Here is a 55074-nt window from a genome sequence, read left to right on the forward strand (position 1 = left end):
AGTTTTTGCCTGGTGGCAATAGCGTTGTGGACCCACCTGAACCCATGCCGAACTCAGAAGTGAAACGCAACTGCGCCGATGATAGTGTGGGGTTTCCCCATGTGAAAGTAGGTCACTGCCAGGCTCTCAATTAAGATAAAAACCCAGCTATAGGCTGGGTTTTTATTTCGCTGATATAGCTCAGTTGGTAGAGCGCACCCTTGGTAAGGGTGAGGTCGGCAGTTCGAATCTGCCTATCAGCACCATATTCAGAGAAGCCCGGCAAATACGCTGGGTTTTTTTGTTTCTACCGACCAAATATTGCTCGGTAATCTAGGTTAGGTTGGAGATATCGTCTCCGGTTCTAATCACGTAACTGCGAAATTAACCCTTTTCAAACTGTTTTTTGAATGGTTTTATCTTGGTAACTATTTGTTTATATTGCGTTTATTAATTAAATTAAACAAAATTTAGACAGTTCTACCAATTCAAAATTTAGGGTGTTATAATTTCGCGCCCTTTAATTAGGCAGCCAGAGATCTCAGCGCTAATTGTTGGGATCAGTTGTAACATATAGCGGAGCACTGAAATGATCCAAATGCAATCTACTATGGACGTGGCGGACAATTCCGGCGCGCGCCGTGTACAGTGTATTAAGGTCCTAGGTGGTTCGCACCGCCGCTATGCACGAATTGGCGACATCATTAAAGTTACTGTAAAGGAAGCAATTCCACGCGGTAAAGTTAAGAAAGGTGACGTTATGAATGCAGTGGTAGTGCGTACTAGAAAAGGCGTACGTCGTCCTGATGGTTCTGTAATTCGTTTTGACCGCAATGCAGCGGTTATCTTGAATGCAAACAATCAGCCTATTGGTACTCGTATCTTTGGTCCTGTGACACGTGAACTGCGCAATGAACAGTTCATGAAAATTGTGTCTCTAGCGCCAGAAGTACTTTAAGGAGTCCAAAATGGCTAATAAAATCCAAAAAGGCGATGAAGTAATAGTTATTGCAGGTAAAGACAAAGGCAAACGCGGTAGCGTAACCAAAGCTTTATCAAACGGTAAACTATTCGTTGAAGGCGTTAACGTAATCAAGAAGCACCAAAAGCCAAACCCTCAATTGGGTGTTGCTGGCGGTATTGTTGAGAAAGAAGCGGCCCTTGATGCATCAAACGTAGCGATTTTTAACCCTGCCACTGGCAAGGCTGATCGCGTTGGTTTTCGATTTGAAGACGACAAAAAAGTTCGTGTATTCAAATCGTCTAATGAAATTGTAAAGTAACTGGAGTTAACGATGGCGAAACTGCATGACCTATATAAGGAAAGTGTAACGCCTGAACTCGTAAAGGAGTTCGGTTACAAATCCATCATGCAAGTCCCTCGGATTGAGAAAATCACCCTTAACATGGGTGTGGGTGAAGCGGTTAATGACAAGAAAGTACTAGAGCACGCAATTGCTGATCTAGCGGCTATCTCAGGTCAAAAACCTCTTACTACCAAAGCTCGTAAATCTGTAGCAGGCTTCAAAATCCGTGATGGATACCCGATTGGTTGTAAAGTGACTCTACGCGGTGAGCGTATGTGGGAGTTTTTAGAGCGTTTGATTTCAATCGCAATACCTCGTGTTCGAGATTTCCGTGGTTTGAATGCTAAGTCATTCGATGGCCGTGGTAATTACAGCATGGGTGTTCGTGAGCAAATCATCTTCCCTGAAATCGATTATGACAAAGTTGATAAGGTTCGTGGTATGGATATTACTATCACTACTACTGCCGAAAGCAACGAGGAAGGCCGCGCTTTGCTGGCTGCCTTTAACTTCCCATTCCGTAAGTAAGGTAGAGTTAGTTATGGCTAAACAATCAATGAAAGCTCGTGAAGTGAAACGTGAAAAAGCCGTTGCTCGCTTCGCGGAGAAGCGTACTGCGCTTAAAGCGATTATTAGCAGCGTGAACAGCTCTGATGAAGAGCGTTGGGACGCAGTGTTAAAATTGCAATCGTTACCTCGTGATTCAAGTCGGTCTCGTCAGCGTAACCGCTGTAACGTAACTGGCCGCCCACATGGCTACCTACGTAAATTCGGCCTTAGCCGTATTAAATTACGTGAAGCAATGATGCGCGGTGAGGTTCCTGGCCTTAAGAAAGCCAGTTGGTAATCCACTTAATTACGGAGTAAACGATTATGAGCATGCAAGATCCTATTGCAGATATGTTGACTCGCGTTCGCAACGGTCAATCAGCAAATAAAGTATCTGTTGTTATGCCTTCATCTAAAGTAAAAGTGGCAATTGCTAACTTGTTGCAAGAAGAAGGTTACATCACAGGATACGCTGTGACTGGTGACGTGAAAAAGTCATTAGAAGTTACCCTCAAGTATTTTGAAGGTAAAAAAGTTATTGAAAAGATTGAACGTGTAAGCCGTCCAGGCCTACGCATTTATAAAGGTGCTAAAGACCTACCTAAAGTTATGGGTGGCCTTGGCGTTGCAATCATTTCTACATCTAAAGGCGTTATGACTGACCGTGCAGCACGTAAAGCTGGCATGGGCGGTGAAATCGTCTGTTACGTAGCTTAACCGGAGGTAGGTAATATGTCTCGCGTAGCCAAGGCTCCCGTTACAATTCCTGCTGGCGTTGAAGTAAGTATCAACGGCCAAGAATTAACGGTTAAAGGTAGCAAAGGTACATTGACTCGCGTTTTTAATAACGCAGTTGTTGTAACGAAAGAAGAGAACGAACTTAAGTTTGCTGTAGTTGAAGGTGCTTCAACTGCTCAAGCTGGTACAGCTCGTGCTCTAAGCAACAACATGGTTGTTGGCGTTACAAATGGGTTTGAGAAAAAATTGACACTGTTAGGTGTTGGTTACCGTGCGGCTGTTAAAGGCTCGGTAGTTAACCTAACTCTAGGTTTTTCTCACCCAGTAGATTACACCTTACCAGAAGGTGTAACCGCAGAGTGTCCATCACAGACTGAAATCGTACTGAAAGGTGCTGATAAGCAAGTTGTTGGTCAGGTAGCAGCAGACATTCGTGCGTTCCGTCCACCAGAGCCTTACAAAGGTAAAGGTGTTCGTTATGCTGACGAAAATGTTCGCCGTAAAGAGGCTAAGAAGAAGTAGGTTAACACTATGGATAAGAAAATTGCTCGTCTGCGTCGTGCAACACGCACTCGCAAAGCTATGCAAGAGTTGGGTAAAACCCGCCTGGTGATTCACCGTACTCCGCGCCATATTTACGCGCAGGTGATTGCACCTGATGCTAAGGTTCTTGCAACAGCATCAACAGTAGATAAAGCCGTTTCTGAAGGGCTTGAAAGTTTAAGTAATGTAGCTGCCGCTACTGCCGTAGGTAAAGCAATCGCTGAACGTGCCGCAGAAAAAGGTATTACATCTGTAGCTTTTGACCGTTCTGGCTTTAAGTATCACGGCCGCGTTGCTGCGCTTGCAGAAGCTGCACGTGAAGCTGGTCTTCAGTTCTAAGGAGTGAGTCATGTCAAAATTTGAAGCACAAGCCGGTAGTGATCTGAATGAGAAGCTTATCGCTGTAAACCGTGTGTCAAAAGTAGTTAAAGGTGGTCGTATCTTCAGTTTCACTGCTCTTACAGTAGTGGGTGACGGTAACGGTCGCGTAGGGTTTGGTTATGGTAAAGCACGTGAAGTTCCTGCTGCTATTCAAAAAGCAATGGAAAAAGCGCGTCGTAACCTTACTAGTGTACAGCTGAGAGGCACTACACTGCAGCATCCTATTAAGGGTCGCCACTCTGGGTCGCGTGTTTACATGCAACCTGCATCAGAGGGTACTGGTATTATTGCCGGTGGTGCGATGCGTGCTGTTCTAGAAGTTGCGGGCGTGCAGAACGTATTGTCAAAAGCATACGGTTCTACTAACCCAATTAACATTGTTCGCGCTACTATCGACGCTCTTGAGAATATGCATTCTCCACAAGACGTTGCTGCGAAGCGTGGCCTAAGCGTCCAAGAAATTCTGGGGTAATAAAGCCATGTCGAACACAATTAAAGTAACACAGACTAAAAGTGGTATTGGGCGTTTGCCTAAGCACCGTGCGACCCTAACAGGTCTAGGTCTTCGTCGCATTAATCACACTGTTGAATTAGAGGACACTCCTTGTATTCGCGGTATGATTAATAAAGTTTCTTACATGGTTAAGGTTGAGGGAGAATAATCATGCGTTTGAATACTCTTTCTCCGGCGGCTGGCTCAAAGCCAAACGCCAAGCGTGTAGGACGTGGTATTGGTTCTGGTTTAGGTAAAACCGGTGGTCGTGGTCACAAAGGTCAGAAGTCTCGTTCTGGCGGTAGTGTTCGTCCAGGTTTCGAAGGCGGTCAAATGCCATTGAAACAACGTTTGCCTAAATTTGGTTTTACTTCACGTAAATCAATGGTAACTGCTGAAGTTCGTACTAGCGAACTAGCTAAAGTTACTGCTGACGTGGTAGATTTGGACGCTTTGAAGGCAGCTGGTCTTATTACTCGCAACATTAAGTTTGCAAAAGTAGTACTATCTGGCGAAGTTAAAGCACCAGTTACCTTACGTGGCCTGCGTGTAACTAAAGGCGCACTGGCAGCTATTGAAGCTGCTGGCGGTAAAATCGAGGAATAAGTACAAAACATGGCTAAGAATCCAGGAACAGCATCAGCAAGTGCACAAGGCGGCTTAAGCGAGCTTAAGAGTCGTTTACTATTTGTGCTTGGAGCCATTATTGTGTTCCGAGCAGGCTCCTTTGTGCCGTTACCTGGGATTGATGCCGCTGTACTGGCCGCGTTGTTTGACCAGCAAAAAGGTACCATTCTGGAAATGTTTAATATGTTTTCAGGTGGTGCACTTTCACGTGCTTCTATATTCGCGTTAGGTATCATGCCGTACATTTCGGCATCGATTATCATCCAGTTATTGACTGTTGTTCACCCAACCCTTGCTGAACTTAAAAAGGAAGGCGAGTCGGGTAGACGTAAGATTAGTCAATACACGCGTTATAGCACGCTGGTTTTAGCAACCTTCCAAGCTATTGGTATTGCTACTGGCTTACCAAATATGATGGCAGGTCTGGTAATTAACCCGGGTCTACCGTTCTATTTCACTGCGGTGGTTAGCTTGGTGACAGGAACAATGTTCCTGATGTGGTTAGGTGAGCAAATTACTGAACGCGGTATCGGCAACGGGATTTCGATTCTAATTTTTGCTGGTATTGTGGCAGGATTGCCTTCTGCAATCGGTCAGACGGCTGAGCAGGCGCGTCAAGGAGAGTTGCACTTATTGTTACTCTTGTTCATCGTTGCTCTTGTATTTGCGGTGACCTTCTTTGTGGTATTTGTAGAACGTGGACAACGTCGTATCGTTGTTAACTATGCAAAACGCCAACAAGGTCGCAAAGTGTTCGCTGCACAAAGCACACATTTACCACTTAAAGTGAACATGGCGGGTGTTATCCCAGCAATTTTCGCTTCAAGTATTATTCTGTTCCCTGGCACATTAGCGCAGTGGTTCGGTCAAAATGAAGGCTTGTCTTTCCTTTCTGACCTGTCATTAACGCTACAACCTGGGCAACCGTTATATGTGTTCTTGTATGCAGCAGCTATTATCTTCTTCTGCTTCTTCTATACTGCGTTGGTATTTAACCCTCGCGAAACAGCAGATAACTTGAAGAAGAGTGGCGCGTTCATTCCGGGTATACGCCCAGGTGAACAGACCTCGCGATACATAGACAAGGTGATGACTCGTTTAACCCTAGCTGGTGCTTTGTACATCACGTTTGTATGTTTAATTCCTGAGTTTATGATGATCGGAATGAACGTTCAGTTCTACTTCGGTGGTACTTCGCTACTTATTGTAGTGGTGGTTATCATGGACTTTATGGCTCAGGTCCAAACCCATTTGATGTCTCATCAATATGGTTCGGTTCTGAAAAAAGCTAATCTTAAAGGTTACGGCCGTTAGGCCGCCCTTGAGATTGGTCTTTAACTTTTACGGAGATAGCAATGAAAGTACGTGCATCCGTTAAGAAAATCTGCCGTAACTGTAAAGTTATCAAGCGCAACGGTGTTGTGCGTGTAATTTGCAGTGAGCCAAAGCACAAACAGCGCCAAGGCTAGTTAGTAGATTTCAAGACAATATTATTTGCAATGTGGTCATCTGTTGAGTATCCTTACGGGCTTTTCACAGATGGCCTTCGTTTAACACGAAAATTATAGGAGTGTGCCAATGGCCCGTATAGCCGGCATTAACATTCCTGATCAGAAGCACGCAGTTATTGCTTTAACTGCAATCTTCGGTATTGGCTTAACCCGCTCACAAAAAATTTGTGCGGCAGCCGGTATTGCTGAAGATGTTAAGATCAGAGAACTTGACGAAACACAAATCGATAAACTTCGTGACGAAGTAGCTAAATTCACTGTTGAAGGTGATCTACGTCGTGAAGTATCAATGAACATTAAGCGTCTGATGGACCTCGGTTGTTACCGTGGACTTCGTCACCGTCGCAGTTTGCCCCTTCGCGGTCAGCGTACTAAAACAAATGCGCGCACCCGTAAAGGTCCTCGCAAACCTATTAAGAAATAAGGGGTGAGTGAAAATGGCTAAAACTCCGACTCGCGCTCGTAAACGCGTAAAAAAACAAGTTGCTGATGGCATGGCTCATATCCATGCTTCTTTCAACAATACTATTGTGACTATCACTGATCGTCAGGGTAACGCGCTTTCTTGGGCCACTGCAGGTGGTTCAGGTTTCCGTGGTTCACGTAAGTCTACTCCGTTCGCTGCACAGGTTGCTGCTGAACGTGCTGCTGAAGCAGCTAAAGACTACGGCCTTAAGAACGTAGAAGTGTTTGTAAACGGCCCAGGTCCTGGTCGTGAGTCTTCAATCCGTGCATTACATGCTGCGGGTTTCCGTGTGACTAACATCACCGACGTGACTCCGATTCCACACAATGGTTGTCGTCCACCGAAGAAACGCCGCGTGTAGTTTCTGGATAGATTGGAGAAAGAAAAATGGCAAGATATTTAGGTCCAAAGCTTAAACTTAGCCGTCGTGAAGGTACCGATCTTTTCTTGAAAAGTGGTGTACGTGCGATCGACACAAAGTGTAAGTTGGATGCAGCACCTGGTCAACATGGTGCACGTAAAGCGCGTCTTTCAGACTACGGTTTACAGCTTCGTGAGAAGCAAAAAGTTCGTCGTTTATACGGCATACTTGAAAAACAATTCCGCAACTACTACAAAGCTGCTGCTCGCCTTAAAGGCAACACCGGTGAAAACTTGCTGCAATTGTTAGAAAGTCGTTTAGATAACGTTGTTTACCGTTTAGGTTTTGGTGCTACTCGCGCTGAAGCTCGTCAGCTAGTTAGCCACAAAGCTATCGTAGTTAACGGTCAAGTGGTTAATATTCCTTCTTACAAGGTATTACCAGAAGACGTTATCAGTGTTCGCGAAAAATCTAAGAAGCAAGCTCGTATCGTTGCATCTTTAGAAATCGCTGGACAACGTGAAGCGGCATCGTGGATAGAAGTAGACGCTACTAAAATGGAAGGCACTTTCAAACGCCTACCTGAGCGCGCTGATTTATCTGCGGAAATTAACGAACAGCTGATCGTCGAACTTTACTCTAAGTAAAGTTGAATTATAGAGAGGACACAATGCAGGGTTCTGTAACAGAGTTTCTAAAACCAAGGCTAGTTGAGATCGAACAAGTTAGCCCAACTCGTGCAAAGGTTACGCTTGAGCCATTAGAGCGTGGTTTTGGCCACACTTTAGGTAATGCTCTTCGTCGTATTCTTTTATCTTCTATGCCTGGTTGTGCGGTAACAGAAGTTGAAATCGATGGCGTGTTGCATGAGTACAGCAGTAAGGAAGGCGTACAAGAGGATATCTTGGAAATCTTGCTTAACCTTAAAGGTATTGCTGTGAAGTTAGAAGGTAAAGACGAAGTAACACTTAGTCTTGCCAAGTCTGGAGCAGGTCCTGTGGTTGCAGGCGACATTCAGCACGACGCTGATGTCGAAATCACTAACCCTGAGCACGTTATTTGTCACCTTAGCAGCAACGCTGAAATCAGCATGCGCATTAAGGTTGAACGTGGTCGCGGTTACGTACCAGCTTCAGTTCGGGTTCACTCTGAAGATGAAGAGCGTCCAATTGGTCGTTTGCTAACTGATGCAGCTTACAGCCCAGTAGAGCGTATTGCTTATACTGTTGAAGCTGCTCGTGTAGAGCAACGTACTGACTTGGACAAATTGGTTATCGATATGGAAACCAATGGTACTCTTGATCCAGAGGAAGCTATCCGCCGCTCTGCAACAATTCTTGCAGAACAATTGGATGCCTTCGTTGACTTACGTGATGTAAGTGAGCCTGAAGAAAAAGAAGAGAAGCCAGAGTTTGATCCAATCCTGCTTCGTCCTGTCGATGATCTAGAGTTGACAGTACGCTCTGCTAACTGTTTGAAGGCAGAAGCGATTCATTACATTGGTGACTTGGTACAACGTACCGAAGTTGAGCTACTTAAAACACCTAACTTAGGTAAAAAGTCGCTTACAGAAATCAAAGATGTATTAGCGTCACGTGGTTTGTCTCTAGGTATGCGCCTAGAAAACTGGCCGCCAGCTAGCATTGCTGATAAGTAGTCACTGGTTTTAACGTCTTAATATAGAAGGATAAGGTCATGCGCCATCGTCAGAGTGGTCGTCAATTGAACCGAAATAGTAGCCATCGTCAGGCTATGTTCCGGAATATGGCCAGTTCATTGGTTCGCCATGAAGTTATCAAGACAACATTGCCTAAAGCCAAAGAGCTTCGTCGTGTTGTTGAGCCATTAATTACATTGGCTAAAAATGACAGTGTAGCTAACCGTCGTCTAGCTTTTGCTCGTACTCGCGATGCAGAAGTTGTTGGTAAGCTATTTGCTGAAATCGGCCCTCGATTCAAAGAACGTGCAGGCGGTTACACTCGCATTTTAAAATGTGGTTTCCGTGCTGGCGATAATGCTCCTATGGCATTCATTGAATTATTGGACCGCCCTGAAGTTGAAGAAGTTGCTGAAGAAGCGGCTGAGTAAACTCAGACACTAAGTATAAAAAGCCGGACTTAGGTCCGGCTTTTTTTTGTCTTAAATTTGTAGAGTTAGCTGTTATCACTGCGAAATAATTACCCCGTTACAAACGTTTGTTGTGATCGAAGTAATAAGAGATGCGCGCCCGCGGATTCAAATACTCAAACACAGCATCGGGTAAGGCGCTGGGCTTAAGGGCTTTCTCAATGGTTAAGCCTGCCGCTTCTAAATCAATAATTGGTGCTTCAGTACGCGGGATATTGGGGTCATAAACTTGTACAGCAGGGAACAGCAAACGTTCCGAGTTTACCGACATCACCAAGCCAATCTGCCCTGAACTAAGCTGCACAACACTGCCTGGCGGATAGATACCCAACAAACGTATAAGTATGCCTAAGTCAGCAGCATTGAGCTGCGCTTTACGTTGTTTATAAAGGTAGGAAATAACCGTAAAAGGAATCCGGGTTAAGCGCGGGTCTCTTGGGTGGCATAAGCTGTCATACTCATTTACAACTGCAATGAGCTGGGCTAAGCGGTCGATGCTGTCGCCTTTTAACTTTTGTGGGTAACCACTGCCATCTAAATACTCGTGGTGTTGCGCCGCAATCACTTTTACCTTGGCGGGTATCGTTTCCGACAACTTGAGAAAATCAGCCCCATACTTAGTGTGCATCTTTAATAAGTTGGCTTCTTGAGCGGTTAACTTACCCGGTTTGCGTAGCACTTTATCGGGGATTTTCATTTTCCCTACATCGTGAAACAAGCCGGCCAAGCCTAAGATTTTTATATCTCGCTCGGAAAATCCTGCCGCTTTGGCTAGCATCATGGCAAGGATAGATACATTTAAACTGTGGTAGTAAAAGCTGTCGGCATCTTTGCTGTCGTTCATTAAGTGCAGCACTACACCCTCGCCAGAGAGTAAGTCATCGGCTAGGTTGTTAATTAGGGTTGTAGCGTCATCAACGGCGTTAAGTGGGCGGCTTTTCAGTTTGCTCATCACCGCGCGAACTTGCGCCATTGAGCGATCAAACTCTTTCTCAACTTTTTGTAGGTTACGGCGGTAGTTCTTTAACTCTTCAATACGCGCGCGTTTTTCTTCCCAGAGTGCTTTGGCGGCTTTTTCTAAAGCCTTAGCGTCATCCTTTTTTTCTTCGTCTTGTTCTTGGTTCGCCGGTAAAGGCGGCGTATCGCTTTTTTCAGGTACCACAATGACATGCTTCAATCCCAGATTCTTGATTACATCAATCTGGTCTTGGCTTTTTATTTTGAAGCTGGTGAACATAAACGGGTGCTCGCCCCATTTTACCGGAAGCTTAACAAACACACCTGTTTGTAATCGTTCTACATTAAGCTTTAACTCAGCCATGTGCCCTTACAACTTTTTTTCATCAGGGAGCATTATGAATAATTATTGGCACAAAATCAGCAGCTTTTAACAAGTTCTAGACATACACGAGGAACTATTTAAAATAGGTATCTAGATGTCTAGACATACATGTCTTGTTGTTAGCTTGGAGCCTCTTATGCCAATTTGTATTCCTGACCAGTTACCCGCTGCTGAAGTCCTGCGTAACGAAAATATTTTTGTTATGCCAGAGAGCCGTGCAGCCCATCAGGATATCCGTCCGCTAGAGGTAGTACTTCTTAATTTGATGCCTAAGAAAATTGAGACTGAAAACCAAATCCTCAGGCTGCTCTCTAACTCTCCCTTGCAGGTGAATGTAAAGCTATTACGTATCGATCATCGTGTGTCTAAGAATACACCCAAAGACCACATCGATAAGTTTTATCGTGATTTTGACAAACTGCGTGAGCGTAACTTCGACGGACTGATTATTACTGGTGCTCCTTTAGGGCAAGTACCCTTCGAAGAAGTGTATTACTGGGATCAAGTTAAAGAAATTATTGATTGGGCCACAACCCACATCACTTCAACCTTGTACTTATGTTGGGCGGCGCAGGCGGCGTTGTATCATTTATATGGTTTGAACAAACAAACTAGAGATACCAAGTTGTCTGGGGTGTATTGGCATCAAACCAAGCACAAGCATAATCCCTTGGTTCGTGGTTTTGATGACGCTTTTCTCGCGCCACTATCACGCTTTGCGCATTTTGATTCAAACCTAATTACCGAAGAAACCGACTTGAAGGTACTGGCCGATAACCCTGAAGCGGGTAGTTACTTATTTGCCAGCGAAGATTTTCGCCAAGTATTTATTACCGGTCATCCAGAGTACGCAGCAGATACTTTGCACAACGAGTATCAGCGTGATTCTCAAGAAGGCTTGAATCCGCAATTGCCCGAAAACTACTACACGCATGACGATTGCTCAGCCGCGCCATGTGCCACTTGGCGTAGTCATGGCCACCTTTTGTATAACAACTGGCTTAACTACTGTGTTTACCAAATCACGCCTTACGACTTAGCCGAGCTTAAACCCAAATCCGATAATATCTTGAAATAATTTCATATAACTTTATCGCAGATAAGCCCCATTAGGCAGTGTGCTACACTGCCGAGTCGAAATACCAGCGAAAGAAATAGGAAGTTCCCGTGTCAGCAAGGCTACAACTAGAAAAGCAACTCTCTCAACGCATCATGATCATCGATGGCGGCATGGGAACCATGATTCAGTCTTACAAATTTGAAGAGGCTGACTACCGCGGAGAGAGCTTTGCAGACTGGCATACCGATGTAAAAGGTAACAACGATATGTTGGTGCTAACACAGCCAAGAATCATTGCTGATATTCATCGTGAGTACTTGCTGGCTGGCGCTGATATTCTAGAAACCAATACCTTTAACGCTACAACTATCGCCATGGCCGATTACGACATGGAGAAGTACTCGGCTGATATCAACCGCGAAGCCGCGCGTATTGCTAGAGAAGTTGCTGATGAAGTGACGGCTTTAAACCCTGAACGTCCACGTTTTGTGGCGGGTGTGTTAGGCCCCACAAACCGTACCTGTTCTATCTCGCCAGATGTGAACGACCCAGGTTATCGTAATGTCACTTTTAACGAGCTAGTAGAGGCTTATGTTGAATCCACTAAGGCGCTTATAGAAGGCGGTAGTGACTTAATTTTAATCGAAACCATCTTCGATACTCTTAACGCAAAAGCGGCGGTGTTTGCAGTAGAAACCGTGTTTGATGAGCTGGGCTATAAATTGCCAGTGATGATTTCGGGTACCATTACCGACGCCTCAGGCCGTACCTTAAGTGGCCAAACAACCGAAGCCTTTTACAACTCTATGCGCCACGCTAGCCCAATTAGCATAGGTTTGAACTGTGCATTGGGGCCAGACGAGCTTCGCCAGTATGTTGACGAGCTTAGCCGCGTAAGCGAAACCTATGTCTCTGCTCACCCCAATGCAGGCTTGCCAAATGCCTTTGGTGAATATGACCTTGAAGCCAACGAGATGGCGGAACACATTGGTGAATGGGCACGCGCCGGTTTCTTAAATTTAGTTGGTGGTTGTTGTGGTACCACGCCTGAGCATATTAAAGCCATGGCCGAAGCGGTTGAAGGCGTAGCGCCACGCCAACTGCCAGAAATAGATGTAGCTTGTCGCCTTTCAGGGCTAGAGCCACTAACGATTACTGCAGACACTCTGTTTGTAAACGTAGGTGAGCGTAACAACGTTACGGGGTCAGCAATATTTAAGCGGCTGATCGTAGAGGAGAACTACGATAAAGCTATTGAGGTTGCCTTAAATCAAGTTGAGAACGGCGCGCAAATTATTGACATCAACATGGACGAAGGCATGTTGGATTCAAAAGCGGCCATGGTGCGCTTTTTGAACATGATTGCCTGTGAGCCCGATATCGCCAAAGTGCCGGTGATGATTGATTCATCTAAGTGGGATATTTTAGAAGCTGGCCTGCAGTGTGTGCAGGGTAAGCCTATTGTTAACTCCATTTCGATGAAAGAAGGGGTAGAGCCCTTTATTCGCCAAGCTAAAATTCTTCGCCGTTATGGCGCGGCGGTTATTGTTATGGCCTTTGATGAAGAAGGTCAGGCAGATACCCGTGAACGTAAGTTTGAAATATGTAGCAAGTCTTACGACATCTTAGTCAATCAAGTGGGCTTCCCGCCGGAAGATATTATCTTCGATCCAAACATCTTCGCGGTAGCGACCGGAATCGACGAGCATAACAACTATGCAGTTGATTTTATCGAGGCGGTAAAAGACATCAAAGATAACTTACCGCATGCGATGATTTCTGGCGGTGTCTCTAATGTAAGCTTTTCATTCCGTGGTAATAACCCCGTTCGAGAAGCGATACACGCGGTGTTCTTGTACTACGCGATTAAGAACGGCATGGACATGGGCATTGTAAATGCAGGTCAGTTGGCCATTTACGAAGACATTCCTAAAGAGTTAAAAGACAAAGTTGAAGCAGTAGTACTTAATACCCATAGCAATGCTACAGAAGAGCTGCTTGAAATTGCCGAGAAATACCGTGGTGACGGTTCTCAACAAGAAAGTGCTCAGGATTTAGAGTGGCGCACATGGGATGTTAAAAAGCGCCTAGAGCACGCCTTAGTTAAAGGCATCACCGAATTTATCGAAGATGACACCGAGCTAGCACGCCAATCGGTAGAGCGCCCATTACACGTGATTGAAGGGCCGTTAATGGACGGCATGAATGTAGTGGGCGATTTATTCGGCGACGGTAAAATGTTCTTACCGCAAGTAGTGAAATCTGCCCGTGTTATGAAACGCGCGGTAGCCTACTTACAGCCCTATATTGAAGCCGAGAAAGGCGAAGGCCAGCGCTCTAACGGTAAAATTGTAATGGCCACCGTGAAAGGTGACGTGCACGACATTGGTAAAAACATTGTTGGGGTAGTGCTGCAATGTAATAACTTTGAAGTCATCGACCTTGGCGTCATGGTGTCTTGCGACAAGATTCTTAAAGTCGCTAAAGAAGAAAACGTAGATATGATTGGCCTCTCTGGGCTTATCACTCCGTCGCTTGATGAAATGGTGCATGTCGCTAAAGAAATGCAACGTACCGGTTTAGATTTGCCATTGTTGATTGGTGGGGCAACCACTTCTAAAGCACACACAGCAGTTAAAATTGAACAGAATTATGAGCACCCTGTCGTGTACGTATCTAACGCTTCTCGCGCGGTGGGAGTATGCCAAAGTTTATTGTCCGACGAATTACGCCCTCCTTTTGTAGAAAAGCTGGATAAAGACTACGAGATTGTACGCGAACAGCATGCTCGTAAGCGCCCGCGTACTCCACCGGTTACTTTAGAAGTGGCTCGTGCTAATCGTGCGCCGATTGAGTGGGACAACTATACGCCGCCAGTACCTAAACAATTGGGCATTCAACAGTTCGAAGATGTGTCGATAGAAGACATTGAACCTTACATAGATTGGACCCCATTCTTTATGACTTGGTCATTGGCTGGCAAATACCCACGGATTCTAGAAGACGAGGTAGTGGGCGAAGAAGCTAAGCGTTTGTTTGCCGACGCCAAAGCAATGCTCGCTCGTTTTAAACAAAAGCGCGAAGTGAAAGTATCAGGTGTGTTTGGTTTGTTCCCGGCCAATAGCGTGGGTGACGATATTGAGATCTACACTGATGAATCACGCAGCGAACTGCTAGGAGTAAGCTCTCAGCTTCGCCAGCAAACCGATAAGAAAAAGGGCGCTAACAATTGCTTAGCCGATTTCATTGCACCCAAGGCGAGCGGCAAAGCCGATTACTTTGGTGCCTTTGCGGTAACTGGCGGAATTGGTGAAGATGAATTAGCCGATATGTATAAAGATGAAGGCGATGATTACAACGCGATTATGGTAAAAGCGATTGCCGATCGCCTCGCCGAAGGTTTTGCAGAGTACTTACATGCGCAAGTACGTAAAGACTTCTGGGGCTACGCAGCCGACGAAAACCTCAGCAGCGAAGAGCTAATTCGCGAAAACTACCAAGGCATACGTCCTGCACCGGGTTATCCCGCTTGTCCCGAACATACCGAGAAAGGTCTCATTTGGGACTTACTGGATGTTGAAAAACGGATTGGAATGATACTAACCGACAGCTACGCGATGTGGCCGGGTGCTGCGGTATCTGGCTGGTATTTCTCTCATCCAGAGAGCCGTTATTTTGCGGTGGCATCGATTCAAAAAGACCAAGTAGAAGATTACGCCAAGCGTAAAAATATGAGCTTGGAGGTTGCCGAACGCTGGTTAGCGCCTAACTTGGGTTACAACAGCTAAGCGCGGAATAAAACCTAGCTACATTTAAGTTTCGCGTTGCTGGCTGCAACGCCCGTCAACTCGCCCTTCAGCTTTAGCTTTAGGGCGATAAATCGCTTGAGTTTTAAGCTTATTCCCCCTACAATTTGCGCCGATTTTATCACTGAGAATCTTCTATGAACCCGGACCCCGACAGTCGAAACTTTTATCGTTTTATAGACCCGATACAACAAAATTTCTTCGCGTAGTCCGTCTGGTTAATGCTTGGCTCTATGCGATAGCTGGAGCAGTACATGGCACATCTTCAACAAAAATTAGAGCTCGCTTTAGTTAACTTAGACAAGTTAACCCTTCGCTCAACCCTCGATGAATACCACTTTGCCGACGTTGGTCAAGCTTTGGCTGAGTTTGAACCTAAAGAAGCCTTACCGCTTATCTCGATGTTTTCGCTAGGTGATCGCGCTAAAGTTTTCTCGTATTTGCCTCCCTATCTACAAGCCGACGTAGCGGGTTTAATGAAGCGTCATAAATTGGCCGCGTTGTTTTCTCGCATGGAGGCGGATGAGCGCGCCGATTTATATAACGACTTAGACGAAGAGCAACGCGCCATGGTTTTGCCTGGCTTAGCTCAAGCCGAGCGCGAAGATTTACGTAAGCTTTCCAGTTACGCCGAAGGAACCGCAGGGTCAATTATGACCTCTGATTACGCCACCCTAAAAGAACATTGGCTGGTTAGCCGCGCGTTAAAGCAGCTGCGACTTGAAGCGCCCGATAAAGAAACTATTTACCAAACTTATGTGATTGACCGCGAACGTCGACTGCTCGGTACCGTGTCTTTGCGTGAACTGATTCTGGCCTCTCCCGATATTCAAGTGCGCGAGTTAATGCGTACCGAAGTGGTATCGGTCACCGTAGAAGAAAGCCAAGAGCATGTGAGTAAACAAATTCGCCATTACGATCTATTGGCCCTGCCAGTGGTGGATGAACAGCAAAAGCTGGTTGGCATTGTTACTTACGATGACGCGATGGATGCGGCGGTTGAAGAAGCCACCGAAGATGCCCAAAAAAGTGCCTCAGTAGGTAAGCTTGACGAAACAGTAGACCGAGTGAGCATTTGGGAGCTCTACCGTAAACGGGTAATGTGGCTGGTACTGCTAGTGTTTGGCGCGATGTTCTCTGGCGCGGGTATTGCTCATTTTGAAGAAACGATTTCGGCCAACGTTGCCTTGGTGTTTTTCTTACCTTTATTGATTGGTAGTGGCGGTAACGCAGGTTCACAAGCAGCAGCCTTAATGGTACGAGCATTGGCCACTGGCGAAGTAGATAAAAATGACTGGTCTAAATTGTTTAGCCGTGAACTGTTGGTAGGGCTAGCACTTGGCTTAACTATGGCGGCTGCAGTATATAGTGTAGGGGTATTTCGTGGCGGCCCAGACGTAGCAATGATTGTATCCATGTCGATGGTGATCATTGTATTAGTGGGGTCACTGGTGGGCTTAAGTTTACCGTTTTTGCTGAATAAGATGAAACTCGACCCTGCAACAGCCTCTGGCCCACTGGTAGCGACAATTGCCGACGTATCTGGGGTGTTAGTTTATTTTGGCTTGGCTAGCGCCATACTCGGCTTATAACGCGACACGCAGCCACAAAAAAAGCGAGCCATAATAAGCTCGCTTTTTGCTTTCAGTCATTCAGGTTTAGTCTTTGCTTTTTTCGTTACTGTTTGCCGGGCGAATTAAGCTCACCCCTTCACGAATAATCATTAAACCCACACCTACCAGCTTAACGCATACGTATAAAAATACGATCAGCACTATTACCTTGATGAAGGTTTGAAAAATCTCAAAAAACTCTTCGCTAACTTGGGTATTTATGGCATCGGTATCGGCCATTAACCAGTTAAAAAAGTGCTGCATGAAGGGCGCATCATGCGGCAAGGTAATTAAACTCACTGTTTGTGGTAGCACATAGGCTATCACTGCGATTCCTACCACTATTAGCGCAATGCCAATAAGTAATCTTGAGCGGTTTAGCGCCGTGTTCATATACATCCTTGAATGGTTATTAATAGTTCTATTGTTAGTAGCATTACCTGAGTGACTAAAGAGATCAAGTAAACTTAGCTTTCCTGCTCTATACCAAAGGCTTGTTGCCGCTCTTCTAGTTGCTCTTGCAGGTCAAACCAGCTTAGTTCAGTTTCTTCTAGTTCGCTCTTAAGTTCTGCTTGTTGTTGTAAACACTTTTGCAGTTGTGCTTTGTTATCGGCTTCATACAGTTCTGGTTCAGCCATTTTTTGTTCTACTTCGTCTAAACGTTGCTGGGCTTTAGCGCTGCTTTTCTCAAGGCTTTCTAATTGCTTACGAATGCCCTTGGTTTGCTGACGAAATTCAGCTTCGCGACGTTTCTGTTCTTTACGTTGATTCACCGGGTTCGCGCCAGTAGCACTACTTTCTGTACCGTTGCTGTTTATCTGTCGGTTGGCTTGGCTTAGCCATTGTTGGTAATCGTCTAAGTCACCCTCAAAAGGCGAGACCCGCTGGCTGTCTACCAAGTAAAACTCATCGGTAGTGGCGCGCAGTAATGCTCGGTCGTGCGATACAATAATCATTGCACCGGTAAACTCTTGCAGCGCCAAAGTGAGTGCGTGGCGCATTTCTAAATCTAAGTGGTTGGTAGGTTCGTCAAGTAGTAATAAGTTAGGCTTTTGCCATACTACTAGCGCCAATACCAAACGGGCTTTTTCGCCACCACTAAACGGCGCTACCTTTTCTAGAGCTTGATCGCCTTGGAAACCAAAACTGCCTAAGTATTTGCGTAACTCAGCCTCAGTAGTATTAGGGGCCAAACGCTGTAAATGTTGCATCGGCGTATCGTCGGGGCGTAGGGTTTCTAATTGGTGCTGGGCAAAGTAACCCACTTTAGCCATTTTGTTTATTTCTACATTACCAGCCAGCGCTTTTAGCTCACCAGAAAGCAGTTTAATAAAGGTAGATTTACCCGCGCCGTTACGGCCTAACAAACCAATACGGCTGCCAGGCACCAAGTTAAACTTAACTTGTTCAAGAATGGTTTTATCTTCATAGCCCGCGCTCACTTTTTCCATGGTAAGCAAGGGTAGGGGCAGGTTGTCTGGCTTTCTAAACTGAAAGCTAAACTGCGAATCTACGTGTGCTTGGCTAATCACTTCCATTTTTTCAAGTGCTTTTAGGCGGCTTTGTGCTTGCTTGGCTTTACTGGCCTTGTAACGAAAACGGTCTACAAAGCCCTGCATATGCGCTCGCTCGCGCTGTTGCTTTTCATACATGGCTTGTTGCTGAGCCAAGTGCATGGCTCGCATCTGCTCAAAGTCTGAGTAGCCACCGGTGTATTCATTTAGTTTTTGATGCTCAATGTGCACAATGCGATTAATAATATTATCCAGAAAATCGCGGTCGTGAGAAATCAGAATTAGCGTGCCGGGGTAGCGCTTAAGCCACTGTTCTAACCACACCACGGTGTCTAAGTCTAAGTGGTTGGTTGGTTCATCCAATAGTAATAGATCGGAGCGAACCAATAGCGCTTGGGCTAGGTTTAAGCGCATTCGCCAACCACCCGAAAAGTCACTTACGCTTTGCTGTTGGCCTGCCTCACTAAAGCCCAAACCCGCCAGTAACTCAGCGGCTTTGGTTTTAATTTGGTAACCACCAATGGTGTCCATTTTGGTATGCAAGGTGGCAATGAGCTCGCCTTTTTCAGCTTCTTCTGCAGCAGTAATATCGCGCTCTAGTTGGCGAAACTCTTGGTCGCCGTCAATCACGTAATCAATGGCTTTGCGTTTAAGCTCAGGCGTTTCTTGGGCAACGCTGGAAATTTCCCACTTGCTTGGCACACTTAAGTTGCCTGCATCCACTTGCAGTTGGTTTTTTAACAAAGCAAATAGCGATGATTTACCGCAACCGTTTTGCCCCACTAAACCCACTTTTTGGCCAGGGTGAATGGTGAGGTTTGATTCTTCTAAAAGAAACTTGGTGCCGCGTTGCAGGCTAATATTGTTGGCTACGATCATGGTTGTTGCTATGTGCTACTAAAAGTGTGCAATAATGCCGCTATGATACCCGATGCGGCTAATGTCGCATAGCAACATGGCAGTGCAAACTAGAGTTAACTATGGCAAAACATCGTTTTATTGCGGGCGCAGTATGCCCAGAGTGTGAAGAGCAAGATTCTATTCGTTTAATCGTTGAGCAAGTGAACGGTGAAGAGCACGAGCACATTGAGTGCGTAAGCTGTAACTACCACGCCGAACGCCCCAAGCAGCAAGAAGAAAAAGCCGAACAAGACATTATTGGTTTGTTTAAGCCTTAGGTCGCTCCCTTGCTTGAGTGTGTTTTATGGTCACGGCTTAAAACTCAACTATAGCGGCGGAGTGTTTTATTTCTTGATGGTATTAACACCCCACCTTGTTTTAATGCGATGTTTACTGGCACAGAACAGCTATATGTTCCGCTGAAAACTTTAGTTAGTTTGTTTTTACTCTTTCTAAAACGAACTCAAAGCCTTGCCGAACTGTTCCAGAAAACGAAGATACTCGCCATAGATCATGATCCATTACAGCTCTTACACCTCCTGAACTAGTTCCATATTTAGTGCCTTTAACTATTAGCAGTCTACATTCCTTTTTACTTGCGAATGTTTCATTTATGGCATCGAATAATTCCTTACCATGGCTCACGGTTAAAGGTGCATCACCTAAATCTTTAGATAAAGGCCTTACTTTTTTGATAAATACACCGTCTTTATGCTTATAGATATTTCGTTTTTTATCAATGTGGTCTTGTTCTGCAGTAAATATGAAATGATTTTCTGTTTTAGAAATCCAAGAATACTGATCTCTTTGAGCAGCACCGTATACTTTAAGCGCATTTTTCAAACCATTAATAAACTTTGGTAACGGTTTAGATGGTTGCATAAACCTCCGCTAGCAAACTAACACCTGCACGATATTTTTGCTGGTATACTAATTAAGCTGAAACACAGTGCCCTAACTGTTTAAACCAAAGACACGCCTACAACACCGAATGTAGCAAATCGTATGGACGCATTTGTTATACGATTTTACCGACTAATAAACTCTATGATAAACCGAACAATTTGTTTAACAGGATAGATAAAACCCAACCGATTATCGCGCCTATTACCCCACCAACAATTAAGCCTGACAACTGATTTTTTAGCTTTGCTTTTTCTTGAATATCGTGAGTGAGTCCATGAATATGGTTAGATTGCTCGTCTATTTTTAATGACTGGCTGGTAATCTGTTTTGAAAGCATATTAATCAACTCAGAATCGACACCTAAGCCAAGGCTATTTAGTAATGTTTTTTCAGGCATCAATGTCGGTGTACCAGCCTTGATTACGAAAGCTCTGCCATCCGCGAAAGCTATTGAATCAGATTTACCCACTTTTAATAAGTATACTCTTTGGCCCCTTGGCGAGTGCTCTTCAACGTTGTACAGAGCATTAACAAGAAGCTCGCGGGTATCTTTAATTGTTTCCGGTGATACGGTTTGGTACCCAGAGCCAAGATTTGATTCTGAGTATGCGCCAACTAGAATATACCCTCCATCCGTATTACTTAGACCAGAAACATATTCAGAAAGGGATTTAGCCGGTATTGTTGCGGGCAGTATAAATGATGAAACACTATCAGCATTAGCTATAAACTCTGATGCCCAATCCTGTTTTGATGTGTCTAATTCTGACAAGTCTACTTTTTCCACTTCTATTTCGAATTTCTTATTTTTTAAACTAAATCGTATAGTACTTTATTAGAGTGACCTCTCGAGATGAAAAAGCTTCGTCTAATCATATCGTAGCAAGTTTAGTTATAATAATAACAAACTCAATTATTTGCACTGATGATATTTAACCTTCCTCTTTGCTCTTCGAATTGCGCGCGCGTATTTGGTGAAAAGATGAAAGCTTTGCTTGTTCAATGCTTATGACCTCGCCGAGAGGCTAAGGCTTTAACATCACTAATGAAGAAGTCTTAGGGTTGCATTGAGTGAGCGTAAATTGGCATGAGACAAGCTTATAGCTCCAAGCCTGGAGTATTTAAAGCAGTCACTTTTGACTCTGTTTACAATCCTTACACAAACAACTCAGCTCCAGTTGTGGGCTCAGTAAGTGATAACCCACTTGTTGCGCGCGATTATCTATTTCGTCGATTAAGTGCTGGGGAATGGTGATTTCTTCAACGCTTTGGCAATTTTGGCAGATTAAAAACTGCGAGACTTGATGATGACACTGTTCGTGAATATGCGAGCAAGCCACAAACTTGTTTTGAGATTCTAATCGATGAACCAGTTGGTGTTGGGCAAGAAACTCAAGGATTCGATATACCGACATTGGCGGCATAGTTTGTTCGGCTTGCTGATTGTAAATATCCAGTATTTCGTAGGCCGACATTGGCTTTTGCTGCTGTAGCAATACCCGCAAAATTTGCTCCCGCTTCACGGTTAAACGCGCGCCGGAATCTTTGCAACGGTGAGTTGCACTATCTACGATACTTTGGTCACTCTGTCGGGTCATTGTCATCCAAAATTCTGGTTAAATGTGGCTAACTGGCGAAATCTACACTCAGCAATAAACGAGGGTATACCTCATCTGATGTGGGCGAGCGATGCATTAAACCGTGCTCACTCTCTTCGTCCCAAGCTTGCCCTTTTAATAAGGCGACTGCAAACAATGGCAGGTCTTGTAATGGCGGTTGGCTGGGCTGCTCGGCTAAGCGGCTTTTGGGCAATACACTGTACTGTGTGCCAGCGCCTAGGTAACTCAGTAGCAAGCGGCATGGTACCTGATCACAGTGTAGTTTTGGACACATTGTTTGCTCTAGTTTGACCAAGCGCATACCAATTACGTCGAGTTCGAATAAGCAGCTAAACATATCGCACACTAGCACTAGGTCATCAATCATGGCTTGGCGGCCTGTGCCTGGCGGTAGTTTTTCACTGATATAGCTTGCTACTTCGTTGGTATTGAGCCTGGCAGAAATTCCTCTAAAAGTACTTTGCTCATCTACCAAGCTGGCAGCGTATTCTGCAATTTGGGGATCAGGCTGGCGCTGCCACACTGCTAGCTCAGTTTGACTGCTATAAATTTCGGTGAGCGCTTGGGCGGTTGCGCCAGTATTGACTACTGGCGTGGCGGTTGGCATGTTCATTATCGGCTTCCTTGAGCAAATTGTGGCTGTAGTTTCACTGTTGAGGTACGTGGCGATACCTGAGCAAAGGCGTTATGCGCATGTAAGCTTTCGAGATGCCTTACTTGAATCGCAATACTGGGATAAAGCGGTGTAAGTTGCTGGGTGAGGCGTCGGCTAATATCTTCTACAAACATTAAGTTCTCGCCATTTAGCTCGGCAAAGGCTTGTTCGTCGGCGCGTTTTACGCTGGTTTGTACTGGAGTGGCGATAATCGCTTCTAGTTGTTCAATCAAGTTGACCAAGCCTAAAGCTGTAGAGTGCGTGGGTAATGGCAGTGATACTAAGGCCACACTGCGTTGGCTGTGGGGTGTGGCAAGGGTGCCATTTTGTTTAAGCCAGGCTGCGGCTTGTGAAGGGCTTAAGGTTTTATCTTCGCCAAAGTGCTGTAAAAATTGGTGGGCTAAACTTTCTCTGACAAGGGCGGCAGAGCAAGGGCAGGTTGAGGAATACTGCAGTTCGACTTGTAAGGCAACAGAAAGCGCTTGTCCTTGTATTAACTCGGCAGATAAGGTGATGGGGTAACGCTGCCAACCAGCAGGGCTATTGCTGACTAAGGCGGGGCGCTTTAACAAAAACTCGAACTGTAGTTCTATTCTCGCAGCGGTAGAGCGAACGTCTGAATGGCTGCTTAACACTTGCGCCAAACAGTGTTCTAGAGATTGGCGAGTGAGTGCTTGCTGAGCCAATTCGTTAAGCAAAAAGTAAAGCCGCGACATATGAATTCCCCGCGCAGCTTGCTCGCCGCCAGGTAGATCGACGGCGATACTGGCACTGGCGTGGCTATGGGTTAAGCCTGCTGGCTCATCTAAATAAACCGGTACCGAAATATCATCCATACCCACCCAGCTAATTGAGGGCTGATGTGTGGTTAGCGATGAACTGGCTACATCGGGCAGTTGGGATCTCAACAATTTCTTCTCTTTACATTATAAGTTCATGAGTGATACGTTATATCATATCATTTGTATTGGTGGCGATGAAGCTATGCATTTTTATTATCTCGGCTTGGCCGCGCGTTTGTGTTCGTTAGTGTTAGTGGCGGCGCTGCTCATCTTATTAACCTATGGAGCCGTTTAGGTTATGCAAGCGATTGTTGAGATGGATGCGCTGACAATTGGCCACCACGCTAATCAAGCCATAGTAAATAACGTGCAAGCCTTTATCCCCAGCAATGGCATGCTGGCGCTGGTTGGCCCTAACGGCGCTGGAAAATCCACGTTATTAAAAACCATTTTAGGCGTGATTAAGCCCTTGAGCGGTGACTTGGTTTACCATATCAATCCTCGTCACGACATTGCCTACATGCCTCAGTTATGCAGCGTAGAACGTAGTTTCCCTATCAATCTCAAACAGTTTGTAAGTGCCGGTTTATGGGCAAAAACAGGTTGGTGGCGACCTATGCGACGTTACCAGCATGAGGTGCAACAGGCACTGGTTCAGGTGGGGATCGAAAACTTAGCCTCCAAGATGTTAAGTGAACTATCGGGCGGGCAATTACAGCGAGCCTTGTTTGCGCGGATGTTATTACAGCGCAGCAAATTAATGCTGCTTGATGAGCCTTTTAACGGCGTAGATGAGGCGACTGTATCGGTATTACTTGAGCAACTAAAACGTTGCCAAGAAAATGGTGCGACTATTGTTGCTGCAATACATGATTTGGAGTTAGTTAAGCAGCACTTCGAGTATTGTTTGTTGTTTAAAGAGGGCGGGGTTGTGCAAGCTAGCAGTGATGAACTGTTTACTCCTCATTACTCTGCAGTGGCGAAGCCCTCAATAAGGGTTGTTGAGTTTGTTGGTCAAAACTTAAAGCGGGCGAACTAACATGCTTGATTTAATATCCTTACTGTTTGCCCCCTTTATTGATTACCAATTTATGCGCCGAGCGCTGGTGGGTTGCGCCACTTTATCGCTGGGAACCGCTCCCATTGGGGTGTTTTTAATGTTGCGACGATTGAGTTTAACTGGCGACGCAATGGCTCATGCCATTTTGCCCGGGGTAGCCTTGGCCTATTTGTTGTGTGGTTTGTCGGTGGTAGCAATGACCATTGGTGGCTTAGTCGCGGGTTTACTGGTGGCGATGTTAGCCGGCGCTACAGCGCTTAAAACTAAAAGCAGTGAAGACAGTACCCTCGCGGCTTTTTATTTGGGTTCACTCGCTTTAGGCGTGTTACTCATCTCTGCCAAAGGCAGCAATATCGATCTCTTGCATGTTCTTTTTGGCACCGCCTTAGCGCTGGATGATACCGCGTTAACACTGCTATTGATTACCTGTGTTTGCAGCTTAGTGGTGTTTACTCTTATCTACCGACCACTGGTACTGGGAACGCTTGATAAAGACTATTTAGATAGCTTTGGTAGCAGCGGAAAAGTGGCCCATTTAGCCTTTATGTTTCTGGTTGTGGCCAACTTAGTGGCGGGTTTCCATGCGCTAGGAACGCTAATGGCTGTAGGCCTAATGATTTTGCCCGCTTGTATCGCCCGATTTTGGACCCGTAAGCTAGAGTCTATGTTGCTGTTGTCGATATTACTCAGCGTTGCTGCCTGTTGGGCTGGGCTGTTGTTGTCTTATTACTTCGGCTTTTCTACCAGCCCAAGCATTGTGCTGTTGCTAGCCGCTTGTTACCTCATTTCTGTGGTGTTTAGTCCACTCGATGGATTACTCCGTAGTGGCAAACCAACTCCCTCTTTCAATCATAACAATAAGGATATGCTCTTATGATTCGCCGTTTTATTGTCAGCCTTACACTCTCTCTCTATGTGCTTCTTCCAGCGATTAGTTTGGCCGCCCCGGTAAAAGTGGTGACTAGCTTTAGTGTGCTAAAAGACTTGGTAAAGCAAGTAGGGGGAGAGCAAATAGAGTTGACTAACCTTGTCGGGCCGAACGGAGACGCTCATGTTTATCAGCCCTCACCCGCAGATGCGCAAGCAGTGGCCCATGCTGATCTGTTAGTGATAAACGGTTTGGGTTTTGAAGGTTGGATGGAGCGCTTAGTTGAGGCCGCAGATTTTCAAGGTTTAATGCTTGCCGCTACTGATGGCATTGGTGTGATTCATCTTGAGGAGCATGACGATGAAGCCGAGGCTACATACCAAGATGAGCACGAAGCACACCATGAAGGTGGGGCTAAACACCATGATGAACAGGAAACACATCATGAAGACGACGCTGAACACCATGACGAGGGTAAAGAAGATCATCATGCTCATCACCATGGCGAGTTTGACCCACATGCTTGGCATAGTGTGATAAATACGCGTACTTATGTTCACAACATACTTGCGGCGCTGGTAAAGGTATCACCCGAAAACAGAGCCTACTTTGAAGAAAATGCCGCGCGTTACCTTAGTCAGCTTAAGCAGCTGCAAACACGGTTAGCGGCCGAAATGGCTTCGGTTCCTGCAAACAAACGTAATGTGATTACCTCGCATGATGCCTTCGGCTACTTAGCTAAAGACTATGGTTTTCACTTTACTGCTCCACAGGGTATGAGTACCGAAGCAGAAGCGTCTGCAGCCGATGTGGTTAACATTATCAAACAAATTCGCCAGCAAAATATCCAAGCCGTATTTGTAGAAAATGTATCTAATCCGCGTTTAATCGAGCAAATAGCCCGCGAAACTGGCGTTAACATTGGCGGTGAGCTGTATTCCGATGCTTTAGCAAGCGAGGATCAAGCCGCTGGGACCTACATAGGAATGATGGAACATAACATCTCCACCTTAGTGAATGCGCTCAAGTAGCGGTTTTAGCGAGCCCAAAGGTGCTTAAAACAAATAGAGCGCTGTGGTGGGTTGCCATGCTATGCATGGCGCCCTTATTGGTGAGCGCACACCCTCATTCATGGATAGATGTGCGAAGTTATGTGGATGGAAAAAACCAGCAAATTAACGGGGTAAGCATGGTGTGGCAATTTGACCCTATGACCTCTGCTTATATGTTGGACGGCGAAGATCTAGACGGTGTTAATCGCCAGCTAACGTTAACTCGTATGGCTCAAGACTTAGTGATTAACATTAGCGATTTTGATTATTTTACCAAGGTTTATTGGAACCAGCAGCCAGTCGAGTTGGCTGGAGCTAGCATGCAACGGGTTACTATTGAAGGGCTCAAGGTGAGCTTTAGTTTTTACCTGTCGTTCAAACAGCCTATTTCAATGCACGCTATTTCAATGGGACAGGGGACCTTAGATATCCGTGTTTTTGATCCCAGCTATTACATTGATATGTCCTGGCGCGATTCAAACGATCTTGCTCTCGCGATTGAGTTACAAGCGGCGTGTAGTCAAAAAATTATAGAGCCAAGCCCTAGTTCAGAACAAATGAGTTATGCCTTGGCGCTGCCTGCCGATGCTAGCCCTGATAACGCTTTAGGTAAATTATTTACTCAGCAGGGCGTGATTACCTGCGAATCACTGTAAGGATGTAAATGATGAGCCGTCACCATCGCTCTGTGCTGCTATTGGCCTGTCTATTGTTAGTTGTGGGCGGAAGCAGTATTTATCTGTGGTTGTCATTTCCTCAGCTGTGGATGCAATCTAAACGCTGGCAAATGGAACTGAGTCGCTACATTAGTGAGTTGTTGAGCTTGGCATCGCAACATCCGGTAAAGGCAGTGTGGACAACGTTTTTAGCAAGCTTGAGCTATGGGGTTTTACATGCAGTTGGGCCGGGGCATGGCAAGGTGATTATGGCCAGTTACTTGAGTACTCATCCGGCGAAACTTAACACTAGCCTTAAGCTCTCTTTATCAGCGGCTATGCTGCAAGCGCTGGTGGCTATCACCTTGGTGAGTACCCTGCTATTTGTTATGGACAGCAGCATTAGCCAACTCAATATTCAGGCCGAACGGCTGGTTGAGTTGAGTTATATCGCGATGATACTACTGGGCCTAATTGTGGCTTGGAAGGGCGTTAAACAATACCGAAGCTCTCTGAAAAGATTGAATCTGGTGAATATTGGGTCACGGCTTACTGGCCAAGAGCTTAAGACTAATACAGTGCCTTTTACTCCCCTGTTAAGCCCACACAATAACGATTGTGAATGCGGGCATAGCCACGTAGCAAGTTCAGCGTCATTAACCGAGGCCAGCAACTTGAAAGACTATTTCGCTATTGTTGTCAGTATTGGTATGCGGCCATGCAGCGGGGCGCTAATGGCACTGATATTTGCAAAATCCTTAGATGTTTATTGGTTGGGAGTAGTCAGTGCGCTGTCAATGGGATTGGGCACGGCGATAGCGATCGGTTTGCTTGCTTGGCTATCATTATCGGGAGGAGGACTGGCTAAGCGTTATGTTTCCTTAACCGGCCAAAAATATCGCGTGCTGCGCTTAGCTGTAAAACTGGCTGCCGCAGGCTTAATTTGTTTATTGGGGCTCGTTATGCTGAAAAGCCAGTCCTTATTATTCTCACCGATATTGTGAAATAACCATGAGCAGTTTTGGGATACGCATGGTGTTAGCTTATTAAGCTAAGGTTTTGCCCAAAATTGTCAGGCTATAATCTTGCTTATCCATTCTTGCCACATTTGGTAGCTGGCCCCAGTGCTGGTATCCAAGCTTTTCAAACAAGGCAAGGCTAGGCCCATTATGACTAAATATGAAGGCCAACAGTATTTCTATTCCCAGTTCTTGGGCAATGGGTTCGGCGGCAAGTAACAAGCGTTTGCCTAAGCCTTTACCGCGCTGGTCTTCAGCTAAATAGAGACTGATTTCGGCGCTATGTTGGTAAGCTGGGCGACCATAAAAATCACTAAAGCTTAACCAAGCAACCACTTCCCCGGCTTGTTCTATTACGTATAAAGGGCGCTTGGGGTGTTGGTGCTGCTTAAACCATTGAAGGCGTGAGGCTACCGTTTGTTCTTCTGTATCGGCTGTTACTTGGCGAGAGGCTACGATCGAGTTGTAGATCTCTACAATGCGAGGAAGGTCGGCTTCAAGCGCCAGGCGAAAGGCTACAGACATGTCAGTATTCCACTTAGTAATGCGGTGGCGGTGTTTCTTGCTCTTGAGGGGCGACGGCTGCGCTGCCATCGCCTTCAAACAATTTGGCGCGAATAAGCTTAAACTGATGTTGTAGCGTTTCTAGCTGATTTTGTTGATCTTGTAGGGCAAGGTTTAGCTGCTCGATGGTATCTTCTTGAAAGGCTATTTTGGTTTCAAGGCGTTCAATAACGCCGTCTAATTCTTGCTGATTCATACCGCTACTTCTTTAATTCCCAAACTTCGACTAAACCGCTCGAGCTGGCGCTCGCTAGCTGGCCATTATCGAGCATCGCCGCACTATACACAACCGCGCTTTTAGGACGTGTTTTTTTGGTAGGGGTGACTAGCCAATGTTGCAGTGCTTGGCCACTTGCTACATGCCAAACGCTTAATTTTCTGGCGGCTGAGCCAGTAAGTAACCACTCGCCTTGATTAGCAAAGCTCACATATGAAAATATGTTTTGTCGAGCGGTAAGTTTTAACTGGCTAACTTGCTCGCCGCTTGGAATGGCCCATACTCGGGCTAGCTTGCCGTTATCGGCAGTAAACGCGTATTTACCGTTAGACTCTAAAGCGACCGATGATACCCGCCCTTGATGCGGAAAGCGCAAAATAACTTGGGCGGTTTGGGTATCCCAAAATAGTGCTTGGTAATCGTTACCGCCGCTGAGGGCGTAACGGCCATTAGCGGATAGCGCTACTGCGTTAATTTTTTCGCTGTGACCTAAAAACTCTAAGCGACGGCCAGAGAGTAGGTCGAGGTGGATGACTTTGCCATCGCCTAAGCCAATCAGAACTTGTTGGCCATTGCTGGTTAAGGCAATGTCGCGAATGCTCGATTCACTGAGCTTCCAATAACCTAGCGCTCTGCCACTGGCGATATCCCACACCACAAAATCATCACGGCTGGCACTTATGGCATAGCGGTTACCCTCGGCAATTTTAACCAAAAAGACTTGGTTGTTGGCTTGGTTTTGATGATCCCACTGAAATAGCTGACGTTGTTCTTTTACATCCCACAGGCTTAAACCATGGTGAATAGAAGAGACCAAACTGAGGCTGCCGTCAGACGAAAAATCGGCAGCATAAGATCCGTCAGTAGCTTGCTCCCAGCTGCGAACAGGAGGTGAGTCGTCGCTACAACTGGTTAATAGCAGAGTAAAGCTATAAATTACAAATAACTTAATAATTGTCATTTTTTTGCGTTTTTTTACGGAACTGTCACTAGGTTGTGTTGACTAATAGGGTTAGTATAAGGGCTTTGCGGGCTAAGTGTTTAATTATTCATAATGATCTTGCACGCTATGCCACAGATTTAATGCGACTTAATTGGAGATAAATGAATGAAAAAGTATTTTGCCGTGTCGGTTTTGGCCGCCTCGATATTAGCCGTTACCGGCTGTCAGGAAGAGAAAGCTGAAGCTCCAGCGGTAGCTCAAGTAGCCTTAGAGAACGAAGGTCAACAGCAAGCCTATGCAATTGGTGCTTCTGTATCTCGTTACATTGCCACTACACTTGAGCAGCAAAAAGAATTGGGTCTTGAATTAGATAACGCATTAGTTCTTAAAGGCATGCAAGACGGTTTAAGTGGCGAAGTAGCCATGTCTGAAGAAGAAATTCAGCTAGCACTTAAAGCGCTAGACGAGAAACTTGCTGGATTGGTAGAAGCTAAAACGGCTGAAGATGCAGCTGCAGCTCAAGCTGAAAGCGCTAAGTATTTGTCAGATAACGCTGCTCGCGAAGGCGTTTCAGTGACTGAGTCTGGTTTACAGTTTGAAGTATTAACTGACGCTGAAGGCGACAAGCCAAGCGCTGCTGATACAGTAACTGTTCACTACAAAGGTACCCTGACTGACGGAACTACTTTTGATAGCTCTTACGACCGTGGTGAGCCAGCAACGTTCCCACTAAACCGTGTGATTCCAGGTTGGACCGAAGGTGTTCAACTTATGTCTAAAGGCGCGAAGTACAAATTCTTCATCCCTTCAGAGCTAGGTTACGGTGAAAACGGCGCAGGTAGCATTCCACCTAACTCAATCTTAGTATTTGAAGTTGAGTTAATGGAAATTGAAAAAGCTGATGCAGCGGCAGAAACGCCAGCTAGCTAATCAATAGCTTGATCAAAAAAACGCAGCATTTAGGTGCTGCGTTTTTGTTTATAGCAAAATAATAAAAAAGGCCTCTTGTGAGGCCTTTTTATTTGGTTTTTATTCTGCAGCAGCGCTTTGTTGGCTGTGCTGGTATAAATGGTCGAGTAATTCATCTTCTACTGCGAAGCGCTCTTCCATTTCTTGTCCCAGCTGAGATAAGTCTCTGTCGAAGCTGTTGAGCTCGATGTCTTCACTCACTTCGGCGTACTTGTCGTTAAAGGCCAGTGCGGTGTCAGTGGTTTCGGTAATTTGCGGTAATAAGCTTTCGCCAGGTTTGGTATCACCATCGTTGGCGCATTCACTCACAATTTGCTCGTAGATTTCAAAATGACCTGTTGATGCGTAATCAACTAACTGTTGGCAAAATTGGGTAATCGCCGGCAGCGGCGGTAGCGAGCGTTCAGCGGTGTCGTAGGGCGGTAGACCTGCTAATTCACAGTAGGCAATTAACAATTGTTTTCTAGCGTCTAACCAAGCATCGATAACTTGGCTGGCGCCTCCCCATTTGGCTTGAGCTTGTTCAAGTTTGCTTAGCATTGCCCTTGCTCCTAAATCCCTAAAGAATATAACTATAACTAAATAAAATCGGGGCTTTCGTCAACCGATATTTAGTTTAAGTGAGGCGTGGCTAAACATTTGTCAGTCGTGAAAAGCTTGTTATGTAGTGTAAGCTTGGTCATTATTTGCCTATTGAGCAAGCTCGCGTTAGAGAAAGGATGAAGTGTGAGTAAACAATTTGGCTGGTGGTTTTTTACCTGCGGCAACCAGATATTAGTGATCCCTCAAGGTGAGTGTATTCCTTACGGTGATGTTGAAGACCTGCCTTTACCCGAGTTAGATTTTACCCAAGTTGAACGCTTTGCCAGTTATAAAGGCGAGGCATGTTTGCGTTTGGAGTTGAGCGAAGCAATTGATTTGGGCATGGGTGAGTGGATTGATTTACGCAGCAGTATGTCGGTACTCAGTGGCCCGCTCTTTAACTTGGTAGGAAAAGCGCAACAATTTGCCTTGTTTCTTAAAACTCATCGTTTTTGTGGCAGTTGCGGTGAAGCCCTAGAACGGGTGGACTGGGAGTTAGCCATGCAATGTGACCATTGCGGCTTTAGAGCGTACCCTCGAATTTCGCCCAGCATAATTGTGCTAATTAGTGATGGCCGCAAAGTGCTGTTAGCAAACCATCGCCGCCATCAAAAGCAAGAGCAACCGATATACACGGCCATTGCTGGCTTTGTTGAAGCGGGAGAAACGCTTGAACAAACCGTTCATCGAGAAGTGCATGAAGAAACCGGTATTAGGGTTAAAAATGTGAGTTACTGGCGGAGCCAGCCTTGGGCGTTTCCCCATTCAATTATGGCCGCTTATTTTGCCGAATATGACACTGGTGAGGTGAATATTGACCGTCGCGAACTGGCCGATGCCCAGTGGTTTGATTACAGCGATCTGCCTCACCTTCCGCCAACTGGCACGATTGCCCGAGATATGATTAATCACTGGCTTGGACAAAAAACTAACGAATAATTATGGGGTCTTACATAAACTGCTCAGGCTTAGTTATAAGGCTTGAGTTGTTAAGGCAGCTAGTTACAATGCACTAGCTAAAATTTTAGATAATCGGGAAAGTTAATGTCGGAACTTAAAAACGATCGCTATTTGCGCGCACTGTTAAAGCAGCCTGTAGACGTAACACCAGTATGGATGATGCGCCAAGCGGGTCGCTATTTGCCTGAGTATCGAGCTGTACGCAAAGACGCAGGTGATTTTATGTCGGTGTGTCGTGATGCTGACTTGGCTTGTGAAGTAACCTTGCAGCCACTGCGTCGTTTTAAGCTTGACGCGGCTATTTTGTTTTCCGACATTCTTACTATTCCTGACGCTATGGGTTTAGGTTTGTATTTCTCTACCGGAGAAGGCCCAAAGTTTGAACGCCCAGTGACCAGCAGGGCACAAGTTGAATCCTTAGGTGTGCCAGATCCAGAGCAAGAGCTGGGTTATGTAATGAATGCTGTTCGCACTATTAAGCGAGAGCTGAAAGGCGAAGTACCGCTGATTGGCTTTTCTGGTAGCCCTTGGACTTTAGCCACCTATATGGTTGAAGGCGGCACCACAAAGTCGTTTGCGGGCATCAAAAAAATGGCTTTTAGCGAGCCGCAAACTCTGCACTTGTTACTCGATAAACTAGCTGAATCAGTCATCTTGTATTTAAACGCGCAAATCGCTGCTGGTGCTCAGTCGGTGATGTTGTTTGATACTTGGGGTGGGGTATTATCGCCACGCGATTACAACGAGTTCTCGTTGCGCTACATGCACAAAATTGTTGATGGCTTAACCCGTAAAGTCGATGGCCAAACAGTGCCAGTGACTTTATTCACCAAAAACGGTGGCCAGTGGTTAGAGCAAATCGCTGCTACGGGTTGTGATGCAGTAGGCTTAGATTGGACCATTAATATTGCTGAAGCGAAAAAACGCATTGGCGACAAAGTGGCCTTGCAAGGCAACATGGATCCCTCAATGTTGTATGCGCCAGTAGGGCGTATTCGTGAAGAAGTTGCCACTATTCTTGAAGGTTTTGGTGAAGGCAATGGCCACGTATTTAACTTAGGCCATGGCATTCACCCAGACGTAAACCCCGAGCATGCGGGTGCCTTTATTGATGCTGTTCATGAATTAAGCGCACCTTATCATAAGTAGCGTTAATATCTGCCTACTTCACATATAACAAAGTTAAATAACACGTATTAACTATACGGCGTGTTATTTAACTGAATCACCCTCGCTATTGCTCTCAGCTTTGATATAGTAAAGTACTTAGAACTCTTTACGGATGAAGTTCATTTTTGGCCGTAACTGAGAGCTTGTTGTTATGAAATCCCCTTTGCAAATAGGCATAGTGTTTATTCTTGTGCTGATAATGGTTGTTACCTATAAGCTAAAAAGTGTAGGTGAACCTAACGTTCTTCCTTATCTTTCTTATCATACCCTCAACGGTAAAACAGAAGTGCTTGCGCAACAGCTAGTCATCCCGCAGACTGAGCACACTAGATAATCGAATTTTCTATTTATCGTTATGATGTTTCTTAGTTTTTTACTTATTGGTGCCGCGGCAGGTTTAATGTCGGGGTTATTTGGTATTGGTGGCGGTTTAGTCATTGTGCCGGTGCTAATTGGTAGCTTTGGAGCCATGGGTTTTGCCAGTGAATCGGCGATTCACCTAGCCATTGGCACGTCATTAGCCTCGATTATTATCACAGCTAGTAGCGCCAGCTACGCCCATTATTGTCGTGGCTCAATTGATTGGAATATTGTGAAACGCTTGGGTGGCGGCATAGTGTTTGGATCGATGCTTGGTGCTTGGGTGGCCACTCGCTTACATGCCGATCACTTAACTAACTATTTTGCTGGTTTCTTACTGGTTATGGCGCTGTATATGGCGTTTGGTAGAACGCCTAAAGCTCAACGCAGTTTGCCGGGGCCCACTGGCACCAGTTTATTAGGTGCTATTGTGGGCTGTATCTCTGCCATGTTTGGCATTGGCGGCGGTACCATTACTTTTCCTAGTTTGAGTTGGTATGGCGTATCAGCCCCCAAAGCTGTTGCTATTTCGGCAGTATGTGGTTTACCGATTGCGTTAGTGGGCACTGTTGCATATATCTATAATGGTTGGCATGAAGCCGACTTACCGGCCTGGAGTTTGGGTTATGTTTATTTGCCTGCATGGTTAGGCATTGTGCTTACCAGCTCCATATTTGCCCGTTTAGGTAGTCGCTTAGCTTATCGTTTGCCCGCCAAACGGCTTAAGCAAGCATTTGCCTTGTTGCTATTGGTAATGGCCATTAAGTTATTGATTGAGTAGGAGAGGTTTGATGAAAAAGTTTTTATTCTCGGCAGTTCTGATTGCTTGGTTTTCTAGTGCTGCAGCGTTTGCTGCAACCCCTGTTTCAGAGAAGCAATTAGGCGAAGTGCTGGTGGAATCGCGTAATCAGCTTTACCAAGCAGAACCTGGCCAAACCAATGATTATTCACGCTTAGTGGCATTTGGCTTAGATACTCGCTACGGGGTATTTGTGCGTAGCTGGTTGTATTTTGAGCTGCAAATGGTCACCCAGCAAATAAGTTTGCAACCGGATAATGAACAAGCTAAAAGCCGTCAGAGCATTCTGTTTAACCTGCGTCGCCAAATTGATTTAGAATAGGCAAAATTTTTTAACGAGGAGTAACAATGTCTCTGTCATTGTTGTTAGCCATTGTGATTTTAGTTGGCGACATATTCGCCATAGTGAAGATTTTAAACAGCAGTGCGGAAATTGGCCGTAAATATCTTTGGATATTCTTAATCTGCTTACTACCACTAGTTGGCATTGTATTGTGGCTATTTAAAGGGCCCAAAAACTAGGGCTCTTTTAGTTGTTTAAGTAAGGCCTGCATTTTTTGGTTATTGTGCTGCAGCACCATTAACTCTGAACGAAACAGTGCGGGCAGTTCGACCACGGTGATCGCGATTAACATCGCTAAACCCCATTGCCAAACGCCACCTAGCATTAACAGTAGAGCCACCAGTGAAATGCCAAAATTGAGCAAACCTCGTAGCCACTTAGCTAGATAAAAATGGTGTAATCCCGCGAGCATCAAATAGTTAAGCACAGCGTAGCTATCTGGGTCTTTTACTTGTTTTTGCCAAGTATGATGAAACTGTTTACGTTGCTCGTCAGGCAGCTCTCTCACCGATAAACGTAGTTGTTCTTGCTGCTGTTCTAATTGCTCGCGGTTTAACATGGTTTAACGCCCCAGAGTCACAATTACCGTTTCGCGACTCCAAAATAACCAGAAGCGACGATTTTCAATCACCTGAAATACCAGCTGCCAACCATCGCTTGCTTCTTTGTTCAAGCTTGCCTCTACTTTTTGCAAAGGCATGCCTGATGCACCTAAAAACAAGGTGCCTAAGGCCCCTTCGGTAATTGCGATTACTTTGTACTCTTTGTAAGCCATGTTGCTCTCATTCTCTAATAACAGTTGTTCGACTATAAGCTATGCTTAAAAGCAAAACCATCATTAAGCGCAATTCAAAAGCTATGCTACTTTTAAATACATAGCGGTGGTTTTTGTAATCAAATAGTCTTTAGAGACAAAAGCTTATTGCTTGTTACAGGCTTAATACAGAGCGTTTGATGTTTATGTGAGCCAAACTTGCTATTTGCTAGTGAGTTTGTTGGTATGTTTAAGTTGATGGGTAAGCGTTAGGGAACAGCTATGAAAGTAACCATGCTTTACTATGATGAAGATAATCCACTGTTGTTACAGCAACAGGTACTGTCTGAGCTGAGTCAAAGTAGCAAAGGCCGGGTCATTATCCCTAATGAAGATAAACTAGGAAAAATCATCATTGCCATTTTAGATGGAGAGGTGAAAGTTCTTAACTCCTTAGGTGACCGCGCATTTGCCGCCTTTGATTTAGAAAAGCAAATCGCCTTTGAAGGCGACGCAGACTAAACTCTCAAGGCAGCGAATCGTTCGCTGCCTGTTAATAACCTTTCGCAAAATCCACTTTATCTATCAAATCTTCTCCCTGTAAGTAACGGCTTAAGTTGTCGGCAAACAATTGAATGATATCTGCTACCCGGCTAGGTGCCGAGATATGCGGAGTTATCATGCAGTTGGCTTGTTGCCATAAAGGATGGTCTTCTGGCAACGGCTCGGGGTTCGTGACATCGAGTATTGCCCGCGCTTTGGGCTTGGCTTGTAGAAACTGCAGTAAGGCTTGCTGGTTTAATGTTGCCCCTCGGCCTACATTAAAAAACACCACATCGTCGGCTAAGGCCGCAAAAAAATCTAGGTCTAGCAAACCTTGAGTCGCTTGGGTATTGGGTAATAACGCCACCACCACCTTGGCAGTCGCGCAGAGTTGTTGCTGCTGGGAAAACGTATGTACGTGGTCAAAGGCCGCTTTTGGCGAGCCGCTATGGCTTAATGCGACCGGCCGCATACCAAAGTGACGGGCCGTACCCGCGAGGTGTTGGCTGATATTGCCACTGCCAATACAGCAAAAGGTTTGTCCCTGTAAGCTATTGCTAGGCAGAGACTGCCACAAGGCTTGTTGGTGCTGGTTCCGATAGGCAAGGTGCTGCTGAGTGTGCGCAAGTAGATAAGAAAACACATACTCGCTCATTAAAGGACCAAAGGTGCCTCGGCTATTTGTGAGTAGGTAATGCTTAGGCAAATCTTCGGCGAGTAGGGCATCTATTCCTGCAAAGGTCGAGTGAAGCCATGCTAGGTTTGGCATGCGGTTAAGCACTTGGGCTGCATCACTGGGCGTAGCCAATAATACTTGGCTTTGCAGAGCCGTATCTGACAGCTCAGAGACATGCGACGCGAGGTGCCAATCACATTGAGAAAATTGTGGCTGAAGGGCTGCTGCATATTGTTGAGCCTGCGGGTTGATAATAGTGATCTGCATGTTGCACCTTAGTTCTTGGCAAGCAAGAGTTAATTTAGCTAAGCGATTACGCTGGTGTTAAGCTGCATAACCTATTAGCCTTTCCATTATCTTAATCGTTTTATTTAGCGCGGAGCAAACAATGCTTACCCCATGTGATATCGACCGTTTAGCGCAGTTGTCTGCCAAACAACAATCTTTATATTGCCTAGCGCTGTTGCAAAGAATGTCGCCAAATTATTTGTTGTTTTGTCAGGCAGTAGAGCTTGAGCATGATGCCGACTTTAAAAAACTATTGGCGCTGTTTTGGGAAAGTGCCATGTACCCTAAAACTCGCATTAACTTTTCCGCGCAGCGGGAACGTTTTGAAGACCTGATCCCCGAGCCTCAAGATTATGACATGTACGGGGTATATCCAGCTTTAGATTGTTGCGTAGTGGCAGAGTGTTTGTTTAGTGCTTTGTTAGAATCTACTGGCCAAGAAGCAGAGCAAGCTAGCCAAACGTCTTTAGCCAGCGTTTTAAGTTTCTTGGAGTTGCAGTTTGGTGAGCAAAGTGAAGCTGAAATAATGCAGCAAGAATTAGTACAGCACGAAATGGCTTTTCAGAGTGCATTGTTGGATCTTGTTGACCAAGCAGATGGCGATAAAAACGCCATTCAAGCCTTGAAAACGCTGGCAGTGAACCATGGTGTCAGCAATTTAGGTATCTGCTTAGAAAGCAATTAGTTCGGAATAAACGTCAAATACTGGGTGTTTTTGTGACTGTTTACGCATAAATTGGTTAAAGCCCCGCCAAACAAGGCTCTAAAGCAGAAAAACTCTTTGCGCGGGGTTTTTTTTTCTCTTAAAGTGAAGCTGGATTATTTAAAACGAACATAAAGGATTTAGACATTATGAACAAAACTGAACTAATTGATGCTATTGCTGAAAAAGCTGACCTATCAAAAGCTCAAGCAAAACTAGCATTGGAAACAACTTTAGGTGCGGTAACTGGTGCGCTTAAAGAAGGCGACCAAGTTCAGCTAATCGGCTTTGGTACATTCAAAGTTAATCATCGTGCAGCCCGCACTGGTCGCAATCCTCAGACTGGTGCTGAGATCCAAATTGCAGCAGCCAATGTACCTGCCTTTGTAGCTGGTAAAGCATTAAAAGACGCTGTTAAATAGTTTCTTTAATTAGCCTCTGCTTGCAGAGGCTAATTTTTCCTCCTTTGTTTCCTTCAGATTGTTTTTCCCATCTCCGGTTCGATTCAGTAAACTAAGTCTTCAATTAAGCTGCAAAGCGATCTGCTATTTCAGCCGTTCAATCGATCAGTAGGAAGAATATGAAAGCCTTATTGGTAGTGGCACACGGAAGCCGCCGTCCCCAATCAAATCAAGAAGTGGTCACTCTCGCCGAAGCAATGGCAGACAAACTGAGTGATTATCAGCAAGTGCACGCCGCGTTTTTGGAGTTAGTTGAGCCGAGTATTTCGCAAAAAATCGAGCAGTGTTATCAAACGGGGATCAGGCAAATCGTTATGTACCCGCATTTTCTGGCTGCGGGCACCCATGTTGTGAACGATTTACCGAGAATAATTGAGCAAGCTAAGCAAGATTACCCTGATTTACACATAGATCTGCAGCCCCATCTCGGTGGTTTTGATGGTTTAGCAGAGTTTATTTGCCAATCGCTTTAATCTAAGTCGCTAAAATCCCTTATACGCTCTAGTAGCTGCGGTAAGTAATGTGGGTGAGCTAATTGCAATAAACCCTGCCAATTACGATAAGTGAGCGTTTCTTTGAGTAGTAGAATCACTTTAGTCAGTGGCGCATTACGTAGTAGCTCTGGGCGATACAGGTAGTCACCACCTTCTTGTACAAACCACGAACTAGACTCAAAGTTTTCGAATAGGTGTTGACGCTCGGCAGTATCACGCAAAATTGAGAGTTGGTTTAAGGTATCTAAAGATTGAATCTCTAGACTTAAACTGGCTATTTCATTTAGATGCTGCTGGCAAGGCAAGCTGCGTAAAGAGAACAAGTGCTCCATTAGTGCTTGTGATGCATGGCTTGGTTCTGTAGGGGATGCATATTGAACAACATTATCTATACTCATCGGTCACCTCTTATTATTTTAACCTCCTTGTCGATTAATCTTTCGTCATATCTGATTGGATTCTGAACATATATGAAGGATTGGGCAAGCACCTCATGGTTATCACTGTTATTCAATTTATGAATTAGCGCATAGAGACTGAGCTGCTTACGTGATGGCCAAAAAGTAAATACGACTAAGGTCGTGCTGTAGAAAGCGATATCTTCAACTAGGCTGAATTTTTGTAACAATAAATCCGCATACTAATTAAAAAGCTAATTTGCAGGGAGAGCTGAATGCTAGCGTATGACATCAAGGAAGTTGAAATGGCAGTATTGCCATCACGACGACGCCGTAATCGACGAAATGCACTCACTAAGTTGGAAATGGATGTAAACGTTTCCACAAAGTCTAAAAGTAAATCTGAATGTGAGTTTGAAGCCAGTATCAACGATGAGTCGAATAGCCTGATACTGTTCCTTGATTAGCCAGCACATCACCCGCGTTTAGCTAAAACACCGCTAAGACTTGGCAAAGATAGTGGTTTCTGTTTTAGTGTTGCAACATTTAATGGTTTGAGAAAAGAACATGAAAGTTGCTAAAGATAGTGTTGTACGTTTTGAGTACACCTTGCACGAAACAGACGGCCCAATGCTAGAAAGCACTCAACAAGATGCCGTAGCTTATCTACATGGACATAAAGCGATGATTCCCGCTATTGAAGCGGGTCTTGAAGGGAAAGAAGCAGGCGCAGAAATAGCGCTTAGTTTAGCCCCGGAAGACGGCTATGGCGTGCGTGACGAGAATGCAGTCGAACGTATTTCAGTTAAGCATTTACAAGGTGCTAAAAACTGGAAAGCGGGTATGCCTGCAGTGGTACAAACCGAGCAAGGCCCACGTCAAGTCACAGTGGTAAAAGTGGGCAAGTTTATGGCGACTATCGATACTAATCACCCTTATGCCGGGAAACACTTAGACTTTGCCATTAAGCTTGTAGAAGTGCGTGCTGCAACAGAAGAAGAACTGGCACATGGCCATGCCCATGGCGCTGGTGGTCATCAGCATTAATCAATAAACCAGCGCTGCCAAGCGCTGGTTTTAGTACTCAGTTATGCTGGCTCACCAATAGGTTGCTGGCATAACTCTTGGTTTAAAGCGCATAGTGTGGCTTTTAAACTTGCTGTTAGAATGTCTTTATCAATAGCTACACCTAGGTAGCGTTTGCCGGCGATTTTGGCTTGAATATAACAAACCGCTTCGGCTTCTGCGCCCTTACTCAAGGCATGTTCATTGTAATCTAACACTTCAATCTCAATATTGAACTGCTGAGCTAAGCCATTAACAAAGGCGGCTAATGCACCATTTCCGCTGGCCTTTATCTGAAACTGTTCTTGGTCACGCTGTAACAATACCTGTACTTGCTCTTGCTGCTCATAATTCACTTGGTAATTAACCAACTGATAAGCGTGTTGTTGCTGTAAATACTGGCGTTGAAATAGCTGCCAAATTTTGTCGGGGCTAATTTCTTCACCGCTTTGCTCGGCATCTTGCTGAACCACTGCGCTAAATTCGATAAGTGCCCAGCGTGGCAACTGAATACCATAGTCTTTATCTAAGATGTATGCGATGCCGCCTTTTCCGGATTGACTGTTAATACGGATCACTTCTTGATAATCACGTCCAAGGTCAGCTGGGTCGATGGGTAAATAGGCCACATCCCAGTGTTGTTCTGGCTGTTGAATATCCAAACATTTTTTAATTGCGTCTTGGTGGCTGCCAGAAAAGGCCGTAAATACCAACTCGCCCACATAAGGGTGGCGTGGGTGCACCGGTAATTGGGTACAAAACTTCACGACTTGCACAATTTCGTCTACATCGGCCAAGTTCAACTGCGGATCAATGCCCTGGCTATACAAGTTCATTGCCATAGTCACAATATCCATATTGCCGGTGCGCTCTCCATTGCCTAACAAGGTGCCTTCTACCCGATCTGCGCCAGCCAATTGCCCTAATTCTGCTGCTGCAATGCCGCAACCACGGTCGTTATGGGTATGCTGGCTAATAATTAAGTCTTCTCGGTGGTCAATGTGATGAATGAACCACTCTATTTGATCGGCATAAATGTTGGGAGTAGACATTTCCACAGTCGCTGGCAAATTCAAAATAATTTTTTGGCTGGCTTTAGGCCGCCATTCGGCAACCACGGCATTACAAATATCCACGGCAAAATCTAATTCTGTGCCAGTAAAACTCTCTGGAGAATACTGAAATTGCCAATTGGTGTCGGGATTGCAGTCTGCATGTTGTTGTAACTCACGTGCGCCTTTAACTGCTATTTCAATAATCCCGGCTTTATCTAGCTTAAACACTTTGTCGCGTTGCACTTTTGAGGTTGAGTTGTACAAGTGCACAATGGCATTTTTTGCCCCTTTTAAGGCTTCAAATGTCTTTGCAATCAAGGCTGGGCGGGCTTGGGTTAATACTTGAATTGAGACATCGTCTGGGATTTGATTGGTTTCAATAAGCCAGCGAACAAAATCGTAATCAGTAGTAGATGCGGCAGGAAAGCCAACTTCTATTTGCTTAAAACCTAGCTTGATCAATAACGAGAATAAACGCTGTTTTTGCTCTACCGACATGGGTTCAATAAGGGCTTGGTTACCATCACGTAAATCTACGCTACACCACTGGGGGGCATGAGTAATGGTATTGCTTGGCCATTGTCGTTGAGGCAAAGCGACGGGTTTAAAGGCTTGGTATTTTGAGTGACTAAATTGAGACATGCTAATTTCCTTGATTGCGAGCGTAAGTCATGGGTAAGTAAGGCGAATTTCCAGCCAACGCTTGCCTAGTGAATGCGCTGACTGCGGCTTAGTCGCAGGGTTTTGATTAACATGATTTTTCTCAACAAATGAACATGTTGAAAAGTATACGCAAAAGCGAAGGGGGAGTGTTTGTTTAAATTGTTGGTATTGAATAATAATGCGCAATCATTACTGCTTAAGTGTGCTTAATGAGCAATGATTACGCGTTTTGTTCCGCTGGTGTGATAGAGCCAACTAGTGTTACTTAATGGTTTTTTGGTAAACCCTTACCGCTTGTTCTGCTTCGTTAAACAAATAACATTCGTTTAGGTCACAGCTAAGGGTAATTTCAGTGTAACGGGGCACTTGGTGGTCACCGTTTACATGCACTTTGATTCCATCAATTTCGCCCAATTGACCAAACAAATAGGTGGCATTACCAAGGCGTTCGCTCACTTCACTTTGGAAGGCCAGCTTGAGTTCACCGCTGTCATCTAAGCGCAAGTGCTCTGGGCGAATACCCAGTTGCAGCTTTTCACCTACTGTAACGCTGTTATCTCTCACCTCTATGTTAATTTGCTGGCCGTCTGGTAGCTCTATTGTTGCAGTATTCCCTTCTAATGCTTTTACGGTGCTTGGCATGAAGTTCATTTTTGGAGAGCCAATAAAGCCTGCCACAAACAAGTTCTCTGGGTAATTATAGAGTTCTAGTGGCGAACCTACTTGCTCAATATTACCAGCACGCAGTACCACAATTTTATCGGCTAATGTCATCGCCTCTACTTGGTCGTGAGTTACATAGACCATGGTGGTTTGTAGTTCTTTGTGCAGTTTGGCAATTTGTAAACGCATCTCAACACGCAGCTCTGCGTCGAGGTTTGATAGCGGTTCATCAAACAGGAATACGCGAGGGTCGCGAACAATGGCTCGACCAATTGCAACTCGTTGGCGTTGGCCACCAGAGAGCTCTTTTGGTGTGCGTTGTAGTAAGTTTTCCATCTGCAGTGTTTTGGCTGCCATGGACACTTTTTTATCTATTTCAGCTTTGTCTACGCCATTCATTTTCATGCCAAAACCCATGTTCTCGGCTACGGTCATGTGGGGGTAAAGGGCGTAAGATTGGAAAACCATTGCCACCCCGCGCTCGGCCGGGTCAACTTGGTTAACTACTTGATTATCAATGCTTAGTTCGCCGTCGGAGATATCCTCCAAGCCGGCAATCATCCGCAGTAGGGTAGACTTACCACAACCCGATGGGCCAACAAACACGACAAACTCTCCGTGGTTGATGTCTAGGTCTACGCCGTGAATTGTTTCTACTTTGGCATAGCGTTTAACTAAGCCCTTTAGTGTGATATCTGCCATTTTCTATCCCTATCATTGGTCACTTATAATTCTAGCAACTGAACAAGTATGATGTTGATCATAGTTCGTTACTTTACCTTAACAATTGCTTGGTGAAAACGTTTACTTGTCACAATATTTGATCTAAGTTTGATAATAACGATAGATACTAGAACGCTCGAAAGGGCGGTGAAACTTGCTGAAATGCGATGCGTATCAACAGAAATCTGCTATTTATAGCTATATTACTGGATACCGGCAGGCAAATAAGGAACATGGAATGGCGTCGAGTTCTTCAAATAAATCTCAGAAAAATGCCGTAAATACGGCGTCTGAGTTAGTGTCGGGTAAACGATTACGCGCTAGTGACGTAGCACCTTGGATGTTTTTAGGTCCAGCGTTAATCATCTTTTCAATTTATGTTTTGTTTCCAGTACTGGACAGCATCTGGCTCAGCTTTTTTGAGTGGGATGGTTTGGGCGAGAAAACCTTTATTGGTTTTGGAAACTATGTAGAGCTGTTTGACAGCGACCAATTTTGGACAGCCTTAACCAACAACATTTTATGGATGGTGTTGTTTATGCTGGCCCCGCCCATGGGGTTAGCAATCGCCCTGTTCTTGAATCAACAGGTATACGGAATACGCTTAGTTAAAGCGTTATTCTTTTTCCCTTTTGTTATCTCACAAGTGGTAGTGGGTTTAGTTTTCTCTTGGTTCTACGACCCGAGCTTTGGTGTACTAAATAGTGTTATTAGCTTTCTCGGTGGTGACCCCATTTCTATTCTCGCCGATGAAGATTTAGTGACCTACGGCATTATTGCTGCGGGTTTATGGCCACAAATTGCCTACTGCATGATTTTGTACCTCACCGGTTTAAACAATCTTAATCACGAACAGCTTGAAGCTGCCCGTTTAGATAACGCCAAAGGCTTCAAAATGCTTTGGTATATCGTATTGCCTCAGCTAAGGCCCGCGACATTTATTGCCATTGTTGTCACAGTGATTGGTGCGCTACGTTCGTTCGACTTAGTGGCAACCATGACCGCTGGCGGACCATGGGGAAGCTCAACTGTACTGGCATACATGATGTACGAAGAATCTATTTTCAACTATCGCATGGGTTACGGTGCTGCGGTGGCTGTAGTGCTATTTTTAATTATGGATATCTATATCGCTTACTTCTTGTGGCGGATGATAAGGAGTGAGAAATAATGTACCCACGTCCTATAGAAAAGGCCTCTGCCTTTACCAATATTAGTTACCGAGTCGCTCTACCTATTTCGATAGTGCTATGGCTACTGCCGTTAATTGCTGTAATGGCAACGTCGGTGCGCTCATTGGATGACATTAACCAAGGTAATTACTGGGGCTGGCCAAGTGAGTGGATGTTGATTGAAAACTATACGCAAGTTTTCACATCAACCCCTATGTTTCAGTATTTATTGAATAGCTTAATCATTACTTTACCTGCGGTAGCTGGCTGTGTGGCCTTGTCGACCATGGCTGGTTTTGCGCTGGCTAAATACAACTTCAAAGCCAATATTTGGATCTTTGCTACTTTTATTGCAGGTAACTTTGTTCCGTTTCAGATCTTAATGATTCCGGTGCGAGACCTCACTATTCAGTTTGGTTTGTACGATACTCACTGGGCATTGATTTTGTTTCATATTGCCTTCCAAACCGGCTTTTGTACGCTGTTTATGCGTAACTTTATTGTTGGTTTACCTACCGAACTGATTGAATCTGCGCGGGTTGAAGGCGTTAGTGAGTTTAAAATTTTCTGGCATATTGTATTGCCGCTAGTTAAACCGGCAACAGCCGCATTAGCAGTATTAGTATTTACTTTTATTTGGAATGACTTTTTCTGGGCCTTGGTATTGGTACAAAGCGATGAAGTTCGCCCCGTTACCGCTGGTCTCAGTGCGTTGCAAGGACAATGGTTGGCATCTTGGCAGTTGATATCAGCCGGTGCAGTAGTTGCGGCCTTACCTCCGGTCATACTATTTTTTACCATGCAACGTCATTTTATTGCTGGGTTGACTCTAGGGGCAACCAAAGGCTAAACGCACCCTCAAGCAATAATGAGGGAAGAAATAAATCCTTCACAAGGACAACAAAAACTAAGGAATGTAAATGATGAGTAAACTAAAACAATGTGGTCAGGCGCTTGCGCTAGCTACTTTAATCAGTGGTTATGCCAATGCTGGTACGCTGATTATTAACTCTGACGCTTCTGACCCTGCACCTAAAGCCGCATTTGCAGAAATCATTGCTGAATTTGAAAAAGAGTACCCAGACATTAAAGTGAAATACAATTTGTATGATCACGAAGCTTACAAAACCACTATCCGTAACTGGTTAGTGACGTCGCCGCCAGATGTTGTTCACTGGTATGCGGGTAACCGTATGAAGGCTTTTGTAGACAAAGGCTTATTTGAAGATGTGAGTGACATTTGGGAAGCCAACAACATGGCTTCAGATTTTGCTACCGCAGCTCCAGCTATGACCATTGACGGTAAGCAATGGGGTGTTCCTTACACCTACTACCAGTGGGGCATTTACTACCGTAAAGATATCTTCGAGAAGTACGACATCGAAGAACCTTACTTGTGGGAAGAGTTACTTGAAGCCTCTAAAATACTTAAAGAAAATGGTGTTGCTCCCATCGCAATTGGTACCAAATACCTTTGGACTGCTGCAGGTTGGTTCGACTACATGAACTTGCGAGTAAATGGCTTAGATTTCCACATGGAGTTAATGGAAGGCAAGGTGCCTTACACTGATGCTCGTGTTGTGAAAACTATGAAGAAATGGCAAGAGATGATCGAGCCTGGTTACTTCCTAGAAAACCACGCTTCATACTCTTGGCAAGAAGCACAGCCGTTCTTATACAACGGTGATGCAGCCATGTACCTGATTGGCAACTTCATTACGCCTAACTTCCCAGAAGACATGAAAGATAAAATGGGCTTTTTCCAATTCCCTATTATCGACCCAACGGTAGGTGTGGCGGAAGATGCGCCAATGGATACTTTACATATTCCTGTAAAAGCGAAGAACAAAGAAGACGCCAGAAAATACCTAGCGTTTATGGCTCGTCCTGAGAACCAAACCAAAATCAATAAAGCCTTATTGCAAATTCCGCCTAACAAGAAGGCTAAAGCTGAAGATAATGAATTCTTGAATAAAGGTGTGGCTATGTTGGGATCTGCAGCAGGTACTGCTCAGTTCTATGACCGCGATACTGATCCTGCAATGGCCAAAGCCGGCATGAAAGGTTTCCAAGAGTTTATGGTTCACCCAGATCGTTTAGATAAGATATTGAAGGGCTTAGAAAAAACGCGTCAGCGTACATTTAAATAGTTTTACATTTCTTTTCCTTAAGAATATACCTCAATAAAAAGCCCTGTTTAACAGGGCTTTTTTTATTTAGAAATTAAAGGCTGCACCAATGTATAGGCCTTTAGTAAAATCTAAATCGGGTTCGTTGCTGTAACGAAACTGAATGGCGCGATAACCAAGGTAAACATCAGCTTGAGGCATAATCGAGTAAGCGATTTTGGCATCTAAATCGTAGTAGCGGTTTAACTCGCTGCTCGTTAACACTGACGGAGCGTAATAAGCACTCGCTGATACATTTAAGTTTTGTGCCACGGTAATTTTGTAATCACCACCAATTGCAAACGCGTGCGGATTTTCGCGGTTGTTTGCCCATAGCTTGGTAAACTTAGCGCCGATAGAAAACTTATGAATATCTTGTTGGTGAGTAGCCTTAATACCAAAATCTGCTAGATCACCCTCTGGACGAGAGTACATGTAGTTAGCGGACATCTCGGCACCAGGTGCAATGGCGGTTGAAAAGCCGGTCTCAAATACGTCGTTATTAAGGTCAAATTTAATTGAGCTAGCAAGGGCGGCGGTGCTACTCATTGCGAAAAGGCTCGCAACTAACAAAGAACGTTTAAACATAAGTTTCCTATATTGATGTTCATCCAGACTAAAACGCCGAGATTGTACCACTATTTTATTTAATTATCTGATAATCGCCTTTATTTTGAACGGATAAGCTGCCTGATCGACAATTAGTTGTTTAATCACAATTAAAGGGGGATAAATTGCCGCTGAGCGAACTAGGGCATCACTAAAATTTCAATTAAAAAACACAGTGTGAATGGCGAGAGTAGCCTATAGTTAGGCTGCTACAACTTGTTGTTGTAATACTCATTAAATGTTTGAAAAGGAGAGCAAACATGCCATTGTTTAATCGTTTAATTGCCGAAGGGATTGGCACATTTTGGTTAGTGTTAGGGGGCTGTGGTAGTGCAGTATTAGCGGCTGCATTTCCTGAGGTAGGCATTGGTCTAGTCGGTGTGTCTATCGCTTTTGGTTTAACGGTACTGACTATGGCGTTTGCTATCGGCCATATTTCAGGTTGTCATTTAAACCCAGCGGTCACCATTGGTTTAATGGCTGCAGGGCGCTTCTCTAAGGTTGATGTATTCCCGTACATCTGTGCCCAGTTACTAGGCGGGTTTGTTGGCGCCATTATATTGTACTTAATTGCCAGTGGTAATGCTGATTACGACCTTGCAAGTCATGGATTAGCGAGTAATGGTTTTGATATGCACTCGCCAGGTGGTTATAGCCTAATTGCTGCATTAGTATGTGAAATAGTAATGACCTTTATGTTTTTGTTTATCATTTTGGGTGCTACGGATGAGCGCGCACCTGCTGGCTTTGCCCCTATCGCCATTGGCTTAGGGTTAACCTTAATCCACCTCATCTCCATTCCGGTCACAAATACCTCGGTAAACCCGGCTCGGAGTACTGCTCCTGCCTTAATTGAAGGTGGTATTGCATTGGGTCAATTGTGGTTATTTTGGGTAGCTCCTATTATTGGTGCGGTATGCGCAGCGTTAATGTACAAGCAAATATCAGCTAAAAGCTAAGTGTATCTAACGAAGCCAGATCTTAAATAAGGCTCTTCCTTATATAGAGGGAGAGCATTTGTTTTAGGCATTTCAGCGTTAAATCTCACTCCAAATTCTTTCTCTTAAGCTGCTGACTAAACGTTGGTTTTAGCCTTGCCACGGGTCTGTTACTATTCTGTTAATGCATGCTAGTTGGCATTAGCTTTAGGCATTACACAACATAATAAAAAAAGATCTGTAACCTACATATAAGGACATACCAATGAGAAAGGGATTGCTGTGCTTTGCAGCATTGCTTACCAGCTGCTTAAGCTTGAGCGCTTTGGCTGCTGAAGGAAAAGTGTACAAACTTAAACTGGCGGAGTCTTGGCCGACCAAATTTCCTTTGCTAGATACTGGCGTTCAGCGCTTTGCAAAAATGGCTGAGGAAATGTCAGACGGTCGATTACAAATTCGGGTTGATTCTGCAAACAAACACAAAGCCGCTCTGGGTGTATTTGACTTGGTGAAAAGTGGTCAATACGACATGGGGCACTCGGCCTCCTACTATTATAAAGGCAAAGTGCCTAACACCATGTTTTTCACTACTATGCCATTTGGTATGACAGCCATGGAGCAACATGCTTGGTACGCATATGGTGGTGGTAAAGAGTTAATGGCCAAAGTTTACGAACCCCACAATTTGCTCACTTATCCTGGTGGTAATACCGGTGTGCAAATGGGCGGTTGGTTTCGTAATGAAATTAACAGTGTTGAAGACCTAAAAAATCTCAAAATGCGGATTCCTGGTTTTGCTGGGGAAGTGCTGGCTAAACTAGGAGCAACACCGGTTAATATTCCTCCTGCCGAGTTATATACAGCCTTAGAGCGAAATACCATTGATGCCTTGGAATGGGTGGGGCCTTCATTAGACTTACGCATGGGTTTTCATAAAATTGCACCTTATTACTACACCGGCTGGCATGAGCCTGGCTCAGAAAATATGTTCTTAATTAATAAGAAGAAGTTTGCAAAGCTGCCAAAAGATCTACAAGTGATATTGGAAACAGCAATGCGCGCAACAGCTTTTGATATTTACGTTGAAGCGACCGCCATGAGTACCAACAACTGGGCAACTATGCTGCAAGAGTACCCAGATATTAAAGTGCGCACTTTTCCTAAAGAAGTATTAGCAGCGCTTAAAAAAGCCAATGATGAGTTGTTGGCTGAGCACGCCACGCGTGACCCACTCGCTAAAGAGATTATTGAGTCACAGCAGGCATTCACTAAAAAAGCCCGCGCTTATACTTTAATTTCTGATTATGGCTACTTAGAAAGTACCAAAGATCTGTAAGCCGCGAAGGCTTTATAAAAAAAGCGGCTTCGGCCGCTTTTTGTTTAGCCATTAACTGACAGGCTAACCCAAGTTGATCACTACATTACCGGTGGCGCCGGCTTGCATAACTGCATGATGGGCGTCGGTGGTATCAGCCAAGGCAAAACGCTTGGCAATAACAGGGTTTACAAAGCCCGCTTCGGCCCCTGCATAAATAGCAGCATGAATTTGCTGTAATTGCTGCGGAGTTGCATTGGCTAACGCCATGCCCATGATGCAGGCATCTCTAGCCATTAAGTCTCTAGGGTTTATTTCAACGCTACCACGGCTACCAATAACCACCACTCTGCCACCTTTATTCAGCAAGGGCAGATCATCGCCTAAGTTTTGATTCGCCAGCATCTCTAGTACAACGTCTACCTTGCCAGCTTGCTGAAGTGCTTGGTAATGCTCGGGGAGGTGATGGTTGGCGACTACATCCGCACCTTGTTGCTTCAATAGGGCTAAACCAGCATCGCTTCCTGCGGTAGCAAATACCCTGCAACCAGCGGCTTTGGCAAGTTGTATTGCAGCTAAACCTACGCCGCCACTGGCCCCATGAATCAGTACCGTTTCTGCAGCTTGGCTATTGGCTCTTATAAACAATGCGCGCCAAGCGGTGGCGTAAGGTGTGCCTAAACAAGCACCCTGCTCGAAGCTCAAGCTGTTCGGTAATGGATAAACGTGATTTGGGCTGGCTAAGCACAGTTCGGCGCTAGCGCCACTTAGCGTGCCTGCGCAATAAACTCGTTGGCCTAGTTCAAAGCCTTCCACGTTGTCACCTAAACCAACAATCGTGCCTGCAGCATCCTTACCGGGAGTGTGTGGGAAGTTAGCTGTGTAGTTGTTAGTGCCTGCCACAATATAAGTGTCAACCGGGTTCACGCCAGCAGCGGCAACCTTGATTAAGATTTGTTGATCGTCGGCCATTAAATCAGGACGTTGATTGAGCTTAAGTTGATCACCATGGAACTCTGCTTGGATCGTTTTCATTAAATTGCTTCCAACCTATGTGAAAAATCTAGATTTAGTCAGCATAACCCAAAAAAGCCGGATGAAAATCCAGCAAATTTCAACACTGTGATCCTTTTTAAGAATTTAAAATGACCATTTTCGACAAAAGACAAATTTTGAAACTGTAATGAAAATGTTTTCAAAGGCTGTTTTGGTAATAAAATTACCAAAAACTAAATTTAGTAATAATAAAAATAATTTTCATAATACTAAATGTGCGGCGTGTCGCATAAAATTAAAACCGTAGAAGAAAGTTACTAACAAGAAGCAGCAAGCAGGCGTTATTTACTTTCACATTTAACAAAAACCAATAGGTGGAAATATTATGGAATTATTCGGTTTATATTACGCACTTCGCGCAAAAAACTTTAACAACGAACAAACTGCAGCTCAACGTAGCCGTTAATACAGTTAATTAAATTAGAGGAACAAGATTATGTACGAACTTTTTGGATTAGTAGCCCTTAACTACTTTGGTAAAAACAAAACTGAAGAACAAAAACTTCAAGAACGTAGCCGTTAATTTTACACTAAATAGAGAGAGAATGATTATGATGGATTTTATGGGTTGGGTTGCACTAAGCTACTTACAAAACAAAAAAACTGAAGAACAACGCATTGCTGAATTAAGCCGTTAATTTCAGAACTGCAGTAACAACAGAACAAGCAAGAAAAGAACAAGTAACACAGTAATAACGATGCAATCGCCGATCAGGCGAAAAGCGTTCCTCACACTCACTGAGGAAGCTAACACTCCCAAGCGTTACCCTCTAGAAAGAAACTCTTAAACAGACATCTGCCTTTTGTATATTTTAATGCCTTCTGATTACACTCGAGCTAATTCGACACATTCTTGGTAGACATGACAGCCTACAACGTGGTCGTTGATCATCCCTACAGCTTGCATAAAGGCGTAGCAAATAGTTGGGCCAACAAAGCTAAACCCCGCTTTTTTTAGTGCTTTAGACATAGCTTGAGATTCGAGACTTTCGGTAGGAATATCTTTTGAACTAGCATGTTGATTAACAATGGTTTTTCCGCCAACAAAACTCCAAATGTAGTCACTAAATGTGCCACCTTGCGCTTCAATGGCTAAGTAGCCTTTTGCATTTTTTACTATTGAGTTGATCTTAAGTTTGTTACGCACGATCCCTTTGTTTTGCATTAATCGTTCGCAGTCTTGCTGATCGAATAGGGCAATTTTCTGAGGTTGAAACTGGGCAAAAGCTTGATAGTAATTTTGTTGTTTTCGCAAGATAGTAATCCACGACAAGCCCGCTTGTTGACCGTCTAAACACAGCTTGGCAAATAGCTCTACAGAGTCATAAACTGGACGCCCCCACGTTTGGTCGTGGTAGTGTTGGTAGTCTTCATCGTCGCCGCACCATTGGCAGCGAACCGGCTGTGTTGTTTTAGTCACCTTGCAAATCCTCTTAATGGTTTTGTTTAATGGCTTTCATTGAGTGGATCAATTGATTGTATAGTTACGTTCTGGGTTTCCCCGCTCGTCGCGTTAGAGCTTTCAGCGGGGGGCTCTTCCTCGCTGGGCAGTGCCGGCTCTATTACACCCTCTGAGTCTGTTGCTGAATCTGTTTCGTTATCTGATTGTTCGTCATTGGCGTCGTCTCCAGCTTTTGGGATACCCATTTGCTCGGCGTTTTTCTCAACCACTTTTTTCTTAATTTGCTCGCCTTGCTGTTCGAGATCTTCAATGCTTCGCTGCTCGCCTAAGTTGTAGACAGCGTAACCGGCACTCACAAACTGATCTTGGGCTCGGCCTAATACCATGGCATTAAATGGAGCATTAATAAGTTCTACCTCTTCAGTAATGGGGTTACTAATCTCACCCAATAACTGACCTTTTTTAACCTTTTGTCCAAGGCTGACTTTGTTAATCAAGATCCCGCCTTGGCGAGAACGGATCCACTCAGAGGCGTAAAATACTGGCTGAGGTGATGACCAAAAAAACGAACGAGGCAGCATTTCAATGGCACTTAAATAGCTGCGCAGCGCCTTAGCCCCAGTTTCTACAAGCTTCACATCAACCGTAAATGGGCCGCCAACTTCCATGACTACCGCAGGAATACCTGCAGCAGTAGAAGCACCACGTAAACTGCCGGGAGGGGCGATGCTTTGCAGTACCGGAATTGCGCCAAAATGACTGGCTAATTCAGATACGGCTGGCAGGGTAATATCGGCGCGTAACTGGCTTACGTTTTCTCGGTACATAGAGCCCGAGTGTAGGTCGATAACACTATCACAGTGACGAATGATGCTAGTGAACAAGCTGTGGGCGACTCGAGAAGCGGTAGAGCCGTTAGGATCACCTGGGAACGCTCGGTTAAGGTCGCGACGATCAGACATGTAGCGATCTTTACGCCACAAGCCATCAATGTTAACCACTGGCACCGAAATAATGGTGCCTTTGAGATCTTCTGATTTTAAGTTTTGCACTACCCGGCGCGCAATCTCTACGCCGTTTACTTCATCGCCATGAATCGCTGCCGTTAAACATACCCTAGGACCGGGCTCTTTACCGTGAATAACCACCACTGGGGTGGCGAGTTCAAAACCACCAGGTAAGTGACCAGAATACCAATCTAGAGTTGCAGTGCTGTTAGGGCTAAGTTCGGTATTCAGTAAAGTTAAAGGGCCCCAAACGGGTTCTTGAGCTGCTTCGTCGATGGCGGTTTCTACATCTTCCTTGGCTGGCGTATTTTTGCCCACAACAATAGGAATAATTGGCTTAGGTTGATCGGGCAGTTCTAGCGCTTCGCTAGTCTTAGCGCTTAGCGCATCATTGTTGGTGGTTGTGTTATCTGTGCTTGTGCTATCAATATCAGCGTTGTTGACTGGGCTGCTTGAGTCTTGCGTTTGTTCTGATGACGGGGCGGCCTTGAGCTCGGCAGGTTCACTAAGGTCGGCTTGTTCCGCTTCCGATAGCGTTGGATTCATTACCTCTTCATATTGATCTTCTTGCTCTGTAGCAAAGGCAGTAAAACTGAAACACAACAAAACAAACAAAACACAACGTGACATAGCGTCTCCAATTAAAACAAATGGTTTGGCACTAAAGCAATGCGAACAGCAAATGCAGCAACAGTGATTAAAGCAGGTTTAGGTTAGCGCTGCTTGTATTAATACATTACGTGGACTGGTTTGGAAGGAGAAAAGTTCCGTTAATCCAACTTGATAACCGTGTTCTTGTAAAAATAGGGCACGATCTAGCAACAGCCAGCGTTCCATTATGGGCCTAAACAGGTGCTGTACCAACTCTATTTGTCGTACTAATAGGTGGCGTTGCTTACCCAAGCGTAAATAATGCTGCCAATCGAGATTGGCTGGCGCTGTTAGCGAGTGCTGTTGGCAGGCCCAATGAGCAAAATCATTAAACAGTTTACCTTGGGCAAACCAATGTTTAGCCACTGAAGGCAGCGCTTGGTAGTGAGTCTCTCCGCTGAGCGCTTCGCGCAAACATTGATAACTTAAACGCCAATGAATTTCTCTTTGGCGCAGTGTTTGTACTCGCTGTCCAGAAGTGACGGATTGGGCGACCGCTAAACGTAAATCTTGCCTGGTTAAATGCAATACGCTTCGCTTAGCTCGAGCTGACAAGGTTTGATAGTGCTCGCTGGTAATTAGGTGGTAACAGCATGGGCACAGGCTAAGCTCTTGGGTTTTACTTTGAACGGCTGAACGCAACAGTTGTAAATGCAGTTCGCCACAGGCATGTAAGGCAACGGCATGTTGCTGGGGTTTTACATACTGATGGGAGTCAGCGTTTAATACGTTACAGTGATGAAAATGCTGATCTACATTTAACTGCTTGGCGAGCTGCTCACCGTGTTCACATAAGCTGGCTTGCCATTCCAAGCTAGTCACTGGCAGTTGGTGGTGAAAGCTAATCAATCGACCAAGGTGCCCCTTACCTGCACACCATTCTAAAATGGGTAGTTTTGTATCGCTCAGTTGCTGGCTAAAAGCTTGGATTTGCTCAGCTTTTCGTCCTTTAATGCCAGTGTTAAACCAAAAGGGAGTAGACAAAGGCTGTTGTTTGGCTGGGGCAAGTGACCACTGCTCAAGGCATGGGCTTAACTCTGGAAAAAATTCAGCGAAGTGAGCAAGGGCTAACGCAGGCTCTAATTCCAGTTGGTTGATTTGGGTTTCGCTTAGGCTTTGTAAGCTATTTAGCAACCCTGGGTTGTGCCAAGGCAATTGCTGATGCTGAAAAGGGGTGAGTTGCCAGTAGGCTTGATACCTGCTTAGCAAAAGATCATGTTGGCTAAATTGAGCGTGTAAAACCTGTGGCGTGAGTGCTTGAAACATTGCTTAAGACAAGCCCTGGTAGCGGCCGCTTTTATGATTAAGGGCTATGACTATGTTTAAGGCGGCAGCGCCTGCAATAGACCATAGCAGCACGCTAAGTGGTACTAAAAAGTAAGATGCTGCCACAATGACAATGTCTAGCGCCATTTGCACGTGTCCGGCT

67 protein-coding genes, 1 tRNA gene and 1 rRNA gene (1 of these 69 only partly in view) are annotated in these 55074 nt (G+C 44.9%); 45 read left to right on the plus strand and 24 right to left on the minus strand.

Annotated features, from left to right (window positions below; genetic code table 11):
- Window positions 1–8: 8 nt before the first annotated feature.
- The 19 genes from rrf (at window position 9) to rplQ (ending at window position 9043) form a co-directional block, all read left to right on the plus strand.
- Window positions 9–124: ribosomal RNA gene (gene rrf, locus FFR00_RS12550) — 5S ribosomal RNA — on the plus strand.
- A 45-nt stretch (window positions 125–169) separates the two neighbouring features.
- Window positions 170–245: transfer RNA gene (locus FFR00_RS12555), tRNA-Thr, on the plus strand.
- Window positions 246–568: 323 nt separating this feature from the next.
- Entirely contained in the window at window positions 569–937 is a 369-nt protein-coding gene (rplN, locus tag FFR00_RS12560; RefSeq protein ID WP_137673757.1) for a 50S ribosomal protein L14, read from the plus strand.
- A 10-nt stretch (window positions 938–947) separates the two neighbouring features.
- Window positions 948–1262 carry a 50S ribosomal protein L24 gene (gene rplX / locus FFR00_RS12565; RefSeq protein WP_137673758.1) on the plus strand — a complete coding sequence of 105 codons (315 nt, stop codon included), beginning with the start codon at window positions 948–950 and terminating at the stop codon, window positions 1260–1262.
- Window positions 1263–1274: 12 nt separating this feature from the next.
- Window positions 1275–1814, plus strand: coding sequence for a 50S ribosomal protein L5 (gene rplE / locus FFR00_RS12570; RefSeq protein WP_137673759.1), 540 nt, complete (start codon window positions 1275–1277; stop codon window positions 1812–1814).
- A 13-nt stretch (window positions 1815–1827) separates the two neighbouring features.
- Window positions 1828–2133, plus strand: a complete 306-nt coding sequence (gene rpsN / locus FFR00_RS12575; protein WP_137673760.1) for a 30S ribosomal protein S14 — start codon at window positions 1828–1830, stop codon at window positions 2131–2133.
- A 26-nt stretch (window positions 2134–2159) separates the two neighbouring features.
- A complete protein-coding gene (gene rpsH, locus FFR00_RS12580; protein WP_137673761.1) occupies window positions 2160–2552 on the plus strand; it encodes a 30S ribosomal protein S8 in 393 nt (130 codons plus the stop codon).
- Between the two features lie 15 nt (window positions 2553–2567).
- The gene (rplF, locus tag FFR00_RS12585; protein WP_137673762.1) at window positions 2568–3095 is read left to right on the plus strand and encodes a 50S ribosomal protein L6; all 528 of its coding nucleotides are present in this window, start codon (window positions 2568–2570) and stop codon (window positions 3093–3095) included.
- A gap of 9 nt (window positions 3096–3104) precedes the next feature.
- On the plus strand, window positions 3105–3455 hold the full coding sequence (gene rplR, locus FFR00_RS12590; RefSeq protein WP_137673763.1) for a 50S ribosomal protein L18: 351 nt from the start codon (window positions 3105–3107) through the stop codon (window positions 3453–3455).
- A 10-nt stretch (window positions 3456–3465) separates the two neighbouring features.
- Window positions 3466–3969, plus strand: coding sequence for a 30S ribosomal protein S5 (gene rpsE / locus FFR00_RS12595; RefSeq protein ID WP_016402136.1), 504 nt, complete (start codon window positions 3466–3468; stop codon window positions 3967–3969).
- A 7-nt stretch (window positions 3970–3976) separates the two neighbouring features.
- A complete protein-coding gene (gene rpmD, locus FFR00_RS12600) occupies window positions 3977–4159 on the plus strand; it encodes a 50S ribosomal protein L30 (RefSeq protein WP_137673764.1) in 183 nt (60 codons plus the stop codon).
- 2 nt (window positions 4160–4161) lie between these two features.
- A complete protein-coding gene (rplO, locus tag FFR00_RS12605; RefSeq protein WP_137673765.1) occupies window positions 4162–4596 on the plus strand; it encodes a 50S ribosomal protein L15 in 435 nt (144 codons plus the stop codon).
- A gap of 9 nt (window positions 4597–4605) precedes the next feature.
- A complete protein-coding gene (secY, locus tag FFR00_RS12610; protein WP_016402133.1) occupies window positions 4606–5931 on the plus strand; it encodes a preprotein translocase subunit SecY in 1326 nt (441 codons plus the stop codon).
- Window positions 5932–5972: 41 nt separating this feature from the next.
- Entirely contained in the window at window positions 5973–6086 is a 114-nt protein-coding gene (gene rpmJ / locus FFR00_RS12615; RefSeq protein ID WP_000868186.1) for a 50S ribosomal protein L36, read from the plus strand.
- A 109-nt stretch (window positions 6087–6195) separates the two neighbouring features.
- Window positions 6196–6552: a 30S ribosomal protein S13 gene (rpsM, locus tag FFR00_RS12620; RefSeq protein ID WP_016402132.1), complete on the plus strand. Its 357-nt coding sequence runs from the start codon at window positions 6196–6198 to the stop codon at window positions 6550–6552.
- A 13-nt stretch (window positions 6553–6565) separates the two neighbouring features.
- Window positions 6566–6955: a 30S ribosomal protein S11 gene (rpsK, locus tag FFR00_RS12625; protein WP_016402131.1), complete on the plus strand. Its 390-nt coding sequence runs from the start codon at window positions 6566–6568 to the stop codon at window positions 6953–6955.
- 26 nt (window positions 6956–6981) lie between these two features.
- Entirely contained in the window at window positions 6982–7602 is a 621-nt protein-coding gene (gene rpsD, locus FFR00_RS12630; RefSeq protein ID WP_137673766.1) for a 30S ribosomal protein S4, read from the plus strand.
- A 23-nt stretch (window positions 7603–7625) separates the two neighbouring features.
- Window positions 7626–8612 carry a DNA-directed RNA polymerase subunit alpha gene (locus tag FFR00_RS12635; protein WP_137673767.1) on the plus strand — a complete coding sequence of 329 codons (987 nt, stop codon included), beginning with the start codon at window positions 7626–7628 and terminating at the stop codon, window positions 8610–8612.
- Between the two features lie 38 nt (window positions 8613–8650).
- Complete coding sequence (gene rplQ / locus FFR00_RS12640) at window positions 8651–9043, plus strand: 50S ribosomal protein L17 (protein WP_137673768.1); 393 nt, start codon at window positions 8651–8653, stop codon at window positions 9041–9043.
- 97 nt (window positions 9044–9140) lie between these two features.
- On the opposite strand, the gene FFR00_RS12645 is transcribed toward rplQ, so the two are convergent.
- Complete coding sequence (locus FFR00_RS12645; protein ID WP_137673769.1) at window positions 9141–10403, minus strand: HD-GYP domain-containing protein; 1263 nt, start codon at window positions 10401–10403, stop codon at window positions 9141–9143.
- 157 nt (window positions 10404–10560) lie between these two features.
- Between FFR00_RS12645 and metA the strand changes: the two genes are divergently transcribed.
- The 3 genes from metA to mgtE all read left to right on the plus strand — a co-directional run bounded on the left by metA (window position 10561) and on the right by mgtE (window position 16882).
- Window positions 10561–11502 (plus strand): homoserine O-succinyltransferase, encoded by a 942-nt coding sequence (gene metA, locus FFR00_RS12650; protein ID WP_137673770.1) that lies wholly within the window; start codon window positions 10561–10563, stop codon window positions 11500–11502.
- Window positions 11503–11591: 89 nt separating this feature from the next.
- Window positions 11592–15272, plus strand: a complete 3681-nt coding sequence (gene metH / locus FFR00_RS12655) for a methionine synthase (protein WP_137673771.1) — start codon at window positions 11592–11594, stop codon at window positions 15270–15272.
- A gap of 272 nt (window positions 15273–15544) precedes the next feature.
- Entirely contained in the window at window positions 15545–16882 is a 1338-nt protein-coding gene (gene mgtE, locus FFR00_RS12660; protein WP_137673772.1) for a magnesium transporter, read from the plus strand.
- Between the two features lie 66 nt (window positions 16883–16948).
- Here the strand turns inward: mgtE and FFR00_RS12665 are convergent, their stop codons facing one another.
- Window positions 16949–17296: a hypothetical protein gene (locus FFR00_RS12665; protein ID WP_137673773.1), complete on the minus strand. Its 348-nt coding sequence runs from the start codon at window positions 17294–17296 to the stop codon at window positions 16949–16951.
- A gap of 74 nt (window positions 17297–17370) precedes the next feature.
- Complete coding sequence (locus tag FFR00_RS12670) at window positions 17371–19296, minus strand: ABC transporter ATP-binding protein (RefSeq protein ID WP_137673774.1); 1926 nt, start codon at window positions 19294–19296, stop codon at window positions 17371–17373.
- 101 nt (window positions 19297–19397) lie between these two features.
- Here FFR00_RS12670 and FFR00_RS12675 point away from each other — a divergent pair, with 101 nt between their 5' ends.
- The gene (locus FFR00_RS12675) at window positions 19398–19595 is read left to right on the plus strand and encodes a YheV family putative zinc ribbon protein (RefSeq protein WP_137673775.1); all 198 of its coding nucleotides are present in this window, start codon (window positions 19398–19400) and stop codon (window positions 19593–19595) included.
- 154 nt (window positions 19596–19749) lie between these two features.
- Here the strand turns inward: FFR00_RS12675 and FFR00_RS12680 are convergent, their stop codons facing one another.
- From FFR00_RS12680 to folE2, 5 genes are all read right to left on the minus strand, one after another.
- Window positions 19750–20199 (minus strand): hypothetical protein, encoded by a 450-nt coding sequence (locus FFR00_RS12680; protein WP_137673776.1) that lies wholly within the window; start codon window positions 20197–20199, stop codon window positions 19750–19752.
- Window positions 20200–20362: 163 nt separating this feature from the next.
- Window positions 20363–21010 (minus strand): hypothetical protein, encoded by a 648-nt coding sequence (locus FFR00_RS12685; protein ID WP_137673777.1) that lies wholly within the window; start codon window positions 21008–21010, stop codon window positions 20363–20365.
- A gap of 343 nt (window positions 21011–21353) precedes the next feature.
- Window positions 21354–21821 carry a Fur family transcriptional regulator gene (locus tag FFR00_RS12690; RefSeq protein ID WP_137673778.1) on the minus strand — a complete coding sequence of 156 codons (468 nt, stop codon included), beginning with the start codon at window positions 21819–21821 and terminating at the stop codon, window positions 21354–21356.
- Window positions 21822–21849: 28 nt separating this feature from the next.
- The gene (locus FFR00_RS12695; protein ID WP_137673779.1) at window positions 21850–22455 is read right to left on the minus strand and encodes a DUF1826 domain-containing protein; all 606 of its coding nucleotides are present in this window, start codon (window positions 22453–22455) and stop codon (window positions 21850–21852) included.
- Window positions 22455–23408 (minus strand): GTP cyclohydrolase FolE2, encoded by a 954-nt coding sequence (gene folE2 / locus FFR00_RS12700; RefSeq protein ID WP_201798744.1) that lies wholly within the window; start codon window positions 23406–23408, stop codon window positions 22455–22457. Before folE2 ends, FFR00_RS12695 begins: the two co-directional genes overlap by 1 nt.
- Window positions 23409–23577: 169 nt before the next feature.
- Here folE2 and FFR00_RS12705 point away from each other — a divergent pair, with 169 nt between their 5' ends.
- Genes FFR00_RS12705 through FFR00_RS12725 form a run of 5 tightly spaced genes read left to right on the plus strand, consistent with a single transcriptional unit; the run spans window position 23578 to window position 27919 of the window.
- Entirely contained in the window at window positions 23578–24318 is a 741-nt protein-coding gene (locus tag FFR00_RS12705; RefSeq protein ID WP_137673780.1) for a metal ABC transporter ATP-binding protein, read from the plus strand.
- A gap of 1 nt (window position 24319) precedes the next feature.
- Window positions 24320–25216: a metal ABC transporter permease gene (locus FFR00_RS12710; protein WP_137673781.1), complete on the plus strand. Its 897-nt coding sequence runs from the start codon at window positions 24320–24322 to the stop codon at window positions 25214–25216.
- Window positions 25213–26238 carry a metal ABC transporter solute-binding protein, Zn/Mn family gene (locus FFR00_RS12715; RefSeq protein ID WP_137673782.1) on the plus strand — a complete coding sequence of 342 codons (1026 nt, stop codon included), beginning with the start codon at window positions 25213–25215 and terminating at the stop codon, window positions 26236–26238. The genes FFR00_RS12710 and FFR00_RS12715 overlap by 4 nt, the downstream gene beginning before the upstream one ends.
- A gap of 20 nt (window positions 26239–26258) precedes the next feature.
- A complete protein-coding gene (locus tag FFR00_RS12720; RefSeq protein WP_137673783.1) occupies window positions 26259–26915 on the plus strand; it encodes a DUF1007 family protein in 657 nt (218 codons plus the stop codon).
- A gap of 8 nt (window positions 26916–26923) precedes the next feature.
- Complete coding sequence (locus FFR00_RS12725) at window positions 26924–27919, plus strand: nickel/cobalt transporter (protein WP_137673784.1); 996 nt, start codon at window positions 26924–26926, stop codon at window positions 27917–27919.
- Window positions 27920–27961: 42 nt separating this feature from the next.
- On the opposite strand, the gene FFR00_RS12730 is transcribed toward FFR00_RS12725, so the two are convergent.
- The 3 genes from FFR00_RS12730 to FFR00_RS12740 are packed head-to-tail and all read right to left on the minus strand — an operon-like array spanning window position 27962 to window position 29676.
- Window positions 27962–28459 carry a GNAT family N-acetyltransferase gene (locus FFR00_RS12730; RefSeq protein ID WP_137673785.1) on the minus strand — a complete coding sequence of 166 codons (498 nt, stop codon included), beginning with the start codon at window positions 28457–28459 and terminating at the stop codon, window positions 27962–27964.
- Window positions 28460–28472: 13 nt separating this feature from the next.
- Complete coding sequence (locus tag FFR00_RS12735; protein ID WP_137673786.1) at window positions 28473–28694, minus strand: SlyX family protein; 222 nt, start codon at window positions 28692–28694, stop codon at window positions 28473–28475.
- Between the two features lie 4 nt (window positions 28695–28698).
- Complete coding sequence (locus tag FFR00_RS12740) at window positions 28699–29676, minus strand: WD40 repeat domain-containing protein (protein ID WP_137673787.1); 978 nt, start codon at window positions 29674–29676, stop codon at window positions 28699–28701.
- A 147-nt stretch (window positions 29677–29823) separates the two neighbouring features.
- On the opposite strand from FFR00_RS12740, the gene fkpA reads away from it, so the two are divergent.
- On the plus strand, window positions 29824–30588 hold the full coding sequence (gene fkpA, locus FFR00_RS12745; RefSeq protein ID WP_137673788.1) for an FKBP-type peptidyl-prolyl cis-trans isomerase: 765 nt from the start codon (window positions 29824–29826) through the stop codon (window positions 30586–30588).
- Window positions 30589–30687: 99 nt separating this feature from the next.
- Here the strand turns inward: fkpA and rsd are convergent, their stop codons facing one another.
- Entirely contained in the window at window positions 30688–31167 is a 480-nt protein-coding gene (gene rsd, locus FFR00_RS12750; RefSeq protein ID WP_137673789.1) for a sigma D regulator, read from the minus strand.
- Window positions 31168–31353: 186 nt separating this feature from the next.
- Between rsd and nudC the strand changes: the two genes are divergently transcribed.
- From nudC to FFR00_RS12775, 5 genes are all read left to right on the plus strand, one after another.
- On the plus strand, window positions 31354–32148 hold the full coding sequence (gene nudC / locus FFR00_RS12755) for an NAD(+) diphosphatase (RefSeq protein WP_137673790.1): 795 nt from the start codon (window positions 31354–31356) through the stop codon (window positions 32146–32148).
- Between the two features lie 105 nt (window positions 32149–32253).
- Complete coding sequence (hemE, locus tag FFR00_RS12760) at window positions 32254–33318, plus strand: uroporphyrinogen decarboxylase (protein ID WP_137673791.1); 1065 nt, start codon at window positions 32254–32256, stop codon at window positions 33316–33318.
- 376 nt (window positions 33319–33694) lie between these two features.
- Window positions 33695–34480 carry a sulfite exporter TauE/SafE family protein gene (locus FFR00_RS12765; protein WP_161985160.1) on the plus strand — a complete coding sequence of 262 codons (786 nt, stop codon included), beginning with the start codon at window positions 33695–33697 and terminating at the stop codon, window positions 34478–34480.
- Window positions 34481–34490: 10 nt separating this feature from the next.
- Window positions 34491–34820, plus strand: a complete 330-nt coding sequence (locus FFR00_RS12770) for a hypothetical protein (protein WP_137673792.1) — start codon at window positions 34491–34493, stop codon at window positions 34818–34820.
- Window positions 34821–34846: 26 nt separating this feature from the next.
- The gene (locus FFR00_RS12775) at window positions 34847–35020 is read left to right on the plus strand and encodes a PLDc N-terminal domain-containing protein (protein WP_235836221.1); all 174 of its coding nucleotides are present in this window, start codon (window positions 34847–34849) and stop codon (window positions 35018–35020) included.
- Here FFR00_RS12775 and FFR00_RS12780 read toward each other — a convergent pair.
- The gene (locus FFR00_RS12780) at window positions 35017–35400 is read right to left on the minus strand and encodes a TM2 domain-containing protein (protein WP_137673793.1); all 384 of its coding nucleotides are present in this window, start codon (window positions 35398–35400) and stop codon (window positions 35017–35019) included. The genes FFR00_RS12775 and FFR00_RS12780 overlap by 4 nt on opposite strands.
- Window positions 35401–35403: 3 nt before the next feature.
- Complete coding sequence (locus FFR00_RS12785) at window positions 35404–35616, minus strand: DUF4177 domain-containing protein (RefSeq protein ID WP_137673794.1); 213 nt, start codon at window positions 35614–35616, stop codon at window positions 35404–35406.
- A 261-nt stretch (window positions 35617–35877) separates the two neighbouring features.
- Between FFR00_RS12785 and FFR00_RS12790 the strand changes: the two genes are divergently transcribed.
- On the plus strand, window positions 35878–36117 hold the full coding sequence (locus tag FFR00_RS12790) for a TIGR02922 family protein (RefSeq protein WP_137673795.1): 240 nt from the start codon (window positions 35878–35880) through the stop codon (window positions 36115–36117).
- Window positions 36118–36148: 31 nt separating this feature from the next.
- On the opposite strand, the gene FFR00_RS12795 is transcribed toward FFR00_RS12790, so the two are convergent.
- The gene (locus FFR00_RS12795) at window positions 36149–37081 is read right to left on the minus strand and encodes a D-2-hydroxyacid dehydrogenase (protein WP_137673796.1); all 933 of its coding nucleotides are present in this window, start codon (window positions 37079–37081) and stop codon (window positions 36149–36151) included.
- 121 nt (window positions 37082–37202) lie between these two features.
- On the opposite strand from FFR00_RS12795, the gene FFR00_RS12800 reads away from it, so the two are divergent.
- From FFR00_RS12800 to FFR00_RS12810, 3 genes are all read left to right on the plus strand, one after another.
- Window positions 37203–37787, plus strand: a complete 585-nt coding sequence (locus FFR00_RS12800; protein WP_137673797.1) for a YjaG family protein — start codon at window positions 37203–37205, stop codon at window positions 37785–37787.
- A 167-nt stretch (window positions 37788–37954) separates the two neighbouring features.
- On the plus strand, window positions 37955–38227 hold the full coding sequence (hupA, locus tag FFR00_RS12805; protein ID WP_137673798.1) for a nucleoid-associated protein HU-alpha: 273 nt from the start codon (window positions 37955–37957) through the stop codon (window positions 38225–38227).
- A gap of 158 nt (window positions 38228–38385) precedes the next feature.
- Complete coding sequence (locus tag FFR00_RS12810; RefSeq protein ID WP_137673799.1) at window positions 38386–38739, plus strand: sirohydrochlorin chelatase; 354 nt, start codon at window positions 38386–38388, stop codon at window positions 38737–38739.
- Here the strand turns inward: FFR00_RS12810 and FFR00_RS12815 are convergent.
- Window positions 38736–39158 (minus strand): hypothetical protein, encoded by a 423-nt coding sequence (locus tag FFR00_RS12815; protein ID WP_137673800.1) that lies wholly within the window; start codon window positions 39156–39158, stop codon window positions 38736–38738. The genes FFR00_RS12810 and FFR00_RS12815 overlap by 4 nt on opposite strands.
- Before the next feature lie 275 nt (window positions 39159–39433).
- Between FFR00_RS12815 and FFR00_RS12820 the strand changes: the two genes are divergently transcribed.
- Both FFR00_RS12820 and FFR00_RS12825 read left to right on the plus strand, forming a co-directional pair.
- The gene (locus FFR00_RS12820) at window positions 39434–39625 is read left to right on the plus strand and encodes a hypothetical protein (RefSeq protein ID WP_137673801.1); all 192 of its coding nucleotides are present in this window, start codon (window positions 39434–39436) and stop codon (window positions 39623–39625) included.
- Window positions 39626–39725: 100 nt separating this feature from the next.
- Complete coding sequence (locus FFR00_RS12825) at window positions 39726–40205, plus strand: peptidylprolyl isomerase (RefSeq protein WP_137673802.1); 480 nt, start codon at window positions 39726–39728, stop codon at window positions 40203–40205.
- A gap of 41 nt (window positions 40206–40246) precedes the next feature.
- Here the strand turns inward: FFR00_RS12825 and leuA are convergent, their stop codons facing one another.
- Both leuA and FFR00_RS12835 read right to left on the minus strand, forming a co-directional pair.
- Complete coding sequence (gene leuA / locus FFR00_RS12830; RefSeq protein WP_137673803.1) at window positions 40247–41920, minus strand: 2-isopropylmalate synthase; 1674 nt, start codon at window positions 41918–41920, stop codon at window positions 40247–40249.
- 282 nt (window positions 41921–42202) lie between these two features.
- Entirely contained in the window at window positions 42203–43306 is a 1104-nt protein-coding gene (locus tag FFR00_RS12835) for an ABC transporter ATP-binding protein (protein WP_137673804.1), read from the minus strand.
- A gap of 259 nt (window positions 43307–43565) precedes the next feature.
- Here FFR00_RS12835 and FFR00_RS12840 point away from each other — a divergent pair, with 259 nt between their 5' ends.
- From FFR00_RS12840 to FFR00_RS12850, 3 genes are all read left to right on the plus strand, one after another.
- Window positions 43566–44498 carry a carbohydrate ABC transporter permease gene (locus FFR00_RS12840; protein ID WP_174235951.1) on the plus strand — a complete coding sequence of 311 codons (933 nt, stop codon included), beginning with the start codon at window positions 43566–43568 and terminating at the stop codon, window positions 44496–44498.
- The gene (locus tag FFR00_RS12845) at window positions 44498–45349 is read left to right on the plus strand and encodes a carbohydrate ABC transporter permease (protein ID WP_137673805.1); all 852 of its coding nucleotides are present in this window, start codon (window positions 44498–44500) and stop codon (window positions 45347–45349) included. The genes FFR00_RS12840 and FFR00_RS12845 overlap by 1 nt, the downstream gene beginning before the upstream one ends.
- Before the next feature lie 70 nt (window positions 45350–45419).
- On the plus strand, window positions 45420–46649 hold the full coding sequence (locus FFR00_RS12850; RefSeq protein ID WP_201798745.1) for an ABC transporter substrate-binding protein: 1230 nt from the start codon (window positions 45420–45422) through the stop codon (window positions 46647–46649).
- Between the two features lie 66 nt (window positions 46650–46715).
- Here the strand turns inward: FFR00_RS12850 and FFR00_RS12855 are convergent, their stop codons facing one another.
- Window positions 46716–47255, minus strand: a complete 540-nt coding sequence (locus FFR00_RS12855) for a YfaZ family outer membrane protein (RefSeq protein ID WP_137673806.1) — start codon at window positions 47253–47255, stop codon at window positions 46716–46718.
- Between the two features lie 281 nt (window positions 47256–47536).
- Between FFR00_RS12855 and aqpZ the strand changes: the two genes are divergently transcribed.
- Window positions 47537–48235, plus strand: coding sequence for an aquaporin Z (aqpZ, locus tag FFR00_RS12860; RefSeq protein WP_137673807.1), 699 nt, complete (start codon window positions 47537–47539; stop codon window positions 48233–48235).
- A 244-nt stretch (window positions 48236–48479) separates the two neighbouring features.
- Window positions 48480–49550 (plus strand): TRAP transporter substrate-binding protein, encoded by a 1071-nt coding sequence (locus FFR00_RS12865; protein ID WP_137673808.1) that lies wholly within the window; start codon window positions 48480–48482, stop codon window positions 49548–49550.
- 63 nt (window positions 49551–49613) lie between these two features.
- Here the strand turns inward: FFR00_RS12865 and FFR00_RS12870 are convergent, their stop codons facing one another.
- The 5 genes from FFR00_RS12870 to FFR00_RS12890 form a co-directional block, all read right to left on the minus strand.
- Window positions 49614–50564: an NADPH:quinone reductase gene (locus tag FFR00_RS12870; protein ID WP_137673809.1), complete on the minus strand. Its 951-nt coding sequence runs from the start codon at window positions 50562–50564 to the stop codon at window positions 49614–49616.
- Window positions 50565–51411: 847 nt separating this feature from the next.
- Window positions 51412–52005, minus strand: coding sequence for a DNA-3-methyladenine glycosylase I (locus FFR00_RS12875; RefSeq protein ID WP_137673810.1), 594 nt, complete (start codon window positions 52003–52005; stop codon window positions 51412–51414).
- Between the two features lie 26 nt (window positions 52006–52031).
- Window positions 52032–53624 carry a succinylglutamate desuccinylase/aspartoacylase family protein gene (locus tag FFR00_RS12880; RefSeq protein ID WP_137673811.1) on the minus strand — a complete coding sequence of 531 codons (1593 nt, stop codon included), beginning with the start codon at window positions 53622–53624 and terminating at the stop codon, window positions 52032–52034.
- Window positions 53625–53702: 78 nt separating this feature from the next.
- Entirely contained in the window at window positions 53703–54911 is a 1209-nt protein-coding gene (locus tag FFR00_RS12885) for a methyltransferase (protein WP_137673812.1), read from the minus strand.
- A 3-nt stretch (window positions 54912–54914) separates the two neighbouring features.
- On the minus strand, window positions 54915–55074 hold the 3' end of the coding sequence (locus FFR00_RS12890; RefSeq protein ID WP_137673813.1) for a YitT family protein. Its footprint extends 437 nt past the window's final position; the window shows 160 of its 597 coding nt (coding positions 438–597); its start codon lies off the right edge, out of view; its stop codon occupies window positions 54915–54917.

The organism is Agarivorans sp. Toyoura001 (assembly GCF_005405585.1).
In the GTDB taxonomy this organism is placed as follows: Bacteria; Pseudomonadota; Gammaproteobacteria; order Enterobacterales; family Celerinatantimonadaceae; genus Agarivorans.

Coding starts and splice junctions, on each gene's coding strand:
- rplN (WP_137673757.1), top strand. CDS start 569: ATGATCCAAATGCAATCTACTATGGACGTGGCGGACAATTCCGGCGCG.
- rplX (WP_137673758.1), top strand. CDS start 948: ATGGCTAATAAAATCCAAAAAGGCGATGAAGTAATAGTTATTGCAGGT.
- rplE (WP_137673759.1), top strand. CDS start 1,275: ATGGCGAAACTGCATGACCTATATAAGGAAAGTGTAACGCCTGAACTC.
- rpsN (WP_137673760.1), top strand. CDS start 1,828: ATGGCTAAACAATCAATGAAAGCTCGTGAAGTGAAACGTGAAAAAGCC.
- rpsH (WP_137673761.1), top strand. CDS start 2,160: ATGAGCATGCAAGATCCTATTGCAGATATGTTGACTCGCGTTCGCAAC.
- rplF (WP_137673762.1), top strand. CDS start 2,568: ATGTCTCGCGTAGCCAAGGCTCCCGTTACAATTCCTGCTGGCGTTGAA.
- rplR (WP_137673763.1), top strand. CDS start 3,105: ATGGATAAGAAAATTGCTCGTCTGCGTCGTGCAACACGCACTCGCAAA.
- rpsE (WP_016402136.1), top strand. CDS start 3,466: ATGTCAAAATTTGAAGCACAAGCCGGTAGTGATCTGAATGAGAAGCTT.
- rpmD (WP_137673764.1), top strand. CDS start 3,977: ATGTCGAACACAATTAAAGTAACACAGACTAAAAGTGGTATTGGGCGT.
- rplO (WP_137673765.1), top strand. CDS start 4,162: ATGCGTTTGAATACTCTTTCTCCGGCGGCTGGCTCAAAGCCAAACGCC.
- secY (WP_016402133.1), top strand. CDS start 4,606: ATGGCTAAGAATCCAGGAACAGCATCAGCAAGTGCACAAGGCGGCTTA.
- rpmJ (WP_000868186.1), top strand. CDS start 5,973: ATGAAAGTACGTGCATCCGTTAAGAAAATCTGCCGTAACTGTAAAGTT.
- rpsM (WP_016402132.1), top strand. CDS start 6,196: ATGGCCCGTATAGCCGGCATTAACATTCCTGATCAGAAGCACGCAGTT.
- rpsK (WP_016402131.1), top strand. CDS start 6,566: ATGGCTAAAACTCCGACTCGCGCTCGTAAACGCGTAAAAAAACAAGTT.
- rpsD (WP_137673766.1), top strand. CDS start 6,982: ATGGCAAGATATTTAGGTCCAAAGCTTAAACTTAGCCGTCGTGAAGGT.
- FFR00_RS12635 (WP_137673767.1), top strand. CDS start 7,626: ATGCAGGGTTCTGTAACAGAGTTTCTAAAACCAAGGCTAGTTGAGATC.
- rplQ (WP_137673768.1), top strand. CDS start 8,651: ATGCGCCATCGTCAGAGTGGTCGTCAATTGAACCGAAATAGTAGCCAT.
- FFR00_RS12645 (WP_137673769.1), bottom strand. CDS start 10,403: ATGGCTGAGTTAAAGCTTAATGTAGAACGATTACAAACAGGTGTGTTT.
- metA (WP_137673770.1), top strand. CDS start 10,561: ATGCCAATTTGTATTCCTGACCAGTTACCCGCTGCTGAAGTCCTGCGT.
- mgtE (WP_137673772.1), top strand. CDS start 15,545: ATGGCACATCTTCAACAAAAATTAGAGCTCGCTTTAGTTAACTTAGAC.
- FFR00_RS12665 (WP_137673773.1), bottom strand. CDS start 17,296: ATGAACACGGCGCTAAACCGCTCAAGATTACTTATTGGCATTGCGCTA.
- FFR00_RS12670 (WP_137673774.1), bottom strand. CDS start 19,296: ATGATCGTAGCCAACAATATTAGCCTGCAACGCGGCACCAAGTTTCTT.
- FFR00_RS12675 (WP_137673775.1), top strand. CDS start 19,398: ATGGCAAAACATCGTTTTATTGCGGGCGCAGTATGCCCAGAGTGTGAA.
- FFR00_RS12680 (WP_137673776.1), bottom strand. CDS start 20,199: ATGCAACCATCTAAACCGTTACCAAAGTTTATTAATGGTTTGAAAAAT.
- FFR00_RS12690 (WP_137673778.1), bottom strand. CDS start 21,821: ATGACCCGACAGAGTGACCAAAGTATCGTAGATAGTGCAACTCACCGT.
- FFR00_RS12695 (WP_137673779.1), bottom strand. CDS start 22,455: ATGAACATGCCAACCGCCACGCCAGTAGTCAATACTGGCGCAACCGCC.
- FFR00_RS12705 (WP_137673780.1), top strand. CDS start 23,578: ATGCAAGCGATTGTTGAGATGGATGCGCTGACAATTGGCCACCACGCT.
- FFR00_RS12710 (WP_137673781.1), top strand. CDS start 24,320: ATGCTTGATTTAATATCCTTACTGTTTGCCCCCTTTATTGATTACCAA.
- FFR00_RS12715 (WP_137673782.1), top strand. CDS start 25,213: ATGATTCGCCGTTTTATTGTCAGCCTTACACTCTCTCTCTATGTGCTT.
- FFR00_RS12725 (WP_137673784.1), top strand. CDS start 26,924: ATGATGAGCCGTCACCATCGCTCTGTGCTGCTATTGGCCTGTCTATTG.
- FFR00_RS12730 (WP_137673785.1), bottom strand. CDS start 28,459: ATGTCTGTAGCCTTTCGCCTGGCGCTTGAAGCCGACCTTCCTCGCATT.
- FFR00_RS12735 (WP_137673786.1), bottom strand. CDS start 28,694: ATGAATCAGCAAGAATTAGACGGCGTTATTGAACGCCTTGAAACCAAA.
- FFR00_RS12740 (WP_137673787.1), bottom strand. CDS start 29,676: ATGACAATTATTAAGTTATTTGTAATTTATAGCTTTACTCTGCTATTA.
- fkpA (WP_137673788.1), top strand. CDS start 29,824: ATGAAAAAGTATTTTGCCGTGTCGGTTTTGGCCGCCTCGATATTAGCC.
- rsd (WP_137673789.1), bottom strand. CDS start 31,167: ATGCTAAGCAAACTTGAACAAGCTCAAGCCAAATGGGGAGGCGCCAGC.
- hemE (WP_137673791.1), top strand. CDS start 32,254: ATGTCGGAACTTAAAAACGATCGCTATTTGCGCGCACTGTTAAAGCAG.
- FFR00_RS12765 (WP_161985160.1), top strand. CDS start 33,695: ATGATGTTTCTTAGTTTTTTACTTATTGGTGCCGCGGCAGGTTTAATG.
- FFR00_RS12770 (WP_137673792.1), top strand. CDS start 34,491: ATGAAAAAGTTTTTATTCTCGGCAGTTCTGATTGCTTGGTTTTCTAGT.
- FFR00_RS12775 (WP_235836221.1), top strand. CDS start 34,847: ATGTCTCTGTCATTGTTGTTAGCCATTGTGATTTTAGTTGGCGACATA.
- FFR00_RS12780 (WP_137673793.1), bottom strand. CDS start 35,400: ATGTTAAACCGCGAGCAATTAGAACAGCAGCAAGAACAACTACGTTTA.
- FFR00_RS12785 (WP_137673794.1), bottom strand. CDS start 35,616: ATGGCTTACAAAGAGTACAAAGTAATCGCAATTACCGAAGGGGCCTTA.
- FFR00_RS12790 (WP_137673795.1), top strand. CDS start 35,878: ATGAAAGTAACCATGCTTTACTATGATGAAGATAATCCACTGTTGTTA.
- FFR00_RS12795 (WP_137673796.1), bottom strand. CDS start 37,081: ATGCAGATCACTATTATCAACCCGCAGGCTCAACAATATGCAGCAGCC.
- FFR00_RS12800 (WP_137673797.1), top strand. CDS start 37,203: ATGCTTACCCCATGTGATATCGACCGTTTAGCGCAGTTGTCTGCCAAA.
- hupA (WP_137673798.1), top strand. CDS start 37,955: ATGAACAAAACTGAACTAATTGATGCTATTGCTGAAAAAGCTGACCTA.
- FFR00_RS12810 (WP_137673799.1), top strand. CDS start 38,386: ATGAAAGCCTTATTGGTAGTGGCACACGGAAGCCGCCGTCCCCAATCA.
- FFR00_RS12815 (WP_137673800.1), bottom strand. CDS start 39,158: ATGAGTATAGATAATGTTGTTCAATATGCATCCCCTACAGAACCAAGC.
- FFR00_RS12820 (WP_137673801.1), top strand. CDS start 39,434: ATGCTAGCGTATGACATCAAGGAAGTTGAAATGGCAGTATTGCCATCA.
- FFR00_RS12825 (WP_137673802.1), top strand. CDS start 39,726: ATGAAAGTTGCTAAAGATAGTGTTGTACGTTTTGAGTACACCTTGCAC.
- leuA (WP_137673803.1), bottom strand. CDS start 41,920: ATGTCTCAATTTAGTCACTCAAAATACCAAGCCTTTAAACCCGTCGCT.
- FFR00_RS12835 (WP_137673804.1), bottom strand. CDS start 43,306: ATGGCAGATATCACACTAAAGGGCTTAGTTAAACGCTATGCCAAAGTA.
- FFR00_RS12840 (WP_174235951.1), top strand. CDS start 43,566: ATGGCGTCGAGTTCTTCAAATAAATCTCAGAAAAATGCCGTAAATACG.
- FFR00_RS12845 (WP_137673805.1), top strand. CDS start 44,498: ATGTACCCACGTCCTATAGAAAAGGCCTCTGCCTTTACCAATATTAGT.
- FFR00_RS12850 (WP_201798745.1), top strand. CDS start 45,420: ATGATGAGTAAACTAAAACAATGTGGTCAGGCGCTTGCGCTAGCTACT.
- FFR00_RS12855 (WP_137673806.1), bottom strand. CDS start 47,255: ATGTTTAAACGTTCTTTGTTAGTTGCGAGCCTTTTCGCAATGAGTAGC.
- aqpZ (WP_137673807.1), top strand. CDS start 47,537: ATGCCATTGTTTAATCGTTTAATTGCCGAAGGGATTGGCACATTTTGG.
- FFR00_RS12865 (WP_137673808.1), top strand. CDS start 48,480: ATGAGAAAGGGATTGCTGTGCTTTGCAGCATTGCTTACCAGCTGCTTA.
- FFR00_RS12870 (WP_137673809.1), bottom strand. CDS start 50,564: ATGAAAACGATCCAAGCAGAGTTCCATGGTGATCAACTTAAGCTCAAT.
- FFR00_RS12880 (WP_137673811.1), bottom strand. CDS start 53,624: ATGTCACGTTGTGTTTTGTTTGTTTTGTTGTGTTTCAGTTTTACTGCC.
- FFR00_RS12885 (WP_137673812.1), bottom strand. CDS start 54,911: ATGTTTCAAGCACTCACGCCACAGGTTTTACACGCTCAATTTAGCCAA.